Raw genomic sequence first — 50,668 nt, 5'->3', positions numbered from 1 at the left:
CACGTTTTACAAACCAATCATCTCACTTACGCATGAAAATCAAACGCGTGCATCGTGATGAAAAACAAATTGAACAGATTCATCAAGCTGTTGAAGCCTTTTTAGAAGAGATAGAACAAAAGATAAAACAACTCTCTACAAAAGTTGCATGAACCTTATGGGGGTGCTCTTCCCCCCCCCTTAGCACCCCCGCCCTTTCATAATTATTGTCGATAAGAAGGATAACTTTAAATGAATGAAGAAAAGTTGATAGCACCAATAAAAAAAATAAGCTTATTTGAACAAGCTCTATTGTCAATGCGCATACAAAGGCTCGTCAATATACAAGACCTCTCGATTTATCTTGGAATGTCTATGACCTATATTAGAGAGCTTGTAAAAGCTGGAGTTTTCCCTAAACCAATACAAGAAGGACGATACTTAAAATGGGATATCGTTGAAATTGATCACTATATTGAAAGCAAAAAAGCTGAAAGAGATTCTACAGAACTGCCACCACTATCGTAAACAATCAACGTCCAGTCACAAAACATGACCACTGTTCTAAAAGAACACGACGCTGTTCTAAAAAATCAGTTCTCATATAAGCTTTTGTGACTGAATTCCCCACTGAATGAGACAATGTAAATTCTGCAATTTCAAATGGTGTTGACGTTGTCTCTGCTATCCAGTCACGAAGACTAGATCTAAATCCATGAGGGCGGTAAGTAGTTCCTCTATCTTTCATAAATTTAGAAAGCGTCATATCAGATATAGGCTTTCCGGAATTTCCAACAAACAAAAATCCATTTTTTTCGATTGTTTTTGCTTTTTCAATAATAGCAATCGCCTCTGCTGTAAGAGGAACACGAAAATCAAAAACCTTTCCAACGATCCCTTTCATATTTTCTTTTGGTATTGTCCAGATTGATTGATTAATCTGCTCCAACCGTATATGCCGAATTGGCATTGAACGAACGCCAGTTAAAATTAAAAGCTTTAAAGCTAAATTTGATACAATTCTATCATCCAAACTTTGATAAAACACCGGAACTTCTTGCCACGGCATAGCTGGAATATTTTGAACATTTTGAATAAATTTTCCCAATAAAGCTTTTGCTTTTGGTACCAATTGCATATCCACGTCTATACCACGTGCTGCTGCATGTTTTATAGCAATATTCAAACGCGATAAAGCCTTGCTTGCTGTTTCATTTTTGGTTTTCCAAATAGAGGATAAGCACTCCTTTATATCAATTTGCGTCAATTCAGTAATTGCTATATCTCCAAGTTTAGGAAAAACATGTAATGTCAGAGGCGTTAACCACCTTGCAGCTGTTCCTTCATTTTTTAATTCGCTTTTTTTGGCTTCAAAAGCGCTTAAAACAATTTCTCGTAAAGAAATATTATCAACCGACCGCTTTAACTTTTCATTGTTCCTTTTACGAATCGGATCAATCCCTTGCTGCAAAAGATCACGACAGACCGTAGCCTTAAGCCTTGCTTCTTTCAAAGATACAACACTACAAGAGCCTAATCCCATTTCACGACACTTTTTATTCAAATCGAATCGAAAAACCCAACGTCCTTGATTCTGCGCTGTTTTGATAAGCCATAGCCCAGCTCCATCTGCATATTTACCTTTAGGAAAATTTTTTACAGATAAGGCAGATAATCTATCACGTGTTCTTGTTTTTCTAATCACTTTTTAAACCACCTTTTGAACCACCTTTTGAATTGTACTTGTGACAGATTCATCTGATATTAAGGTCGTACATAAAAAAACAATTAATTAAATAAAAACAACGAGTTACAAACAAAATAAAACAAACAATGGCACCACGTGATATTATAGAAAACCTATAACTGGTGCGGTCGAGAAGACTCGAACTTCCACGGGTTGCCCCACAGCGACCTCAACGCTGCGCGTCTACCAATTCCGCCACGACCGCACTTGGTAAAGAAAACATATCAATTCCCTGGCTTTAACAAATCAAAAAGAAAGGTACAAGCCTATTTTCACTTTCTCATAATTTATTTTATCTAAATGACTTATGGTTCAATATAAGCTATTTAAATATAAGCTTCACTATGGTTTTTGAATCATCATCATAAAATTAGCCTGTGCACTTTGATCTTTTTCATAACAACCATAAAAACTTGTTGTAATCGTTTTCGAGCCCTGTTTTTGAATTCCCCTCATAGCCATGCACATATGTTCAGCTTCAATCAAAACTGCAATACCACGAGGTTCCAGATGTTCTGCTAAAGCTTGGGTTATTTGAGCTGTCATAGATTCTTGCGTTTGTAAACGACGAGAAAAAATATCAACAACACGTGCAATTTTTGAAAGACCAACAATCTTTGTATCAGGAAAATACCCAATATGCGCTTTTCCAACAATTGGAATCATATGATGTTCACAATGAGAATAAAAAGGAATATTTTTAACAGTTATCGCTTCATTATATCCTGAAACTTCTTCAAAAACCATTCCTAGAATTTCTTCAACCGATTTATTATAACCAGAAAAAAGCTCATAATATGCCTTAGCTACGCGCTTTGGAGTATCAATCAGCCCCTCTCGATTTGGATCTTCACCTACCCATAAGAGCAATGTGCGAATCGCAGATTTTACCTCTTCAAAACGAGGACGCTTTTTCCCAGATAAAAACGGGTCTGTAGTACCTCCTTTAACAACATTACACATTTAAAAACTCCAAAGCTGATCTTACACAAAGCATTTGCTATATATCTATTTTATTTTGTATAATCTCTATATAAGTGAATGAAAAGCTTAAACAATCACAACTTTTAAAATTTCAGACAATAGCTCTCATGATTGATAACATCTATGATAACCTCTATAATGATAAAATACTTAAATATGCTGCGCATATAAGCAGAATTGGACGTCTTAATAATCCAGATGCAACCTCAAAAAAACATGCACGCCTTTGTGGTTCAACAGTTACTGTAGATCTAAAAGTAGAAAATAACATTGTTATAGATTTTGCCCATGAAGTACATGCATGTGTGTTAGGACAAGCATCCGCTTCACTTTTAGCATCTCATATCATCGGGCAAACAACACAAAGTATTAAAATATTACGCGAAATAATCTATCAGATGTTAACCCAAAACGGTCCTCTTCCTCCGTTTCCCTTTGAAGAATTTTCTTATCTACAGCCCATTAAAGACTACAAAACTCGCCATGCATCAACGATGCTTACCTTTGACGCAACAGTAGAATGTATTGAACAAATTGAAAAAAAATAAATGCTCAAACCACCATCGCAACAAAAAAAGAAACAAACTCGAAACTATACAGGTTCTTGGCAAAAAACACCTGGACGATTGCTTGGTATCTTCTTGATACGTTTTTATCAAATAACATTTTCCAGTTATATAGGAAATCAATGTCGCCATATGCCAACCTGTTCAGAATATACTTATGAAGCGATCGCACGTCACGGACTGTGGGCTGGTGCATGGATGGGACTTTTTCGTCTTATACGTTGTGGTCCATTTGGAACAGATGGTTTTGATCCAGTCCCTACCTCTCTTGAAAATTCTTGTTGTTTTTATAAACCTTGGCGCTACTGGAAAATTTCTGCAAAACACAACAAATAATTCTTTTCTTTTTTCATGTGTATTGATAAAAAAATCAGTCTATAGAATTTAAATTATGACCAATTTTTTATGAAACCATCCGCAATCGTTGGCGGAATTGGATTAAAGAGGTATTTTATGTCTTGTTCTGTTTCCCTTTCTTTTCCTGATGGTTCAAAACGTGATTACCCCACAAAAATGACGGGGCTGGAATTGGCAGAATCCATTTCTAAATCGCTTGCAAAAAAAGCGGTTGCTTATCGTCTTAATGGAAACATTCAAGATCTATCAGATCCATTAGAACAATCTGGTCAAATAGAAATTATTACCCGAGAAGACCCACGTGCTCTTGAGCTTATACGTCATGATTGTGCACATGTCTTAGCTGAAGCTGTACAAGAGCTCTTTCCTGAAACGCAAGTGGCAATCGGCCCCGTTATTGAAAATGGTTTCTATTATGATTTTGCACGTCAACAGCCTTTTACATTAGATGATCTTATTATCATTGAAAAGAAAATGCGTGAAATTATTCAACGCAATAAACCTTTTACAAAAGAGATTTTGTCTCGTGAAAAAGCAAGAGAAATTTTTTCTAAAAAAGGTGAACTTTATAAAGTTGAGCTTATTGATAGCATTCCCCAAAATCAAGATTTGAAAATTTATTATCAGGGGGATTGGTTTGATCTTTGCCGTGGTCCACATATGCAGTCTACAGGACAAATTGGCAATGCTTTCAAACTCATGAAAGTCGCAGGAGCTTATTGGCGTGGTGATTCCAATAATCCGATGCTAACAAGAATTTATGGCACAGCATTTGCTAATGAAAATGACTTAAAAACCTATCTGCACATGCTGGAAGAAGCTGAAAAACGTGATCACCGTCGTTTGGGACGTGAAATGGATTTATTTCATTTTCAAGAAGAAGGACCAGGAATGATTTTCTGGCACCCAAAAGGCTGGAAAATGTTTCAAAACTTGATCAGCTATATGCGTAGACGCCTCGATGATCACCAATATGCCGAAGTTAATGCACCACAAGTACTTGATAGATCACTTTGGGAAATATCTGGTCATTGGGGCTGGTATAAGGAAAATATGTTCAAAACAATTCCAGCAGCAGAGAATTGGAATAATGAAAGTATTTACGCTCTTAAACCAATGAATTGCCCTGGTCATGTGCAGATTTTTAAACATGGTTTAAAATCTTACCGCGACTTGCCTATAAGGCTTGCTGAATTCGGTGTTGTCCATCGTTATGAACCTTCAGGATCTCTACATGGTCTTATGCGTGTACGTAGTTTTACACAAGATGATGCACATATTTTTTGTACCAATGAGCAATTAGCTGATGAATGCCTTAATATTAATGATTTGATCTTATCAACTTATGCTGATTTTGGTTTTAAAGAAATCAGTCTTAAACTTTCAACACGTCCAGAAAAGCGAGTGGGATCTGATGCACTATGGGATCATGCAGAAAATATCATGAAATCCGTCCTCAAAACTATCGAAACAAAATTTGCTGGACAAATCAAAACAAGTATCCTTCCAGGAGAAGGTGCATTTTATGGACCAAAATTTGAATATACATTGAAAGATGCTATCGGTCGTGAATGGCAGTGTGGAACAACGCAAATAGACTTTAATCTCCCTGAACGCTTTGGAGCATTTTATATTGATAAAGATTCAGAAAAACATCAACCTGTTATGATTCACCGTGCTATTTTTGGATCAATGGAGCGCTTTCTTGGTATATTAATCGAAAATTTTGCTGGTCATATGCCACTTTGGCTTGCACATGAACAAGTTATTGTAGCAACAATTACATCCGAAGCAAATGAATATGCAAAAAAAATAACGGCGAAACTTAAAGCGGTTGGAATTTCAGCAACATTAGATCTTCGTAATGAAAAAATTAACTATAAAATACGAGAACATTCTTTAAAAAAAGTGCCTGTTATTTTAGTATGTGGCAAACGCGAATCTGAAACAAACAGCGTGAATGTACGCCGCTTAGGGAGTCAGAATCAAGTCTTATTGTCTATAGAGGAAGCAATTACGCAACTCACAAATGAAGCAACACCACCTGATTTGCGTCGTTTAATAAACACTTAAAGTATGTAAAAAATAAAAGAAACTATAAAGCGAAAAGAATCATTGTTACCGTATTCTATCAAGCATGCGTTTGCATTCAATTAATTCAAACAGTGTTTCTTGCAGCAATTCTTTATCACTCTTATCTTTATAAATATTAGCAGCACCGATAGATGCTTCTCCCTCATTCCTCATAAAACTTAAAAGCCCGAAAGAAGATTTTTTAGGCTTATCGCTGGTAAGTTCAGAAGTTTTTCCTGCCTGTCTCTTTTCTATTACAACATTCATGGCATCAAGATCGCCATTACCAAACGCGGTAACAAAGGTGGCACCATTTTCTTTCAAAAGGCGCTGTACACCCTTTATCGTATACCCCTGATCGTACAGTAATTGCTTAATACCATTGAGTAAATCAACATCAGCTGGGCGATAATAGCGTCTCCCCCCGCCACGCTTCATTGGCTTAATCTGCTTAAAACGCGTTTCCCAAAATCTTAAAACATGTTGCGGAAGCCCTAAAAACTCGGCTACTTCGCTAATTGTGCGAAAAGCATCGGAGCTCTTATCCATTTTGCAACTTCCTATCTAAAATACTATAATTCATCAAGTTTTATTTTCTCAACAAGATTGGTCAAAAATAAGATCATCACTTGACTCTATTTCAATTAAAAAGCCTTTTGTTAAACAAAATCTAGAACTTAATTTCATACAATTTTTCTTAACAAATACCAAAACCTATAGCATGATTTATTCATGTGATATTATCTTTGTCTTGTGCGATGTGAATCTAAAATCCTTTGTTTAAGTACATTTGCAGCCTTAAATGTCACTACACGTCTCGGTGGGATAGGCGCTTCAACACCAGTTTTTGGATTACGCCCAACACGTTCATTTTTATTGCGAACTTGAAAAGTTGCAAAAGAAGAGAGTTTAACCGCCTCACCTCTTACAAGTGAATTACAAATTTCATCCAAAACCAATTCAACCAAAGCAGCTGATTCAGTGTGTGACAAGCCCACTCGTTTACAAACTACGCTCGCTAAATCCGCACGCGTTACTGTCTTACTTGCCATTATAACCACCTATTCAAATATTAAAATTACTAAATGACTTATACGTTTTATTCAAATATGGTCAAGCGGCCATAATCTACAAACGAATAAGAATTGCTCCCCATGTAAACCCACCTCCCATAGCTTCTAACATGATGAGATCTCCTTTTTTAATTTTTCCCTCACCAATAGCTGTTGTTAAAGCCAATGGAACTGATGCTGCAGACGTATTACCGTGTTTATCAACGGTAATCACAACTTTATCTATGGCAATTCCCAATTTTTTAGCAGATGCTTCAATAATCCGTTTATTGGCTTGATGAGGCACGAACCAATCCAATTGTGAAGAATCTATACTAGCAGCAGAAAAACAATCATCAACCACATCTGTGATCATACCAACTGCATATTTAAAAACTTCTCGTCCTTCCATGCGCAAATAGCCCGTTGTTTGCGTTGTTGAAGGACCACCGTCAACATACAACTTATCCATGTACGCACCATCAGAGCGTAATTTTACAGATAATATACCACGACCAAAAGCAATTTCATCCTCACTTTCCTGTGCTTCCAAAACAGCAGCACCTGCACCATCACCAAATAGAACGCATGTTGTACGGTCTTTCCAATCTAAGATCCGAGAAAATGTATCAGCCCCGATAACTAAAGCTCTCTTGGCAGCTCGGCAACGTAAATAGGCATCTCCTGTCGCTAAAGCAAAAATAAAACCAGAACAAACCGCTTGAATATCAAAAGCAAATCCATGGTTCATTCCCAAAGCATGCTGAATTTCAACAGCCGAAGCAGGAAAAGTACGATTTGGTGTTGAGGTTGCCAAAATAATACAATCAATATCATTTATTGTTAGACCAGCATTTATCAAAGCTGCTTGTGCAGCTTCAACTCCTAAAGAAACAGTTGTTTCATTTTTATTAGCAATGTAACGCTGGTGTATTCCTGTACGTTGAACAATCCATGAATCTGATGTTTCAACAAACTTCGCAATCTCATCATTTGATAAGCTTTTTTTTGGCAAGGCACTCCCTACACCACACATAACGGATCGAATCATTCGCTCCTAACCTTTTCCTGAGACTTTTTACTTATATTACAAAATTTTATCATATAATTCCCCCATTCAGCGCTGCTTCATCTTCTTGATCAAAAAGCACTTCTTTATTCTCATGAAACCGCCGTAAATCAGCCGTTATTTTTTTCAAAAGCCCATTGCTAACCATCTCATAACCAACACGAATAGCAGAAGCAAAACCGTCAGCATTAGCGCTACCATGACTTTTTATGACAACACCATTTAAACCTAGCAGCACTCCACCATTCACCCTGTCGGGATCCATTTTATGTTTCAGTGTACGAAAAGCACCCCGCGATAAAAAATAACCAAGAGATGTTAAAAAAGAACTTCGTAGTGCGGAATTTAAGATTTCCGCTATCTGCCGTGCTGTTCCTTCTGCCGTCTTTAAAGCAATATTACCAGCAAACCCTTCTGTTACAACAACATCTACTGTTCCTTTTCCAATGTCATTACCTTCAACAAATCCCTTATATTCTAAGCCTTCTAATTGCACTTCACGCAATATCATTCCAGCTTTTTTTATTGCATAGAGACCTTTAACCTCTTCAACACCGACATTTAAAAGCCCCACACTTGGTCTTTCCGTGTGATATAAAGCGCGAAACATACCTGCCCCCATAACAGCTAAATCGACCAACTGGTTTGCTGATGCACCAATCGTCGCCCCAATATCCAAAACAATGCTCTCACTGCGTAGTGTTGGCCAAATTCCTGCAATTCCAGGACGCTCTGCTTCAGCCATCATCTTTAGACAAAAGTAAGACATTGCCATAAGCGCACCAGTGTTTCCAGCAGAAATGCATGCATCAGCTTCACCATTTTTTACCGCCTCAATTGCATACCACATTGATGATTTACCACGTCCGTTGCGCAGTGCCTGACTTGGCTTCTCATCCATACGCGTATAACTTTCTGTCGGAAAAAAACACGAAACAGAAGCCAAACTAGGATATTTTTTTAAAACCGGCTTAACAACCTCATCTACCCCATAGAATAGAAAACGAATATTTGGCAAATGCTTTTGTACAATTGCGGCTCCTGCAATAGTTACTTCTGGACCATAATCACCGCCCATCACATCCACAGAAATTCTAATCACGCTTGCATATCCCACATCTTTTTATTTAAGCTTTTAAATGCTATATTGCGATTTTTTACTTCTGAGCATCCCTAGAAGCATATCACCATAAAAATAGCTTCGCAGAAAATACCGTTTTTATAATAGTATACAATAGATAATTTTTTTATGCTTTTACAATCACTTCCAATTTTTTAAAACTGAAAATGGTGATAACTTTTGCTTATCCTCTTCTAAATTTTCAATCGTATGCATCTTTATCCCTTTTTTACGAGGATAATGGTCAATGGATAACTCAAAAAATTCTTCCATAACTGCACCAATATCGATTTTATCACCATAAAAGACTTCTGGTGTATCGAGCCCTTCCACATCTAAAAACAATTCACCTGTATCTTCTGATATTTTTGGCTTTGTAAGATTTGCATCTTCTGGAACAAAAACAACTTCAATCTTTTCATGAAGAATATTTTCTAACGGCTCTAATGTAACAACACATAACTGTACGATACGCGCCTGCAATAAACCTTTTATACGAATTCCACGCTTTTTCCATGGTAAAATGTGAAACTTTCCCTTACAAAATCTTACTTCAACTAAATCGTGATTCTTAGCTAAATGTGTACATTCTTTTTGATTCGCACAAATATGAACTCTTATACCTTTGGTCGGCAATGAACGTACTGATATTGGATAAGCTAAAGCAAATGTCATTGGAAAAACATTTTGAGCATTCATCGACAACTCCTAAATATGCAAAGAGCATTAAAATTTAAAATATTCTACTTTCATTTAGGTAAAATACATTTATTTATTTTTTTCTTTTCTAACGAAACGCTGTATGACATAATTCACTTTATAATAGGGAAGCTCAATATAGGCTATGACAAATTAAGTTAGAATGAGAAAAAATTTGAGCTTACCTTTTTGTCGTACATATAAATTATTAAGGGAGATATCATTGTTTCAAATGCCTTACATAGTAGACTTAATCAAACGTAAATTGCTGATTGGTCTGTCAATAACGAGCATGATTGCAATCACTGGTTGTAGTTTTATTGATTCTTCAGGCTCAAAACAGACATATCAAGAAGGTTATATTCTTGATAAAAATGCTCTTAGTTCTATTTCTGTTGGATCAAGTCAAGAACAAGTTATTTTAAGTTTAGGGCGTCCCTCGTTGAAGACAAAACATGATAATGAGATCTTCTATTATATCTCGCAAACACGGTATCGTGCGATGCAATTTATGAAAACAAAAATTATTGATCGCAAAGTTTTAGCTATTTACTTCAATAAAGACAATCAAGTTACTAAGATAGCGCACTATGGTTTACAAAATGGTCAAGTCTTCGACTTCATCACACAAACAACACCAACTGCTACAAAAGAGCAGTCTTTCTTAATGCAGATTATAAAAGGTCCTGCAAATTCATAAACCTATAACTTGTAATATCCATATACAATCCTGATCATGTCAGGGTTGTAACACTGTCTTTACGAGCGCGCTTTTTTTGCCATATTATCAAGAACTGCATTAACAAGTTTTGGCTCATCGCCTTCGAAAAACGCCTTTGCTATATCAACATACTCATTCATAACAACCGCAACAGGTACATCGGGGCGATTAATCAACTCCCATAAACCAGCACGCAAAATTGCGCGTAATATAGAATCAAGACGTGAAAGTGACCACTCTGCAGAAAGTTGTTGGTGAAGCATAGGGTCAAGCTGTTTTTGACTTTTTACAACACCAGTGATAATGGACAAAAACCACTGAAAATCAGCCTCAAGATACTGATCTCCATCAATATCTTTTCCTAAATGGTAAGCTTCATATTCAGCTGCCGTTTCTATCACACCAGTGCCAACCATATCCATTTGATAAAGCGCCTGAACTGCAGCAAACCTCGCTGCTCCACGTTTATTGGCTGAACGCGGAGAATATTTTTCTTTTATATCAGCCATACCTAATAATTATCTCCGAATTTATTTTTGAGAGCTACCATACATAAAGCAGCTTCAGCAGCAAAACCACCTTTATTTTTTTCATCTTGTTTTGCACGTGCCCACGCTTGTTTTTCATCCTCAACAGTCAAAATACCATTTCCAATAGCCAAATTCTGATGAACAGTTAAATCCATCAATGCACGACAAGAATCATTCGCGACAATTTCAAAATGATATGTTTCACCTCGGATAACACAGCCAAGTGCAACATAACCGTCGTAGGATACCTTACGACTTTTTTCGGCAAAGGCTATTGCACCAGGTATTTCTAATGCTCCTGGAACGGTGACAATATCATAGCTTACTCCAGATTTTTGTAAAACACTCGTTGCACCCGTAAGAAGCGCATCAGAAATTTCATCATAAAAACGTGCTTCAACAATCAATACATGCAATTTTTTACATATCTCTTTCGTCATGATGAAATCCCATAAGAAAATTAAATAAAAAACTTAGGGCATTAAAACACTAAACTCTCAAGACTAAACCTTTAGCTTATCGATCTTTCATTTTAAAGCCAGAAATTTTGCAGCATACCGAGCAAGCTGATCAATTTCCAAATTAACCTGATCGCCAATTTTAGCTTGTCCCCATGTTGTTACTTCAAGTGTATGGCGAATAATAAGAACATCAAAAATACAATTTTCAACACTATTAACAGTCAAAGATGTTCCATTGAGTGCAACAGAACCCTTATTGACAATAAAAGGCACAAATTGTGTTGGAATTTGTAGGAAAAAACGAACTGCATCCCCTTCATTTTTCTGATCAATAATCTCAGCCAAACCATCAACATGACCAGAAACCAAATGCCCACCCATTTCATCACCCAATCGAAGTGAACGCTCTAAATTAATAAAAGTTCCTTTTGTCCACTGTGCAAGATTAGTCAACCGCAATGCTTCTTCCCATGCTTCGACAGCAAACCAACTTCTGTTTTCCTGATGTATCCCTCGTTCAACGATTGTCAGACAAATCCCTGAACACGCAATTGATGCACCAATTTCTAAACTCTCTATAGCATAGAACGTAGAAATATTTAAACGCACGCCTTGTTCTAAAGACATAACTTCTTCAACACAACCTATATCCGTTATAATACCTGTGAACATAGCGTTTTACGCCTCCATTTATAAAAACGGTCATTTCCAAACATTCTTGATTCAACTTCATGAAACTGTGAAAGATAATTTCCAAAGCAAGGAGCTTCGATACGATTTTCTCCTAAAATAACGGGAGTATAAAAACATATTAAATGATCTACACAACCGGCACTTAAAAATTTTTCCCCAGTCTTTACGCCTCCCTCAAGTAAAATACTATTAATCCCATGTCGATAAAGCAGCTGTAAAATAGCAAGGGGCTGCATATAACCGTCACTCATTTCTATTGAATATACAGATACGCCATACTGTTCCAGAACACTTTTTTTATTTTTTTTTGAACAATTCACATCACAAATGACCCATGTAGGAATTTTTGTTGCTGTTTGAACAACTTTTGTATCAAGAGGAATGCATAAATCTGTATCTAAAATAACACGTATAGGAGAACGCATCTCCATTCCTGGCAAACGACAATTTAATTGTGGATTATCTGCTAGTACAGTACCAATACCAACAACAATAGCATCATTTTGAGCACGTAAAATATGAGAGTGTGTGTGTGAAATCATTCCACTAATTTTTATACCACCCTGCCCTTTTTTCCCCACACCATTGTCTGCAGAAATTGCCATTTTCAAAGTAACAGCACAACGTTGCAACTTTCTTATACACCAATGCGTGCATAAAGCCTCAAAAGCTTTTTCAGCCAAAACTCCTTCAACCACTTCAATACCAGCCGCATGCAAAAGAGCAATACCACGGCCATTAACCCGCTTATCTAAATCAGTAAGAGCAATAACAACCCGTGAAATACCTGAATTAATGAGCGCATTTACACAGGGAAAAGTTTTACCATAATGCGAACAAGGTTCTAAAGTAACATAAGCGGTAGCACCGTGAGCCAAGGGACCGGCCATGTGCAAAGCTTGTACCTCAGAGTGTGGTCTTCCATGAATGGCTGTTACACCATAACCGACAATGGATGCCTCCCTTCCCTCATCGTATTGCACAATTAATGTACCAACCGAAGGGTTTTCACCAGTAAGACCAACATGACGTTCTGCCAAACGGATAGCTGCAGCCATAAACCGTTCATCCTGCACTTTTTTATTCATCAAAACAAGATTCTGTATCCGTTATACTCTTTGACAACTCATCTATAACATTATGAAAATCGCTTGCATTACGAAAATCTCGATAGACAGAAGCAAAACGAATGTAAGCAATATCATCAATGCTTTTCAATGCTTCCATCACAAGATGCCCTATTTTTTCCGAAGCAATCTCTGGCTCTCCTAAACTCTCGAGCTGTCGTACAATGCCAGAAATCGCCCGTTCAATATGATCTGGATCAATATTACGTTTACGCACAGCCACTTCAACGGATCGTATCAATTTATCTCGATCAAATGGCTCACATCGACCACTTTTTTTAGAAACCAAGAGCTCACGCAACTGGACACGTTCAAAAGTTGTAAAACGGCCACCACAAACGGAACACACACGTCGACGACGAATGACCGCTCCTTCTTCAGCAGGACGAGAATCCTTAACCTGTGTATCTTCACATTGGCAGTAGGGACAGCGCATCTTTCCCCACCCTTAACAAATGCTAAGATAAGAATAAAGCGGAAATCTACTCGTTATATCTTCCACCTTTTTCTTGACTATCATTTCAACAACACGATTATTTTCATCGCTTTTAGCCTCTTTAAGACCATCAAGAACTTCTGAAATCAAATTACCAATTAGAACAAACTCTTTTTCTGTAAAACCACGCGTCGTTGCAGCAGGTGTCCCCAAACGAATTCCAGATGTTATCGACGGTGGTTCAGGATCAAAAGGAATACCATTTTTATTACATGTAATATGAGCACGTCCCAAAGCCAATTCGGCACGTTTTCCCGTCAAATTCTTGGAACGCAAATCAACCAATAACAAATGATTATCAGTACCACCAGAAACAAGATCAAAACCGTTATCTTGCAGTGTTTTCGCCAAAATTTTTGCATGAGTAATGACATTAGCGCTGTAGCTTTTGAAAGAAGGCTGTAAAGCTTCTTCAAATGCGACAGCTTTAGCCGCAATCACATGCATTAAAGGGCCTCCTTGAAGACCAGGAAAAATCGCCGAGTTGATTTTTTTCGCTAAAACTTCATCATTTGTTAATATCAAACCACCACGAGGACCACGCAAAGATTTATGTGTTGTAGTTGTTACAATATGTGCATGCGGAACAGGTGAAGAATGTACCCCCCCTGCAACAAGACCAGCAATATGAGACATATCGACAAGGAAATAAGCATCAATCTCATCTGCAATTTCACGAAACCGTTTCCAATCCCATAGACGAGGATAAGACGAACCACCAGCTATAATAAGTTTGGGCCTATGTCCTTTTGCAAGCCGTTCAACTTCCTCCATATCAAGAATTTGATCTTCTTGACGCACGCCATAATGAACAGCATTAAACCATTTCCCAGACATATTAACGGATGAACCGTGCGTAAGATGACCACCAGCATTTAAGTCCAGTCCCATAAATGTATCACCAGGCTGGAGTAAAGCTAAAAATACAGCCTGATTCATTTGACTACCAGAATGAGACTGTACATTGGCAAAAGCAGCACCAAAAAGCTTTTTTGCACGTTCAATTGCTAAATCTTCAACGACATCAACAAATTGACACCCCCCATAGTAGCGCTTTTTTGGGTAACCTTCTGCATATTTATTGGTTAAAACCGATCCCTGTGCTTCAAGAACAGCTCTTGAAACAATATTTTCTGAAGCAATCAGCTCAATTTCATGTTTTTGACGATCAAACTCTCCGCGAATTGCCTCAAAAATTGCAGCATCAACGGTTTGTAAATTATCATTAAAAAAGCGTTTTGGGGTATCATTTTCTTGCTGAATCATAAAACACGTTCCTAACATAAAAAAATAAAGTCGTGGAACGATAACACAGCAAAGCATGCAAACCAAATATTTTAAACCACTTTCACTTAAAAATAACGCAAACATTTATCTCATTGCTTTGCCATATAAATAAAAGAGCTTTTCTCTCATAAAAATAGTGCAAAATAAGTACTAATTTTTTTCTTACCTACGTTTATTTACGAATAAAATAACTTATAATTTTTAGGAAATTCAATAATTTAAATTGGTAATTATTTTAAATAATTTATAATATGACAAGCTAAATGTGATAGAAAAAAAATAACTTAAGGAAAAGAGGATGGCAACGAAAGTTTTTATTGATGGTGAGCATGGAACAACCGGATTACAGATACAAAAACGACTAGCGAATCGATCAGATTTTGAATTACTTTCGCTTTCCCATACCGATCGACATAATATTGATGCCCGTAGAGAGTGTCTTAACCAAGCTGACATTGCTATTTTATGTCTTCCTGATGATGCTGCGCGCGAAATTGTTACTTGGCTTAAAAATAATAAAAAAATTAGAATTATTGATAGCTCGACAGTTTACCGTATTGCACCAGATTGGGTCTATGGTTTTCCTGAAATAACTATGGGACAAAAAGAACGCATCCAAACAGCACGCTACGTGACCAATCCCGGATGTTATCCTACCGGTGCAATTAGCTTGATTCGACCACTTCGTGAAGCCGGACTAATAGACGCTTCTTATCCGATATCAATTCATGCAATATCTGGTTATACTGGAGGTGGCAAACAATTGATTGCCCAAATGGAAAGCCAATCTCGAAAAAATGATATTCGGGAAAATTATTTTATCTACGCTCTTAATCTTGAGCACAAACATGTACCGGAAATTAAAATCTATGGGCAAATCAACCAAACACCTATTTTTGTACCAAGTGTTGGTCGTTTTCCTCAAGGAATGATTGTAAGTATTCCACTCCATCGCCATTTATTCACAAAATCAGCCAACCGCTCTGATCTACGTGAAATCCTTGGAAATCATTACAATGAACAAAATGTCATATCGGTTGCATCACAAGAAGAAACGGAGACCCTTACTAAGCTCAATCCAGAACACTTAGCACATAAAGACGGAATGAAACTGTTCGTGTTTGGAAATGAGCGCGAAGGGATCTTTAATCTCTGTGCTCTATTAGATAATTTGGGGAAAGGTGCATCCGCAGCAGCTGTTCAAAATCTCGACTTAATGCTTTTAGGAAGCTAAACTTTCTCTTGGATATAAGCTTTTATTCAACAGCATGATAGGCTCCTTTTGTTGCACGCCAATGTGCAACCGAAAAACATAATAATATCAACGCAACACTTTGGTGAATAAGCCCTAAACTTATAGGAACTTCATGCAATAATGTAAAAACACCTAAGAATGCTTGAACAATTATCATCATACACATAAAAAATGCGCGACGAGAATGGGTTGAATGTGGAACATTTTTTTGTACATATAAAGCGTGAATAATCGCTACAATAAACAAGAAATAAGCGAATAAACGGTGTGTGAATTGAACGGTTAAGGAATTTTCAAATAAATTAAGCCAAACGGGACTATGCTGCAACAGTCCATCAGGTATAATTTGACCGTCCATCAGTGGCCATGTATTATAAACTTTGCCTGCATGAAGTCCCGCAACCAAAGCACCAAAATAAACTTCAATCAAGATTAGAACAACAAACCAGCCTGCAAAATATTGAACCTTTTGATTCGCAGGCTCTTCTGAATATTCTGCAAGTCCTCGAGATAAGTAAGTAACAAAAATAATAACAAAACACGCTGTGATAAGATGAAAAGCCAAACGATATTGGCTTACGCTTGTCAAATTACTTTGACCAATACCTGAAGCCACCATCCACCAACCAATAGCACCTTGCAATGCAATAAGAATTGGCACAATAGAAAGCTGAAACAACATATTTTTTTCAATACGTTTCGTTGCCCAAAACCAAATTAAACCAAATAAAGCCACAAGACCAACTAGGCGCCCAAGGATACGATGTGCCCATTCCCACCAAAAAATGACCTTAAATGCACTTAACGTCATATCGCGATTAAGCAGCTTATATTGCGCTATCTGTTGATACTTTGAAAACTCCTCCTGCCATTGATCTACACCAATCGGTGGAATAACACCATGGATCGGCTTCCATTCGGTTATCGATAACCCTGATCCTGTCAAGCGAGTAGCCCCTCCTACCAAAACAATTGCTAAGCAAAGCACTAAAATAGAATAAAGCCACACTCGAATTTGTTTTCGATTTCTTTTCTGCAATGGTGTTAAAACGCTATCATTCAATCTTTTTACTGCCATTTCCTCGTCTCCCCCGTCTTTCTTCAACCGCAATTCGTTCTAAAATTGAACATTCAAATTTTAGCTATTTTTCTATGTATGACAACTTTAACATAAAACAAGTATACTCTATAGTCATACAATTCGCATTCTTAATTTTGTAAAATTTATGATGTAACAGCACAGTAAACAGTCTTTGGAAACCTACGCACCATTTGCATTATCCAATTATGTTCGTTAAAAACAATATTACAAATGTAATAATCTGTTAGCTCAGAAAAATTTTTAACCTCATACCTAAATTTATTTCATATTTCTAAAATGATAAAATTACATTCCTTTTTCTTGTAATATATGAGCAATGATCTTTGCAAAACGTTGTACAAAATAGCACTTGTTAATCTCTAGAGAAGAATATTAATTCCGTGTCATAATCATAAAAAACAAAAGAGAAGAAAAATGTCCCTTCGCTCCTGTCCCCTTTTACAAGGGAGCAGCTACTGCTTTCTTACAGCGCCGTTATTTCCAATGTCTATAAAGCACATTTTGATATATTAAAAGCAAATCTTTTAGATAAATAAGGTGTATATTAAAGGTAGAAGTGATGTTTATAAACAAGTCTTTATTTAGAAGCGTATTAATTATCGCACTTTTTACAACGTATCTTATATCCACTTCAAACGGATATGCTAATTCTAAAAATTCTCCTTCATTTTTGAGTAAGCTATTTTGTTCAAAAGAGATTGCGGAGCTAGGCAATGTACTAAGAAATAAAGAAGACACGAAGGAGCTGTATCGTGAGTCACTTGATAGAATCCTATGGTGGAAACACATTTTTCTCAAACTGAGACAACTGAATTTCAGTTACTAATAAAAAAGTATTTGATGAATAATAAAAATTTATTTTTGAAAGAACGAGTCAAAGAGATAGAAAAATGGCATAATTTAATTAAAGAAAGGTATGAGATAGCGTACAGCATACTTGGTGACATGGAAAGGAAAATATATGGAATGGAACTTGTTCATAACGAAACACAATTAAAACAACACACTAAAACATCACAAATTTTAAGAGAAATTACCGAAATTCAAATACGTATCACTGCAAATAAGGAAAAACTTAAAGAACTAGACCATGAAATTCATACCTTATACATAAATTTACTTTTTTCTAATAGCCAATAGTTACACATTATAGTTAAGTGCTTTTTTGAAAATACTTATGAAACGCATTAAGAGCAACGCGCAATGAATTCACAAGATGCAGCAGCATTTGATCTTCTATAACTAGATACTGTAGCGCTGCATAAAGATTATATACTGTCTATAGAGAATTAGGACTTCTTTTAGGCCTCCTTCTTGCACGGTACGATCGTGATTGGTTGTTTTTTGACCCCACTGCTCAAGTTTATACGGCATTATATCTATCTTTCATTTCTTTAAGATAAGCTATTCATACTAAAATAAAACTACTCATTAAACACAACTCTTTTCAAAAGCTATATTTTGAAAATTACCCCTATTGGGCTTTAGGCAATTTTGTTAAAAACGTTTACAAATCTATTTAAATGATTGACCTTTTGTAATAACTTTGTAAAAAGTCATACTTAGTTTGGAGGGGTGGCCGAGCGGTTTAAGGCACCGGTCTTGAAAACCGGCGTGCAGGAGACTGTACCGTGGGTTCGAATCCCACCCCCTCCGCCATTCAAACTTTTACTTCATGTAATATATTGATTTTATTAATATTTTTTCATGGTGCGGGATAGTAAAATAAAGATGCGAGAATAGGATTTTACATTTTCTTCTAGAATATATTATAGATTTCAGGATTGATTGTTTGTTTATGAGAAAGATCTAAAGCATTTCTTATTCTGATAATTGATTCTATAATCTCTTCTCTGCCCCAAAAGATAAGAATTTATCACCTAGTTTTCTGAGCATGTTTCCAAGCACATAAGCGTTCACCTTACTTGTTATGCTTTAAGATTTGTCTTGCTAAGTTTGGGCTCATCATAAGCATATCTTTCTGCTCCAAATAAATAGGTAACCAACCTATAACAAGAAATAATACTATTTGCCCCGTACCCAAAAAGAGAGAGCAACACGCCCTATTCGCCCTTCCTGCTCAGCTGCCAACATTTCCTTTTGGAAATAAGCTCCCTGAACTGCGGTAAGATAACCACCTTCCCAAATATGCTTATAAAACTCAGGGCGGTTATGAAAATCATCAAGCCGCGCTTCATTCAAAAGCTTTGGAAACTTTGGATTGTCTGACCAATTGATCTCTACACGCTTAATGGCTTTATTGTCTGAAAAGCGAAACCGCCTTTCAACTGGTGCATTGTCTCGCAACGGGTTCCATGTCACCCACAACTCTGCACGCCAACCCTCTCCTTCTTCACGCAAAGTCGGTATCAGCGTCTGCCAAGCTGTCTCTGTGACTGGCTCTGCCTCATCAACCCAACAGAGCAAAATACGCCCCATCGATTTAATACTGGCTATATTGCGGTCAAAACCTGAAAACTGAAAGGCTATACGACCGTCATTCGACTTAATCGAAGCCTCCCCTATCTTGTAATAATCCCTTAAAAAATCATGCGCTTCTATTGCTCGCTTAATCTCTTCTAAAGAACTTTCCGCGAGTGAGTTTTGAAACTGCCTTGCACACAAGATTACCCCTGAGATACCCTCCATGCCAAATTGATAGCCTTTTAAAGCAGCCATCAAAGCAAATGATCTTGTCTTTCCTGATCCTCGTCCACCCCAAGCCGCACGCACCGCTGCCTTGCCTGTAAAAATAGGAATGAGCTTTGGAACAATCTTAATCTGTCTTGTCGTCATTCATTGTTAAAGGAGCGATTTCCACATGCCCGATCAGCTTTATCGCTCCTCCATTCTCCCCTGTTACCTGTAAAGGCAACACCTTACCAAGCAACGCTAAATAAGCCGCTGGGCAACTAACAGCTTGCTTTTCTAAATAAGAAACCAAACCATCATTGCCTATTTTATTGCCTGCATTCTCAGCGGCTTTAATCACCGCTTCTTTCAAAATATGCGTCATTTTATTTGGAACGCCTTTGACACGTCCCACTCCTGCTTTAGGAGGTATACGCTTAGGAGGTGACTGTGGAGTTTGAATAGCATTTTGTGACGTCATAAAATACGCCCTCTAGATAATAAAAAAACCCCGCAAATGCAGGGCTTACAAAATAAATACAACCAATTTTAGATACAATACGACTAGTGTAGCGACACCATTAGACACTAAACAAAACACTCTGTCAACAAAAAATCATGATACTGTGTTTTTTTATTTTCTTCACCTAAATCTAGTATTTTCAACAACAGATAAGACGTTGTTGTATCATCTTAACGAATCAATTACACGACTGATAATTAATAAAAAGGGGGGAAAATAGAACCAGTATCAATATGTTTTAGCGCAATAATGGGGATAATTGCGGTAATGTTTACATCAAACTATTTATTCCTTCAAATTTTGACAGCAGCGTCAATTATTTCTATTGTCGGCTCAATCTTAAGATATAAGTGGTTAACCTTAGAACGTAAGGTGTTGTTAGATGCGGAATAAATAACAATTATTCTTATGATAACAATGATTTCATTAAATCACTGATATGTATAGCTATAATATCTACAGGAATCCTTCTCTACAAGTTTTCAGATGTGGGAATAGCCGTACTTGTAATTACAATACCAATCATGTTGTTTTTATTTCTCTTACATGTAGAATTGGAAAATACAACTTTCATAATAATAGGACTCGCTATCCTTCATTTTTTTGAATTCTCAACAAACACTTTATTAATAATATCCTTCGTAGCGTATTTCTGGGAAAGTTTAGTATTAAATTATTCTATAAAGCAATTTAAACAATTTGAAATACAAAAAGAGTGAGAGATAGGAGTATACAAAGAACAAATTACAAAACAGAATAAAAGCCTTTTAAAAAAGGCTCAAAAAATATCACGAAAATGGATTAAGCAATGGAATACAGAAATTAGATTGTGAGAAATGGGCATACTACAAGAGCATTCCCTAATGATATGCAAAGACGGCGAATATGATCACCCTATCATAAAGGATGTCTGTGCTTCAGGATATAAAGAAATATTTTTTCTCTATGAGCAGATACTACTAGAAGCAAAACTCACTTCTGAACATTATAAAAAAAATCAATGCATTAATGATGCACCCATTTACTAAAAAAATTTATTTAAAAACAGTGCGATTAATGAAAAAAATGGAATAACTATTGAAAATAGCTGTAGATCCGCTTACAGAAAAAACATGCTATAAACCCACATATTATTATTGCATTAGTGGTTATATGTGGTTGATAATATGATTCACAGCTCTGTATGAGAAACAACAAGAAGATAAATTTAATGGAGTATATAAAAAAACTAGCATCTATGGAAATTTATTGCTCTGATATATCTAGAAATACAGAATATGAAGAAATAAAAAAGATATTAGAATTCCCATATCATATGGTTATTGATTACGAACCGCTTCTAATTTGTAAAAAGATACTTCTATCATTATTATACGACATTTCCGATACTTATAAAATAGCAAGAGAAACTTTTATTCATTATAAGCGTCTTCTTGAAACTGTTACAGAAGGATACATTGCGTTAAATGAAAATTTCTTTACTCAAGATATGGAATGGAAACTAAATCAGTACAAAGAAAAAGATAAAGAACTTATAAACAAAAAAGATAGTTATAATCTACAGAATTCTGAAGATATTCCAACATTTGAGAAAGCACATAAAATAGGAGCAATAGAAAACATTAAATCATCAAGTAAGAAATGCCATAATAAGTTGATCTATTGGGATTCGCTTATAGGTACAGGAAAGTTACAAGTAATCTTCGGTTATAAAAAGATGAAAGCACTAGAAAATGCTATCAATGAAGAATACAAACAATTGAATATAGAAATGCAAGAGACGGTTTTCGAAAATAAAGGCTTTAATTATAACAAATCCTACGCACACTTGATACAGTATCTATTATAATAGAAAAATGGTTATATACTTGATACAAATATCTTATAAATTTTAGTTTTTCATACCTAATAGTCCAAGCCAAGCTCTCTCCTCACTTCTTCAGAACTATAAAAAGGTGCCTCTCCTCTTCGAACGCATTTGGATTGATGTGCTTTTGTATACGAGTTTGCACCGTGGTGATGCTATTCGCATTGGTTGGAAAGATACTAAGGATAATATTATTCATTTAAAGACAGAAAAAAGTAAATTCCAAACAGATGTCTTTCTCCCTATCTTACCTGAAATGGCGGAAACTCTTAAAATTGAACCTATCGAAGATGAAACATTCATTTGCGGAAAAGGCAGTAAGAAATTAACCACAGAAAGTTTTGGCAATCTACCTCGTGAAGCATGTAATACAGCAAATATAAAAAAGACAGCCCATGGATTAAGAAAATTAACAGCAACACGTGCTGCAAACTTAGGTCTACAGTTTCTCAACTTAAAGCTATTTTGGGTTGAGAAGATGACAACATGGCATCTCTTTATACAAAAACAGCAGATAGAAAACGACTTGCCATATGCAATAGAATCAATAATCACATAATCTCTTACTTTTATAATAAGTTATTGATTTTACTATTTATTGTTTTACTGAGAGTACCGTATTATCCTTGTAAGATGAATAACACATTGATCTTCATGCTCTTTTCAAGAGTACGGTGAACTATGATTAAAGCGTAAGAATAGGATTTTTAACATGCACACCACAAAGTGCAACTTACTTGCCTACCTTCTTTAATAAATTTTTGCATTCTTCCAATATAAGTGACTGTCTCCAATATTAGTAAACTTGTTAATGATTATGTAACTAAGTAAAATTACAAAAATTTATTACAAACCTTTGTAGCAAGAATTGATTTTTTAATAACCTTCTGGTTACACTATTTTTTTATAAAATTGAAAATATTTTTATCAACGTATTTTGTTCAACAAAATCTTTCTTCTGAAGTTTAATGTTCTCGTTTAAAGAGATGAGGGCTTTCAATAATAAGCTTTTTTCGTGCTTTTTGTAACTGCTTAATGACTTCATCAATTTTTGACGAAGAATAAAAATCTTTATTATCTAATAAATCCTGCTTCTCTCTATTCTCATAGAAACATTGCATCTGAGATTGAAGCATTCTAATCTCTTGAAAAAAAAGGCGTCCTGTTTCCTTAAAACCGTTATTAAGTGAAAAAAGTTGATCAGAAATCGAAAGCAAAATTTGCTTTAAAAAACGCTCATTTTCTTGGCGTTTACGATATTCTAAAATAAGAGCATAACTTATCTCATCCAACTGTTTTTTTGTGGAATCAATTTGACGCAATAAATTCATTTTTTCCCCCATATTACCTTCTCTCATCTTCAAAAGCATAGTATAAATATTCAATGATTGCAAAGCAGAATGAGATAAGTAATTAACTAACCTATTAGATGTACTAGCATAGCATCTTTGTACAAGCATCATGAACTCACCTAATTACCAGTTTTTACATTCATTCCGCTATTTATTTTAGTCTATAAAACTATTCTAAAGAAAGTGCTAAGAACATCGTTTGATGTATAATCTAATAAAGAACTTCCTCTTCTTTTACAGTTAATGCGGGGTTAGTGGTGTCAATGGAGTTAAAAAACGTACAGGTGTATAAAGAATCAAATGAGTTGTTTTCTCCAACACACTGCTACTATCAGCAAGAAGTGCTTGACTAGGCGATAATTCTGTACCCTGCATAATTGTTGAAGCCAAAGAACCTTCACGAGAAAGAGCCATCAATGTTGGTGATGACGCAAAAACATTATGTGCTCCACCATCAACATTAGAAAAGTCGAGGACAGCTATTCCATTTTTACGTAACATTTTGATATCCTCACCATCTCCTACACGGTGATGCCCCCCCGTAAGACGCCCCGAAACAGCAAGCGCTTTATCGGTACGAGATACTAAAATGGCAGTTGGTTGAGGCAATCTTTTAATGTCATTAAGTTGACGTTCAAACACATCAACATCAATGTCCGGCGCTGCCATTAAAAAACTTGTAACACGATGAATAGGTTTATATTTTTGTTGTAATGCTAAAGTTCTAAATGCTTCCATTATGACAAAATTGCCCATAGAATGTGCAATAACAGAAATCTGATCAGAGTCAGTTTCACTTATGAGCGTTAAAAGCTCTATCAATCCATCGCGTGCAAAATTAGCGCTATCACGGTCATAAATATAGAGAGGTATTGATCCAGCAGAAGGCCACGAATAGTGCACAGCAACAACATTTAAAGAATAATCATGTGTAAATTGAGCTGTACGAAATGTACCATCTGCAAAATTGTTGTTGTAACCATGAATAAAAAGAAAAATTTCTCTTTTTCCTTTTGGCTTTTTTGCTAAAGCAGCATTTAATTGCTGCTTAAACTGTTCCTTGTTATCGTACTTTTGCAATGCTACTGCTGCAAAATACTTATCGTGAGTAGGCTTATAGGCATTTATTTCGACAAGACCCTTCACATGTTTTTGAGGAATTCCTACATCAACGCGATTATAATATACTTTATTTGATCTCTCTGCCCCATAAGGTTGAGAATAGCTGTTTTGTATCATACGACTTGTTGCAACATACACTGGAACAACAGCTTTCGGAAGAATTGGTTCACCTTCAACTTCTCTTTGTACAGCAATCATAGATGGTGTTGCATGGACCCCATGCCAAAGAACGGCGCGCGACCGACTGCATGCTGTTAACAAAGAAATGCAAATAAAAAATGTTAAATATTTTAAAACTGGACTTCTCACCACAACACCACCTAGCCTTATCGAAAAGATTCAATATCGACTACAAAGAAAAAGAATAAAATTTCCCCCCCCAATTGAAATGAAACCATTGCTAGAAACGCGCTAAAAAGTAGCATAAAAAATCTTGCTATAAGCTACAATATGCAACACCGCCCTCTTAATATATAATCTTATCCCTACTATCACGAATATAAGTGGTGCGGTCGAAAAGTGCCATTTCATAATAATTTAACAATATTTTTCAATAAGTTAATAAAAATATCAAATAACAAAACCACCTTTTAAACCACCTGATACATAGAATCTATAACGCTATCAGATAGCATCATCATCTATATATTGCAATTGCGAATCAAGAGTTCTTTTCGAGGTGTTTTTTCTAGCTACCTTTCCACCCACATAAGCGTTCACCTTGCTTGTTATGCTTTAAGATCTCTCTTGCTAAGTTTGAACTGATGACGTTCACATCTTGTTTTTCTACATAAATGGGGAGCCAATCAACACAAGAAGAAATATATTTATTTGTTGCGCAACCAGTCAGAGAGCTCAGTACGCACATCAGTATCATTTTTCTGATTAACTTCATTTTCCGTCTCAAGCCTTGTTTTTGCTGATTTTAGAGTTTTTTCTGTTTGCTTTTGCTGTTCAAACTTCTTTCCAAGAGTAAAAGCTTTTGCTAAAGCTATAAAAAAAGCGGCTAAAGCCGCTCCTGTTAACATGAGTTTTCTTCTTATCTGCAAGATCATAGATGATGCTCCTGAAAGCGTTTAGCAACAAAGAAAATACCAGCACATGCCGCCAAAACCATAATGCTTGCCAAAGCCCATTGAACCGGACCATTCCCTGCCAGCAAACCGCCAATACCTGAAAATGAACCTATAATAGGAGCTAGTGCTTCTGCTTTGAAAATTCCTGTTGATTCTTGTGCTTCCACTGTTTGATAATGAGAAGAAACATAAGCCCCTTTTGCCCATAAGCCTGCTTCAGCTGCACGTCTGTGGACAAGACCATTCTAACGTTTACCTCCTGCTTTGGTCCATTTTTGTAATTCAGCAGGGACGGCTGCATATTCACCTTTATTGAGCTTTTTTAACAGTGTAGAGTTGCAAAAGGCTACCCTTCTACATTATAACAAAAGGACACCAATGCTGCGAATTGCTCATTGGTTAATGGAACAAGCACGTTTTTTTCAACGGTATTTTCAAATTGTTGCAAGTCCTGACAAAGAAACTCTTCTGCTTGCTTTTCAGTGATGGTCATGCCTTTGTGAATAAAAGGTTTTCCAGCACTGCTGGTATGTCCATAACCGATTGTCCATACACCAATGGCATCTTTATAGGCATTTAAACGCAGACCTTCCCATTAGTTTAATGAGTGCAAGCCCTTCTTTAGATATTTTTCGCATACATTCCTCCATAAAAAAATCCACACAAGGTGGGGCTGAGTGAAAATCTAAAAATAAATTTCTTTCGCTCTTGACAAATATTCGTTTATAAACGAATATGCATTATGTTTGAAATACGTCACTACCTTACCTCTGATGGCAAAGACTTGATAGCTGATTGGCTGCGAAAGCTCCGTGATGTGCAGGCTAAAACTGCAATTATTCACCGCCTTAATCGTTTAGAGCAAGGAAACTTTGGCGATTTCAAGCCGCTTCGTGATGGTGTCTATGAACTGCGTATGAATATTGGTCCTGGTTACCGAATTTATTATGCTCAGTCTGGAAAGACCGTATTATTGTTATTATGCGGTGGTACCAAAAAAATACAAGACACTGATATCACTCGTGCATGTGCTTGTTGGTACGATTGGCAAAACCGTGAAGATTAAGGAGTGCAAAGATGAAAGACCGTAGCCACGATGATGCAATGGCAGAAATATTCCATGATGACCCTGAGTTGGCAGCAGCGACCCTTGATGCAATCCTAGCAGATGGTGATCAGGGTGAACTGCTTGTAACTCTACGCCAAATGGCCAAAGCTTATGGTGGTGTTCAAGCTGTAGCTAAAGCAGCCAACTTGAACCCAACACAACTTTACCGTACACTTTCAGAGAAAGGTAATCCAGAGTTCCGCAGCTTGAATGCTTTACTGCGTACCATGGGGTTTCGTTTAGCTATACAGCCTCTTGAACGACCAGTTCCACACGTGTAACTTTAGCCCCAAATTTGGGGAGACCTTTTTCAGGGTATAATTCTTCAAGCATTCTCTTGATATCTCGCATAACATGGTCATACCTTTTACCACACAATTCGGCAATCTCACGACTAGACATAGTCGGAACCGCTGCGTCGTTAGCAACGTTTTCCGTAATTTTAATAAAGGTATTCATTGCGAACTCCTTATGGTTAGATGTTTTCATTGACACCTTAGAAAGGTATCGGGCGCTAGCAACACATTGATTTATAATGATAATTTACTGTTTTTCATATTGAATTAAAGCCCCGAATATTGTAAGATTTTCTCATTCTAAACTCTCTCAGATTGAATCAATTAATATCACTTGCTTGCACGTCAAAAGCGGGGCTGGTGTGTGGGTAAAAACTATAGAAGAAAGGAGTAAAAATGGCTCTTATGAACCGTCTTAGTGCAAGATCTGTCGCAACATTGGGAGCTGGCAAATATAATGATGGTGCTGGCTTGTTACTTCATAAGCGTAAAGATGGAGGTGCTCAATGGCTTTATCGTTATACCATTCAGGATCAGCGCCTAAAAAACCAATCAATATTACCTTATTAAGTATTCGCTTTAACCCTATTTTATGGAAGTAACCTATCAATTAACATGATATAGATTTCACTAATATATTTATAACACACAATGGTTTATTTCATAAACATAAATAACGATAACCCACTGAATCTACAGTATGAATCATGTTTTTTTATTTTTAAATTGCTTGTATTTTTATAGGTTTTTTGATATAAAGATTATGGTTCTATTCAAATGACAAAAACGTAAGCAAAACAGAAATCGTGTCAAATTAATTGGCACGGTTTTATTGCATTTAAATCTCTTATTTTTTAAAACTTTTCAATAATTTATTGACAATATCTTATTTTTAGTGTACATAAAATATATGAAAATAGTATGGGATGAACCTAAAAGAGCGTTAAATATTGATAAACATGGGCTTGATTTCGCTGATGTTATTTATTTTGCGTGGAAACATACTTTTATTGATGCAACATATTCAAACCGTATGAAAGCCATAGGACGTTTGCCGACGGCACAATGGTTGTTATCTTTGCAAAGCTTGGTACCAAAACGGTATCAATTATCAGTTTTCGCTATGCAAATAAAAAAGAAAGAGAGGTTTTCGATGACTATCAAAAAAACCTTTAAAGAAAAGTGTTATTACACAAAAGAAGACTGGGAAGCTGTAAATTCACCATCACTCACTGATGAAGAACTTGCACGCTTGAAACCAGCTAAAGAAGTTTTACCACCTTCTTTTTTTAAATATGTAGATAACAAGCGTCGTAAACGTGGACGCCCCCCAGTTGAATCACCTAAAGAAGCTATCACCCTGCGTATTGATTCAAAAGTTATTGCTTTTTTTAAAGCACAAGGTAAAGATTGGCGTACACGTATGAGTGAAATTTTAAAAAAAGCCAGTAAGTGCTAATTACTTTAATGGCATTGCATAAAAAAAGCCCCATTATGTAAACACATAACAAGGGCTTTCGGGCTTCTTAAATCCCGCCATATAGTAGCATTATTTGTTTTATAATACAACATGATAAAAATAAATTTGCTTTTATACACACTATATGTGATCTATAATCTTTATTAAAACATTTTTGTTGCATTGAACCATTTTAGATGTTATATTATTGTTATGAATAGCCAAGAATTAAAAAGATATCTTACAAAACGAGGTTGTAGTTTTATATCAGGAAAAGGTGGTCATTTAATTGTAAAACTTGGTTCTAAGAAAACAGTTCTGCCCATGCATGGTGCTAGAGAAGAGTTAGGAACGGGATTAGTTAATAAAATTTTTAAAGATCTTGATTTGAAATAAACTCTAATTAATTGCAATAAAATGGAGATGCAAATGAAATATGCACTCAAATTTATTAAAGATGATAATGATACTCTTCTTGTTACGGCCAAAGACTTTCAAGAGTTTATAACCTACGGTGAAAATGAAAAAGAAGCGTTAGAAAATGCTAAAGACGCACTTTTAACAGTCATTATGGGGCGTTTCCAAGATCGTGAATCTATCCCTTGTAGAGCTGATGAAGTTGCCTATCCTTTTGTTGAAATATCCTTATTGGTAACTTTAAAAATCGCAATACACAATGCCATGGTTGAAAAAAACTTACGCAAAGCAGATCTTACCCGCCTTTTAAAACTGCACCCTATACAAATTGATCGGTTGTTAAACTTAAATCATGAAACGAAGTTAGAGACTTTAGAATCTACTCTCCATATCCTCGGAAAAGCAGTTACAGTTAACATTAAAGATGCTGCTTAAAATTTATACATTATAAAATTTGATGCGGTTTTTATGTATTAAGGCTTGCGATTTTATACGTTTTGTGTGATAAAAATGCGTCTTTTCATAATTAAAAAGTTTTCACATACAAAAGCCGCGTTTATTAAGATACGGTTTTTTTTATTTTAAAGAAGGCGCCCCCCGCCCTGTTATTTACACAGCGTTATTTTCAATAATCTTTACAACGCAATGCAACCAAATCCAAAATGTACACAATACGGCTAACAGAAAAACAACTAAAACTTTCGCGATAATATGCGTATAAACAATCTTTTATGACACTTAAGACCATTTTTATTTCAACCAGTAAGATACTTCACACGTTTCATTATGAGAATAATAGTAACTATCCTTTTAACTTTAAGTCATATTTTAAGATAAGAAAAACGAAGAAAAGATATGCAAAGAAATCTCAAAAAGATTTTAATTCATCGTTTTTTTGATTTTCTCTAATCGTCTTTTTGCTTCAGAGGTAAGAACTGCTCTAATGGTGATAGAACCGTCATCATGTCCTTCCTGTCTTATTTCACCAGAGTTTTCATAAAACCAATCAATAAGCGACATTTCATGAGGTCTTAAAAGACATTCAACATTTTGCATTTCTCCAAAAATTTGCTTTTCAATCGCTGTTAACAATTGATCGAGTCCATCGCTCATGAGTGCTGAAACCATTACAGCTGGCTTCAAGCGTGTTTTTACGCTTGTTTGCAAAACATTCAATGCGTGCTCATCCAATAGATCAATCTTATTCCAAACTTCTATGATATGCTCTGTATCATCAATACCAAGATTTGAAAGCACATCCAAAACATCTTGAGCATGTGTCCGATGATCAGGGTCTGACATATCTCTTATATGAAGAATAAGATCAGCTTCAACCACTTCTTCAAGGGTTGCTCTAAAAGCTGCAATTAAATGCGTTGGTAAATTGGAGATAAAACCCACAGTATCAGATAAAAAAATAGTTTTTCCATGAGGAAGAACAACTTTGCGCAAAGTCGGATCAAGTGTTGCAAAAAGCATATCCTTTTCTAAGACATTTGCACCACTTAAGCGATTAAAAAGGGTCGATTTCCCTGCATTTGTATATCCAATCAAAGCAACAACAGGATGAGACGTTTTTTTTCTTTTTTCTCTATGCAGAGTACGTGTTTTAATAACTTTTTCCAACTCGCGACGGATACGCGTAATCTTTTCTTGCAAAAGACGCCTATCTGCCTCAATCTGAGTTTCACCAGGCCCGCCTAAAAAACCACAACCACCACGTTGCCGTTCTAAGTGTGTCCAGCTACGTACAAGTCTGCTTTTTTGATAAGATAAGTGCGCCAACTCAACTTGTAAAACTCCTTCTTTTGTTCGTGCACGATCTCCAAAAATTTCTAGAATCAAAGTTGTCCTATCGATAACCTTACAATTCCATAATTTTTCTAAATTACGCTGCTGTATTGGTGTTAAAAAATAATCTACAATCACCAAATCAATATGATATTCTCTTATATAGTGAGTAAATGCGTCTACTTTACCTTTCCCAAACAAAGTCGCAGGACGCAAGGTGACAGTATTAACCGTTTCACAATGAACAACTTCCAGTCTTATAGCACGCGCTAGACCTAAAGCCTCTTTTACCCGAGAAGATACTGAACCTCCACTTACAGCATTTTTACTTCTGTTTTCTTGGTAAATTGGTACCAAAACAATAGCACGCACCTGTTTTTCAATCTGTGAAGAAAACCCTAAAGATCTCTCATTTTCATTTATCATAGCAACCAAGCACTTTAACAAAATGAAACAAAAGACCTAAAATATAAAATGACTTGCTTACTCAGAGTTTTCACCTTCAAACATCTGCACAGGTTGTCCAGGCATAATCGTAGAAATAGCATGCTTATAAACCAATTGCGCATGTCCATCACGACGCAAAAGGACACAAAAGCTATCAAATGAGGTTACAATACCCGTTAGCTTAACGCCATTTACAAGAAAAATTGTAAGGGAAATTTTCTGCTTGCGTAGCGTATTTAAAAATACATCTTGCAGGTGTTGTGATCGTTCTGCCATTATTTTTACACCTTCATTTCGAATTGCATAAAATATTCGTGCTTGCATATCGACTGAAAAATATTCAATTGTCAACGTAGGAGCTTCAAAATTTAGAAAAAGACAAACTAAATATCGAGAAAAAACATTCCTTTAAAAAAGTAAGCAGCACAATCTAGGAAAACTTATCGCAAAATGACAATCTCCCTTTCTATTCATTTTGTTATGAACTATTGTGGAAAAACAAGCTCTAATTTTGCATCCTAAGATATCGCACATGCCATATATTTCAAACCATACGCACTTAAAGAATAGAATAATTAATTTTTCTCAATTTAGAATCAATAAAAATCTATTTGACGATAACATAAGTTTCATAATTTCTTATCAAAAAATACGAGAATCTGCACATACACAAATGCATTTACACATCGCAGATTTCTTTAAAATACTGTGCATAACCACCATTAAATTGCTCTTATTTGTATATAATTATTATATGATTCTATCTATACGTGAGAATTGTAAACAGTATTTTATTTTTGTTATAATTAAATACTATATTGTTTTTATTGCAATTTATACCATTTTTGCATAGATTTAAAAAACTGCGTTAACTTTATGTTGATAAGTTTTCAAAATTTTTCCCTGAACATATTCCTTTCTAAATAATTAACAGTTAGTATGTGGAGTATCTGGAGGAGGACGTATCCCTTTTCCGTCTGTAAGAGTACGAGGCGAGTATGGCACGCAGAACCAAGTTACAAACATTTGAAGTTGGAGTTGAAGAAGCCCTCTCAAAAGCTATGAACTTTGACTTTGATAACGCGGCAGCAGCAATTGAAACGATGTCTTCCAGCAATTCTGAAAATGTCATTAGTGTAGATGAATTGATTAAGAAAATTGCAATGGCAGAAGAAGAAGTTCTTGCTGAAAATGGTCCTTCGACTGTTATCTCAAATATTCATGATAGCGCTGTCATTGATGAATCTGTTGTTGAACAGCTTTTCTCCCAGAAGTCTAAAACCAAACTCTCAGGTGGAACTGTTAACAATACATTGTTGTCTACACAACTTCTTCCTGCTAATGATGATACAACAACTCCTTTAAATTTTGAACTATTAAAGCAACGCTCTACTTCTCGAATCTATTGGTGTACCACAGCGCTTAGTGCTTTATGGGCGACAGGAGGTGCTTTAATTGCGCATAAGCTAGCGCCTGCCGGACTTAATTCTTTATCGAATATCACTACTTTTGTTATGTCCCCAACAGGGCTAGCTATAACAGCTGGAACAGCAATCCCTATTCTCATATCTTGGGGTGTTGCTCAATTAATAAAACGTTCAAACGAATTGCATGATATTGCTCTTCTTATAACAAATGCCGCACAACGCCTTAGTGAACCACAGCATATATCTGAGAAGCAAGCGATCGCTATAGGGCAGACTATTCGTGAAGAAGTAGCTGCAATGAACGAGGGAATTGAACGCACCCTTGGACGTGCTGTTGAACTTGAAGCGATCATTCAGGGAGAAGTCCATAATCTAGAACAAGCCTATGCTGAAAATGAATCGCGCATTCATACCTTAATCAAAGAATTAAGCAATGAACGTATAGCCATCTTGAATCATGCTGACCGAGTACAGTCAACAATTAAAGGAACACAAGAACAACTGAGTGATGAATTTGGCTTGGTTACCTCAAAAATTGCAACCAATGTTGAAAAGCTTGCGCAAACTCTTTCCCAAACTTTACAAAAGCAAGGAGAAGATCTTGTTGAAAAGCTTTGCCACGCTGGTGGTGGTGTAACGAATCAACTCGTTGAAAAATTTAGTGAAACCACAACGCAAATTCAGAAGAAAAACACAGAATTTTTTCACGAATTAGAGAAAAATTTTGATGGTTTTTCAGAACGTTTTGATAATAATGAAAAACGAATAGAGAAAGTCTTTAATGAAACAGCTGCTAAAGCTGAAATACATATCGCCAACATTGCAACACATATACAAGAAACAACAGATCAAGCTCTGCATAGTGTTGATGAAAAATTCAAAGTATTAGATAAAAATATTATTGATCGTAATAATCAATCTCTACAAATTTTAGATGAGAAAATCATACAACTTGACGAACAAGCCTACAAGCTTTCTTCTAAATTTGATAGTGTAACTTCAGAAGCAATTGAATCTTTAGAAAACCGCCTAGCAAATGTTGATATTTCTCTTAAAAAACATGGCGATTCCATAATCGAAGCCTTCATGATTCGTAGTCAATCCCTCGAAAATAATGCTAAAATGCTCGGCGATTTCTTAGAGGATCACATGTTACGCATAAATACAGACCTCCAAGAAAGAACAGCTGACATCACCGATGCATTCACAAGCGGCCATGAAGTTATCCTTTCTGCAATCGACAAGAGCAAAGAAAAGTTAAGAGAAGAAGTTCAGCATATCGATAGTGCTATTGTTCACATCATACAAGAGCGTTCGCAAGACTTCAAATTACAACTTTCTGATCAAAGAGCTCTCATGGCAGACATGCTCGATAACGAAAAGAATAAAATTGCAGATACATTGAAAAACAAAATTGATATCTTGGCGCAAAATACTTCAAATATTGAAAAGGTTTTGATTGATAATGTCCAAGTTGTTGATCATCATGCTGAAAATTATGTTACAAATATAGTACAATGCACGGAAAAACTACAAGAAGTTATTGCACAAAGCTGCAATACAACAAAAGATGCCTTAGAAGCACAAGCTAGAAATATTGATATACGTGCCGATGCTTTACGTGATTCTTTAGCTATTAACAGTTTTTCTCTTAACGAAGTTCTTGCAAATCAAGCACATACGCTCGAACAACGGATGGAAACAATCCATAATCTCATTACCCAAAATGATATACATGTTGATACCGTTCTAAAACAGCAAATAGACCTCGTTGAAGGTGCAATTGCAACCAATAGTAAAAATATTACAGAAACCGTTCAAAACCATATTAAAGACCTCGAGGGACACGCTGAGTTTCTAAAAAACACACTCTCTCAATCCAAGGGAACTTTCTTTGAAGCCCTTGAAAGTCGTATAGAATCGTTCGATGAAAATTTAGAAAATCGTGCACGCAGAATTTTTGAACGTGCAACCACGCTAGAAGAATCGTTTTCAGAAAAACTTGGCCAAGTTTGCGAAACAATAGAGACACAAACTTCTATCCTTGAAAAGCGTTCAGATTCATTACAAACATCTATCATTCTGAATAATGAACAGAACCAAGCAATTCAGCAAGCACTGGAAACAAGTGTTGACAATATACGAATTACATTAGAAGATTCCGTTAAAGCAGTTACAGACAACTTGCAGGATGAGATCGTAAAAGCCTCTGATATTCTTTCTTCTACGGGTGAACAGATACTTTCATCTGTTACAAATGTCACTGAAAAAGCAGAAAATATTCTTTCAGAATCTGGAAATCGTATTGTATCGAATGTAAAACAAACAGTTTATGATACCAATGAGAGAGTTCTTTCTGAACTATCTGAACAAACAGATCATACTGTTAAAGCCTTCACAGCTGCCACTTATAATGCACAAGCATTGTTGAATGAAACAATTCATGCTTCAGCGACAGCAATTGAACAAGTACTCAGCGAACGCTGTAATGTCCTTAATCACTCCATGCAGAGTCTTAAAAATAATTTAGGATATCAGCTGTCTGATGTAGGTAACCGTTTGGAAGAAGCAAATAATCAAACAGCGACTCAAATTTCAGAACATGTCGGGAAAATAACAGAATTAACGAGTTATTTAAATAAAGCTGCACAAAGTACAACTGAATCAATCGGTTATTTAACACAGCATATCAGTGAGCAACTTTCCCTCTCAACACAAGATGCTGAGCAAAGAATCTATGCACACAATGCGTCTTTAATGGATAGCTTAACACAAACTCACTCTGAAACTATCCAAACCGTAACAGCTATGAAAGAAGATCTTATTGATAATGTTTCGTCCATCGTTGCACAATTGAATCAATCGATTTACAGTTTTCACGAAAATAGTAATGTTTTATTATCGGCAGTTCAAAATATTGATGGTCAATTCAGTGAGACTGCGAATAATTTTTTCCTAAACACAAATAAGGTAGCAGAACATTTATCAGCTTCAAATCAAGCACTCAATAAAAATGTTGAGGTTTTACAAGGACTCTCGGAAAACACATTCGGACAGATTAGCCATATAACAAGCAGTTTTGGTGAACATGCTAAAATACTTTCTGAGACTATTCGTGTTCTCGAACAGTCCGAAAATTCACTCAATACGACACTTGAGGAAAAACACAACACTCTCTCTACGTTGAGCAATGCTCTTGTTTCAAAGTCTAGTGAAATTACTCACCTCATTGAACATTATGAAAATGTCCTTAATTTAGCACTTGAACGTACAGATAAAAATGCGCGTAACTCCACACACTCGCTTCAACAATCACTTAATCAGCTCATTAGTGAAGCTTCAACGCGTTTTTCAGAAGCAGCAAAAAATATACGTCGTTCTGCAGATGAAGTTCGTTCAGAACTTTCAAAAATTAATAATGATATTAATGAAAATGTTCAAAAGCTTCCAGAAAAAACAAAAGAAACAACACAAACAATTCGTACTGCTTTAAATGAGCAAATTACAGCATTAAAAGACTTAGTGAATATTATACAAAAAAATAATAAAAAAAATGCAAAGGAACAATTGATACCTGTAACATCTCGTCCTTTTGACTTTAAGAGAGATGATGATATTTTCCCTGAAGTTACCACCAAGAAGATGGTTCCCCCTAAGCCTGTTTTGCAACAAGACCTAAGCAATAAACAGCCAAATAAATGGGTATCAAATCTTCTAGAAAGAGCTTCACGTGAAGAGGTTTGGCATGATGAAATGCCTAATGATTCTGTTTTCACATCGGTACAAACAAAAACACGTCCTGCAAATGAATCTCTCCATTCTTTAGCTACAGATATAGTAAGAGCTTTTAACCACAATGCTGTTGTCGAGTTATGGGATCATTATCACCATGGACAAAAAAATATTGTAACAGAACGTCTTTACACTTTGAATGGGAAAACAATATTTGAAATGATTAAGAAAAAATATATGCGTGATATTGATTTTAAACGTTCAGTTAATCAGTATATTACAGATTTTGAAAAATTATTACGTGACGTATCTCGCAATTCTAATTCTTCCAACTCAGTTCGAAAATATCTGGTATCGGATACTGGAAAAGTTTATACTATGCTTGCTCATGCGAGTGGTCGTATCCAATAAAGCAGTAATAAAAGTGGAAAGTGTTTTTTTGCTTTTTCTTCTTTTCTGATCGTGCCCATCGCTTCTTAAAATATAACGTATTAAGAACAGATATAGTGTTAATTATCAGTAAATTATTGAATTATTAGTATTGAATTTCTGTGATATTCTAACCAATAACCTTATTTTAAATACCCATGCTCAATGACTAAATAGTATCATAAATGGAATAAGCATAACTTCTCTCACTCCCCATATGCTTCTTCATGGATTCACTTCTTTTATACAAACTTGATAAAAACAAACTGCACATCTATGATAAACGTATTGTATAAAATCAAATCTATTTCTAACTATAAAAATTTACTTTTACCTGCATTCAAAGATAAAAAACTTTTAAAAATAATATGGGAAATTTAAAACTTGCAAATACTCATCCATAAATTCTATATACTTATAGGTGTGTAAATAACGTATATACTTACGATAATTATATTCAAGGAATAAACAAACTCTATTCTTTTCTTTCTCACCAGCATTGCAAAAAAAAGTAACGTCTTGGTAATACATCCGCTAGTAATATTTGCTTCTTTTTAAACTGATTAACTTCTGCAAATCTTTGTTAAGGAAAAAAGATGAGTTGTACTAACAGATAAAAATAAATTATCAAGCTGATTTAACGATCTAAAAAATTACTTATGCATTTTTAGATTCAGAGAAATTAGGATCTATCAGTGGACAACACTCTATCGTAGATGGAATACTCATATAAACATACACTAACTTGGATACCACAAAAATGTCTACAGAGCAAAATAGTGATTGCAGTTCACAAAAAGTTGAACTTGACAGTGCCGCACTTTTTTATCATCAATATCCAAAACCTGGAAAATTAGAAATACAAGCAACAACACCTCTTGATAATCAGCGTGATCTAGCTCTTGCTTATTCTCCAGGTGTCGCGGCACCTTGTCTTGCAATTCACAAAGATCCCAATCTTGCTGCTCAATATACTTCCCGTTCTAATCTAGTCGCTGTTATATCAAATGGAACTGCAGTTCTTGGATTGGGGAATATTGGTCCACTTGCCTCAAAACCGGTTATGGAAGGAAAAGCTGTTTTATTTAAAAAATTTGCGAATATTGATGTTTTTGATATTGAGATTGATGCTCCTAACATTGAACAGATGGTAGAAACTGTATCTTCCCTAGAACCCACATTCGGTGGAATTAATCTTGAAGATATAAAAGCTCCTGAATGTTTTGAAATCGAAGAAAAACTTCGTGCGAAAATGAATATTCCCGTTTTCCATGATGACCAACATGGAACCGCTATTATTGTTTGTGCAGCAGTATTAAATGCGTTAAATCTTTCGGGAAAAAAAATTGAAAATGCAAAAATAGTTACCTCGGGCGCTGGCGCCGCAGCACTAGCTTGTATTAATCTTTTGGTCCGCCTTGGAGCAAAAATTGAAAATATTTGGCTTAGCGATTTAGAAGGCGTTGTTTATAAAGGCCGTAAGGCACTTATGGATCGTTGGAAAGTCAATTATGCACAAAAAACCAATGCACGAACGTTATCTGAGATTATTGATAATGCGGACATTTTTCTAGGTGTTTCAGCAGGAGGGGTTCTAAAACCTGAATATCTCAAAAAAATGGCTCCAAATCCATTAATTTTAGCGCTTGCTAATCCAATACCAGAAATTATGCCGGAAGAAGCACATTCTGTGCGACCAGACGCAATGATCTGCACAGGGCGTTCTGATTATCCAAACCAAGTCAATAATGTCCTTTGTTTTCCCTATATTTTCCGTGGTGCATTAGATGTCAGTGCGACCGCAATTAATGAAGAAATGAAAATGGCTGCAGTTCATGCAATTGCCGCTCTTGCTCGTGAAGAAACTTCAGATATTGCTGCACGCGCATACTCAAAAGAACCACCCAGTTTTGGTCCAGACTACCTCATTCCCTCTCCCTTTGATCCGCGCTTAATACTTCGAATTGCTCCTGCTGTCGCTAAAGCAGCAATGGAAACAGGTGTCGCGATTCGTCCCATTGAAAATATGGAATCCTACTATGATATCCTTAACCGATTTGTATTTCGTTCTGGATTAGCCATGAAACCTGTTTTTGCGGCAGCAAAAACAGCAAAACGTAAACGTATAATTTATGCCAACGGTGAAGACGAACGCGTACTTCGAGCCGCACAAATTGTGCTTGAAGAACAAACTGCTATTCCTCTCCTCATAGGCCGCCCACATGTTGTAGAGGCAAGATTAAAGCGCTTTGGTCTCAGAATTCGTCCTGGCATCGATTTTGAACTTACCAATCCAGAAAAAGATCCGCGTTTCCATGATTATGTTAATTTATTTCTTCGTTATACAGGACGACGTGGTGTTTCACCTGAAGTTGCAAAAACAATTGTTAGAACCTCAACAACGGCAATTGCAGCACTCGCCGTAATGCGTAACGAAGCTGACGCAATGATTTGTGGTTTAGAAGGACGTTTTGAACGTCATCTTGAACTAATTGAACAAGTCATTGGACTTGATTCAAATGTTCGTCATTTTTCTGCTGTAAGTTTACTTATTTCTTCACATCGTACTCTTTTTTTTACAGATACCTACGTCAATGAAGATCCTTCTGCAGAAGAAATAGCAGAAATGACAGTGTTGGCAGCACAAGAAATCGAAGCCTTCGGAATAACACCAAAAGCAGCATTACTATCACACTCAAATTTTGGTTCAAAAAATACAGAGAGTGCACGTAAAATGCGTCGTGCAACTGAAATTCTTGCTAAATTATACCCAAATCTAGAAGCTGATGGTGAAATGCACGGTGATGCTGCACTTTCTCCAGCCTTTCGTAACCGTGTTTTTCCCGATTCACGCCTCAAAGGTGAAGCAAATCTGCTCGTCTTTCCAACACTTGATGCAGCTAATATAACGCTCAATCTCGTAAAAAATCTCACCAATGCACTTCATGTCGGCCCTATTTTAATTGGAGCTTCACGTCCAGCACATATTTTAACACCTTCAGTTACTTCACGAGGTGTTGTCAATATGACAGCTCTTGCAGTTCTTGCTGCAAATCGAAAAAAACTCTAAAACAAAGTAAGTGAAATCATCATAAATTTTTAAAGTTTTTCAAAATTCTGAATACAAAATCTCATACACTAAGAACTTTTTTATCCCAATATAAAGACAGTTATTCTAGATTAAGTCTTTTTTTTAAAGGGAAAAAAGGCTAGAAGAATAGTATTAAGTGTATTTTGAATATATCAACTCTATAAATAAGGAATCTTATATTGCCCTCTACGTTTGATAAAGTTGCTGATATTATCGCGGAAATCAGTGAAATTGATCGCAACGTGCTCACACCTGACAGCCATACAATTGATGATTTGGGAATCGATAGTCTTGATTTTCTTGATATTGTTTTTGCTATTGATAAAGCTTTTGGAATTAAAGTTCCATTAGAGCAATGGACACAAGAAGTTAACGAAGGAACCGTTGCAACAGAAGAATACTTTGTTCTTAAAAACCTTTGTGCAAAAATTGATGAACTCGTTGCCTTAAAACAGGCAGGATAATTCTTTTACTATGCATAATCAAGCTGTATTCATCACTGGTATAGGACTTATAAGCTCTTTGGGTGAAGGAGTTGATCATCATTGGAAACTCCTGAATAATCCTACAGTTACACCAAACCTTGATTATACAACTTTTCCACCCTACACTATTCATCAATTGCCTGAAATTGATTGGAGCTTGCAAATTCCTAAGAAAAGTGATCAACGACAAATGGGTACTTGGCAGCGTCTAGGAACCTATGCAGCTGGTCTTGCTCTTGATGATGCAGGCATAAAAGATAATGAACAATTAACCTCAACAATGGATATGATCGTTGCAGCAGGTGGAGGAGAACGTGATCTTGTTGTCGATACACAAATTCTCTCTCAAGCACAAATAACAGCTGATCAAGCTTCCATGTTAAATTCAGTTCTTTCGACTGAACTTCGTCCAACTTTATTTTTGGCGCAACTTTCAAATCTTTTGGCTGGAAATATTTCAATTGTTCACAAAGTAACAGGATCTTCTCGGACATTTATGGGAGAAGAAGGCAGTGGACTTTCTGCACTTCAAATTGCTGCAGCACGTATTCGATCAGGACAGAGTACACATGCGTTAGTAGGAAGTTCCTACAATGCACAAGCATATGATATGCTATTAGCCCATGAACTTGGAGGGCTCTTAACACAGAGTGGATGGACACCTGTGTGGGACCGTAAAAACTATCCTGGTGGCGGTATTATAACCGGTTCTGGTGGTATCTTTCTTGTCCTTGAAAGTGAAGAACATGCAAGAAAACGTAATGCACGTGTTTATGCTGAAATTAATCAAATCATCACAGATCAAATAGACAGAACAAAAATCTCTCTTGAAGATTCAATTGTATCAATGTTGAAAACCGTAGAGGCAAAATCTGCCTTAGCTATTTCAGCTGCTTCCGGATTTCATGAAGTGACAAAAGCAGAACAAAAAGCTCTTGAAGCTGCTAATATATCTTATCGCGGTATTACAACATTATTTGGTTATATGCGAGAAGCGCAATTTCTTTTAGCACTTGCACTTGCTGCTATTACTGTTGAAAAAAGACATAGTTTCCCAGGGTTGAGTGCTCATGAAAAAGCTTTTTCTAAAGAAGTGTGTGAAGCATTTGTTACGACTATTGGTCTAAAAAGAGCTGAAGGTGTGGTCCGTCTAACTGCTGCTTGAGGGGAATTTTTATAGTGAAATATAATGATCATTTTGGGCGTCCGCTTGTCGCAATCACTGGAGCAGGCATTGTAACCTCACTGGGACAAGGAAAAGATGAAAATTGGCAAAAATTAACAAATGGTGTGAGCGGTATCCATAAGATCACGCGCTTTCCTATTGAAGGATTAAAGACATATATAGCTGGAACTGTTGACTTTCTTAAAGAAAGTACACTTGGCGCTTCAGCTCTCTCTGAAAAGCTTGCGGCTCTTGCTGCAGAGGAAGCTTTGGAACAAGCAGCTCTTGATAAAATAAATTTTGATGGCCCCTTATTTTTAGCAGCTCCTCCTGTTGAACTTGAGTGGACAGCACGTTTTACTCTTAATCAAGAGAAAGGATTCATTGATGATCCTTCCTATACACATCTTCTTGAAGTCTGCCGTGATAATCTCCATGAGACACTCTTTGAAAGTACACAATTTGGTACAATTGCAGAAAAACTTCAAAAAAAATTTGGGACAAAGGGGCTTCCTATTACACTTTCAACCGCTTGCGCATCTGGTGCAACAGCAATTCAATTAGGTGTTGAAGCCATTCGACGGGAAGAAACAAATCGCGCACTCACGATTGCTACAGATGGTTCAGTTTCAGTAGAATCTCTTATTCGCTTTTCATTATTATCTGCTCTTTCAGCCCATAATGATCCTGCAGAAAAAGCAGTAAAGCCCTTTAGCTATGACCGAGATGGTTTTGTTATGGCAGAAGGATCAGGCGCTCTTGTTCTTGAATCTCTCAAAAGTGCATTAGACCGTAATGCAACAATTTTAGGAATTTTGGCTGGTTGTGGAGAAACAGCAGACGATTTTCATCGTACCCGTTCAAAACCCGATGCATCTCCAGCAATTGAATCCGTTCATAAAGCCTTAAATGATGCAAAAATCACGATCAATGAAATTGACTATATTAATGCACATGGAACCTCAACACCTGAAAATGAAAAGATGGAATATCTTGCATTATCAACAGTCTTCGGTCATATTTTAGAACGTATTCCGGTTTCCTCTAATAAATCCATGATTGGCCATACATTAACTGCTGCTGGTGCCATAGAAGCTGTTTTTTCACTTTTAACAATTCAATCGGGAATACTTCCTCCCACAATCAATTATGATAATCCTGATCCTGCTATCCCTTTAGACGTTGTTCCTAACCATAGCCGTAAAGCCGATGTGAATACGGTTTTGTCAAACTCTTTTGGATTTGGCGGGCAGAATACGAGTCTTATTATCACAGCATATAAAGAGGATAAGTATTCTCAATACTGATCAAATTTTATCATATGTAAATTAATAACATACCATTTAATGGGGATGATAATGCGTGCACTGCAATTATTAAATGAACGTCAACTTGAAATCACCAATATTGCCCCCCCACCACCACCGAATGACGATGAAGTAACCGTGCGGATAAAAGCCGTTGCCCTTAATCACATCGATGTATGGGGTTGGCGTGGTATGGCCTTTGCTAAAAGAAAAATGCCTCTCATTATTGGCGCAGAATCTTCCGGTGAAGTAACTCAAATGGGAAGTAATGTCAAAAATTTACAACTTGGACAAATCGTCTCAATCTATGGCGCACAAACATGCGGAATATGCCAAGCTTGTCGTGAAGGACGTGATAATCTTTGCAGCGATGTAAAAGGTGTCTATGGTTTTCATCTTGACGGCTTTGCCTGCGAACTTGTCAATTTGCCAGCACGACTATTAGTCCCCTCTCCTCCAGAATGTGATGAAGTGCAAGCAGCTGTTGCTCCTATTACCTTTGGTACTGTAGAGCATATGCTTTTCGATAATGCAAAACTACAAGCAGGAGAAACAATTCTGATACATGCAGGTGGTTCTGGTATCGGTTCAGCAGCCATTCAACTGGCAAAACAGCAAGGATGTACCGTTATCACAACTGTAGGTTCGGATAAAAAAATTGCAAAAGCAAAATCTCTTGGTGCTGATCATGTCATTAATTACCGTACAGATCGTTTTGAAGGGATCGTGCGTAAATTGACAAAAAAACAAGGGGTTGATGTTGTTTTTGAACATGTAGGAGCCAATACATGGAACGGTTCTTTGTTGTGTATGAAACGAGGTGCACGCTTGGTAACATGTGGCTCTACCTCTGGAGTTACAGCACCTCTTAATCTTATGCAGTTATTCCAGCAACAACTTAAAATATTTGGTTCATTTGGCTGTCGGATAGAAAATATGCAAAATGCCATGCAGAAAATGGCACAAGGCCTTGTGCATCCTGTCATTGATACAGTCGTTGGATTTGATGAAATTGATACAGTCTTAAAACGAATGGAAAACCGTGATGTTTTTGGTAAAGTTATTCTTAAAATCGACTAAGTTATGATGAAATTTTACATTAAAAAAATTATGTACCATATTAAAATGATAGCAAAAAAATCATTTTATTTTTTGTGGGGATATCCGCTCATCGGCTCTTTATATGTTTTAAAATATTTTCCTACCAACATTGGATTTGCTTTTTTTTCTCGGTTAGCAAAAATACTCGGCCCTCTTGTCCATCGTCACCAAATTGCTCTTGCAAACCTGAGAGCTGCATATCCAGAAAAAACAGAAGAAGAACTCCATACAATTGCAGTAGAAATGTGGGAGAATATAGGACTGTTTCTAGCTGAATATATTTTTCTTGACAAAATTTTTGATTTTGATCCTCATGCGGAGAAACCAGGACTTATTGAGGTAAAAGGCGCAGAAATATTTGAGAGATTAAAAAATGAAAAAAAACCGCATATTTTTTTCACAGCGCATACCGGAAATTTCGAACTTCTGCCTATATGCGCACAAAGTTTTGGTTTGAATGTTACAGTACTATTTAGACCTCCCAATAATCCCTATATTGCAAAGAAAGTTCTTAAAGCTCGACAAACTTCCATGGGACATCTCGTCCCCTCTAAAGCCGGTGCTGCTTGGGCACTAGCTGCCAAATTAGCAGAAGGTCAAAATATTGGCATGCTTGTTGACCAAAAATTTCACCGCGGTATTTCGGGAACATTCTTTAATAGACCACTTAAAACTAACCCCTTAATTATAAAACTTGCACGACAATATGATTGTGATATTTATCCAGTACGTTGTATCCGTCTAGCTGGAGGACGACACCGTTTAGAATTATATGAACCTGTAAAACTTCCACTTAATGAAAAAAATGAAATTGATATAATTGCTTCTACACAAAAATTAAATGATATTGTTGAAAGTTGGGTACGTGAATATCCTGGACAATGGACATGGTTACACAGACGTTGGGATAACGGATAGACTGACATCCGTTTATTAAGAAGAGGCATGAATGATCGCGTCAAAAGACATCAATGATCTTATCGCAATTGTTGCAGCATTACGAAATCGTGATAGCGGATGTGCTTGGAATATAAAACAAACTGTTGAATCTCTCATACCCTATATGCTCGAAGAAGTTTATGAGGTTATCGATGCCATTAAACGAGAAAACCAAGAAGATCTTTGCGAAGAACTCGGTGATCTTCTTTTTCAGATTGTCTACCATACAATAATTGCACAAGAAGAAGGTAGCTTTACTTTTGAAGATGTTGTTTATGCAATTACCGCAAAAATGATTCGTCGGCATCCTCATGTTTTTGGAAGTGCAGAGCAAAAAAAACTTGGTTTTTCAGCTAAAGAATGGGAGAAAATTAAAAAAATCGAACGGACTGAAAAAAAACAATGGTGCAAAGAAGAAAGCTTCTTAAACGATTCGACTATAAGTATTTTTGCAAAAGTAAAAAAAATCCAGCCAGCTGAGCAAGAAGCTCTCGCTTTACAAAAAACAGCTGCAGAAGTAGGTTTTGATTGGCATGAAAGTCATAAATTTTTTGCAAAAATCAAAGAAAAGCTTGATGAACTCAAAGAAGCAATAAAAAACAATAAAACATCAGATATAGAAGCAGAGTTCGGTGATCTCTATTTTACTCTCCTTAATCTTGCACGCCACTTGAATATTGATTCACAAAAAGCATTAAAAGAAACAAATACAAAATTTCGTAATCGTTTTGCCTATATTGAAGAAAGTCTATCTACCCAATCTAAAACACTGGCTGATGCATCCTTGCATGAGATGGAAAATCTTTGGAATAAGGCTAAAAATAAGAAATGAGAGAAATATTAGATTCCATTACCCTAAAAAATCAATAACATCTTGATCACTCAATAGAATTTCACAAAGCTCAATGAGCTTTATATGTTTCATCTACCGAATTCTGTAAGGTAGGCCGCAATTCTACTGATTCACCACATCCGCATGTTGAAATTTGATTAGGATTTTTAAATACAAAACCAGAACGAAGAGCTGTTACTTCATAATCCACCTGTGTTCCTAATAAAAACAATACTGCATCGTGTTCTATAAAAACACGAGCACCATTTACTTCGACAACATCTGCACGTAATCCCTGCCCTTCTTCCTTTACAAGAGTAATGCTATACTCCATCCCCGCACATCCGCCTTTCTTGATGCCAATAAGAATACCGTGTGCATCTTTCGTATCCATAATCGCTTTAACACGATCTGCTGCAGTTTTCGTCAAACTTATTACTGAAAAACGGCTCATTATTTACCCTTTTCTCACTCAACAAAAATTTTAAATGTATTTCATTTACAATATTTTGATTATCTAGTGTATCAGAAATAAAATAATAAGAATATAAATTGAAGTTCTTTTCTCATGTTGGTAAAAGCATGATATTTTACTAGATTGGCTTATGATTTTGTAATCTGAAATCACTATTTTACTTTCCTCATAGCCTTTGCAAAATGTTTTTTACAAAAATCAAAATGAAAATATTTTTTTCAATGTCATTATCCGCTACTATACTTACGAAGATAATTGCCTTCCAATGAACAAACAAAAGCTCTCAAAAATATCATTTTCTCTTGCATCTATGAAATGTCAGAAAAGATGAATAAGCTTAGATGCACAAAGATTTTATCTCATATCTTCCCAACCCACAAAAATAATTAAATGAAAATGTGCCTATCGCAGCTATGAAATCAATGAAATCCAAAAATAAAAAATTTAATTATTAATCTTGATGAATAGAAAAATATTTAAAGTACAAAGCTTCATTTTCACTCTTGCAAGCTTTCTTTAAAAGTGTAAGAGCATTCTAAATTTTACGCTGTTGATATTCTTACTGACATTAAAAAGACAGCTACTTATTTTTCTCTTGCCTTTAAAGAGACAGTCGTTTAGTCAGTTTCATACTGACCGGAGCGTAGCGCAGCTTGGTAGCGCACTTGACTGGGGGTCAAGGGGTCGTGGGTTCAAATCCCGCCGCTCCGACCACTTTTTAAAGAAGAAACATTAGTAAATACCAAGTGTATGTGTAGTATGTATGAGATTTTGCATCAGTTTATTTTTTTACAGAGTTTTCAAGAAACTTTCAAAGGGATTTCAAAAAGGCAAAGACCTTTTCAAGGTCTTTTCTCATTCTTGTCATCGAAACGTGCTTTTGTCTAATTTTGGGTAATTTTTATAATTTTATCTATGAAAATATAACTTTTAAAACAACACATTTCATGAGCAAAAATATTCATAAAAACAAAAAACGCCCCCACTCCTAACTCATGCCACCTGCTTTTACTTAGTGTAAATCTAGTATTAAGCTCCAATGTACCTATCTTTTTGAGTTAAACTACAATGCCATTACGTAAGTATGAAATTAAAAAGTCTACCCTATTTCCTCAAGTTATACGATAGTTCAAACAGCGTAACTATCATAAATTGGAAAGAAAAGGTGCAACTTTTACTCAGAAATCTTTCCCTTTTGAGAAAAAGTATAAAAACGCGAGACCAAAGCCTCGCGTCACTTCGTTATCTCAAGACATTAATAATCATTCAGTTTCCTTAGCTTCTAAACTCGCCTCAGATACATGATAATTGTTATCATTTTTTATCGCAGATGATGAAGTTTGCACAGCTATCTTCCGTGGTTTTAGTTCAGCTGGCATTTCTCGCTGAAGCTGAATATGAAGAAGTCCATCACAAAGTTCTGCTCCTATAACTTTAACATGATCAGCCAAATGAAAACGCCGTTCAAAAGCACGCGAAGCAATACCTCGATAAAGGAACTCTCGTTGTTCATCATCCTTTTCAGGTGTTCTCTCACCTTTAACGATTAGTTGATTGCAATGCGTTTCGATATCGATTTCATCTTGAGAAAAACCAGCAACAGCCATAGAAATTCTATAAGAATCTTCAGTTAAGCGCTCAATGTTATAGGGTGGATAAGATGAAACCTCATCAGGATGTGTCCTAGAATCAAACCAGTTAAAAAGATGATCAAAACCCACTGTTGAACGATAAAATGGTGAAAAATCTACTTGACGCATAAAATTGCCCTCCTTTAGAGCGACTATAGTTAATTGACTCACAAAGTTCCCACATGGCAAACTTAACCTGTGAACCAGCGACCCCTGAGTGGCGGCCACACTGTATTATGTGGTAATCATTCTTTTCTATTTCAACTCTTTTGTGCTCGAATTTATAAAAACATATACAAAGCAATGTAACTGTTTTTTAATGCTTCTTCATCATTACATAAATGTCAGCCATCTGGTATAAGCTAAGTTCAAGAATACACTATAAAGGATGTCAATTGGAAACACCTCTTTATCCTATAGATTGGGGTTCCTCTCCTCCCAATATCCATAACAACTACCTTAAAACAGCCATTGATCGTGAAATTCGTTTTGCAATAACACATCCTGAAATAGAAAAATCTAAAGGAACAGTCGTTATTCTCGAAAGCTATGCAAATGCTTTAGAAGAATATTTTTTACCGATGACTGAAATTTCTAAACGCGGTTTTTATACAGCAATATTTGACTGGTTTGGCCGAGAAAAATCACAATGCAAGGCAAAAAAACAGAGCCGACATCGTTACTTTGATAGTAACAATGATATTAATGACTTAGACGAATTTCTTAAAAAAATTGTATATCCTAACTGTCCACCACCTTACTATATATTAGCCTATGGCATGGGCGGCTTAATAGCACTTAGCGGACTAGATCTCATAAACCATCAATTTAATAGAATGCTCTGCGTTTCTCCCCTCTTTGCTCCATTAGGCAATAAAACGAATAGTTTTCAACATAAGTTAACACAACTTCTTTCTGATATAGGTCTTGGTTTTCTACCAGCAAAAGGTGGAAGAAAATTCAAACAAATAAAGCAGAAAAATACGCAATCTTGGTGTGCTGACAAAACACCTTTCCCCTCTCTTCCTCTCCCAACATCTCGATGGATGGCATCCGTTCTCAATACAATTGATAGCGTGAAGAAAAACATACTTTATGGACAATTAAAAATTCCAACATTGTTTATTCTCGCCAATCAAAACAATATTGCCAACAACATTGAAGCACGACAACTATGTCAACATACCCGTTTAACAAACAGCATTACCATTACAGGCGCTGAACTTAGTACAATTATGTATGAAGAAATTTATAAAAAACAATTTTGGGCTGCATTTGATGCATTTATTCCCAGTGACATATCTATAAAATAATATCTTTTAACCAAATTGGAATTCTAAAGAGAGTAACAAAATACATCTTAAAATTATTAAACGCTCCTCTATAACCCTATTAATGATATCTAAAATTATTGCAGAAAAACTTTTTCAAAAGTAACGAAGGTGTATATGCAAAGTCAGAGATATATATACTTAAGGAAAAAAGCATTCTTAAAATGTGAAATGCTAACCTTTTATAAGACTAATCTAATTATAAGACTAATCTAAAAACCAAATACCTAACTGCAATATATACTGCTCTTCGAAATTACAGGATTCAAGAAAATTCCATGACAAAAGAGGAATGGAAAACAAAAATTTGAAAGCCAAAATTCTTCCATTTTAGCCTAATACAGTCCTTCTCAACACAGTGTTACAGTCCCATAAAACACTCGATGGAGTTCTATTCAGAATGAAAAAAATTTAAAAAGAAAAACCATTTAAAATGAATTGTGCTTAAAATATTTGTGTACTGACCTTTTTACATCGCATACATTTCGAATTTAACTAACTTACAACTAATATTCTGTATGATTCTTTTATATTTTTGAAAATTTGGAAGAATTAACCATTTTGCCATTCATTTCAATTATGAGCATTTTATTATCTTTATTTATAAATACTCTATATTGTATAATCGATGCGGTAAAAAACTTTGACGAATGGAGCCATTGGAACACAATCATGAAACGAATCCTGCTCGCAGAAGATGATAACGATATGCGTCGCTTCCTAGTAAAAGCTTTAGAACGCGCAGGTTATGAGGTTGCCGATTTTGATAATGGTGCTAGCGCATATGAACGTTTACAAGAAGAGCCATTTTCTCTTCTACTTACCGATATCGTGATGCCAGAAATGGATGGTATAGAACTGGCACGGCGCGCTACTGAAATTGACCCTGATTTACGAGTAATGTTTATTACAGGTTTTGCAGCCGTCGCACTAAATTCAAATAGTGATGCCCCTCCTGATGCAAAAGTACTTTCTAAACCATTTCACTTGCGTGAACTCGTTAATGAGGTTGAAAAAATACTTATAGCTGCTTAAAAAAATATTTTTCTAAATTATTTATGCCTGCTTAAAGAGAAAGTGAAATTAGGCATTGACGTTTATAGTTCTATATGGTGTATGCAACTCATTGAGTGGGCGTGTAGCTCAGCGGGAGAGCACTACGTTGACATCGTAGGGGTCACAGGTTCAATCCCTGTCACGCCCACCATACGCTTTTTATTTGCATATAATCTGTTGATTTTATTTATCTTTTTTCAGGGTACGGGATAGTAAAATAAAGGTGCGGGAATAGGATTTTGCAACATGCCTCTTAATTA

The 50,668-nt window shown here is 36.0% G+C and carries 46 protein-coding genes, 4 tRNA genes and 7 pseudogenes; 30 read left to right on the top strand and 27 right to left on the bottom strand.

Annotation, left to right across the window (positions count from 1 at the left end; genetic code table 11):
- Together ABID39_RS06205 and ABID39_RS06200 are read left to right on the top strand one after the other, a co-directional pair.
- A pseudogene (locus tag ABID39_RS06205) lies at positions 1 to 152 on the top strand (lambda exonuclease family protein); the annotation flags it as partial.
- Between the two features lie 79 nt (positions 153 to 231).
- On the top strand, positions 232 to 507 hold the full coding sequence (locus tag ABID39_RS06200) for a helix-turn-helix transcriptional regulator (RefSeq protein WP_354187064.1): 276 nt from the start codon (positions 232 to 234) through the stop codon (positions 505 to 507).
- A 4-nt stretch (positions 508 to 511) separates the two neighbouring features.
- Here the strand turns inward: ABID39_RS06200 and ABID39_RS06195 are convergent, their stop codons facing one another.
- The 3 genes from ABID39_RS06195 to folE form a co-directional block, all read right to left on the bottom strand.
- Complete coding sequence (locus ABID39_RS06195; protein WP_354187062.1) at positions 512 to 1,684, bottom strand: tyrosine-type recombinase/integrase; 1,173 nt, start codon at positions 1,682 to 1,684, stop codon at positions 512 to 514.
- Between the two features lie 162 nt (positions 1,685 to 1,846).
- Positions 1,847 to 1,931 (bottom strand) — tRNA-Leu (locus ABID39_RS06190).
- Between the two features lie 137 nt (positions 1,932 to 2,068).
- Positions 2,069 to 2,689 carry a GTP cyclohydrolase I FolE gene (folE, locus tag ABID39_RS06185; protein WP_354187060.1) on the bottom strand — a complete coding sequence of 207 codons (621 nt, stop codon included), beginning with the start codon at positions 2,687 to 2,689 and terminating at the stop codon, positions 2,069 to 2,071.
- Positions 2,690 to 2,829: 140 nt separating this feature from the next.
- Between folE and ABID39_RS06180 the strand changes: the two genes are divergently transcribed.
- From ABID39_RS06180 to thrS, 3 genes are all read left to right on the top strand, one after another.
- Positions 2,830 to 3,258 carry an iron-sulfur cluster assembly scaffold protein gene (locus tag ABID39_RS06180; protein ID WP_354187074.1) on the top strand — a complete coding sequence of 143 codons (429 nt, stop codon included), beginning with the start codon at positions 2,830 to 2,832 and terminating at the stop codon, positions 3,256 to 3,258.
- On the top strand, positions 3,259 to 3,612 hold the full coding sequence (yidD, locus tag ABID39_RS06175; protein WP_354187058.1) for a membrane protein insertion efficiency factor YidD: 354 nt from the start codon (positions 3,259 to 3,261) through the stop codon (positions 3,610 to 3,612).
- Positions 3,613 to 3,729: 117 nt separating this feature from the next.
- Positions 3,730 to 5,706: a threonine--tRNA ligase gene (gene thrS, locus ABID39_RS06170; protein ID WP_354187056.1), complete on the top strand. Its 1,977-nt coding sequence runs from the start codon at positions 3,730 to 3,732 to the stop codon at positions 5,704 to 5,706.
- 45 nt (positions 5,707 to 5,751) lie between these two features.
- Here the strand turns inward: thrS and ABID39_RS06165 are convergent, their stop codons facing one another.
- The 5 genes from ABID39_RS06165 to ABID39_RS06145 form a co-directional block, all read right to left on the bottom strand.
- Positions 5,752 to 6,255, bottom strand: a complete 504-nt coding sequence (locus tag ABID39_RS06165; RefSeq protein ID WP_354187054.1) for a MerR family transcriptional regulator — start codon at positions 6,253 to 6,255, stop codon at positions 5,752 to 5,754.
- A 191-nt stretch (positions 6,256 to 6,446) separates the two neighbouring features.
- Positions 6,447 to 6,758 (bottom strand): integration host factor subunit alpha, encoded by a 312-nt coding sequence (locus ABID39_RS06160; protein ID WP_354187052.1) that lies wholly within the window; start codon positions 6,756 to 6,758, stop codon positions 6,447 to 6,449.
- 76 nt (positions 6,759 to 6,834) lie between these two features.
- Positions 6,835 to 7,809 carry a beta-ketoacyl-ACP synthase III gene (locus tag ABID39_RS06155; protein ID WP_354187050.1) on the bottom strand — a complete coding sequence of 325 codons (975 nt, stop codon included), beginning with the start codon at positions 7,807 to 7,809 and terminating at the stop codon, positions 6,835 to 6,837.
- Positions 7,810 to 7,858: 49 nt separating this feature from the next.
- Entirely contained in the window at positions 7,859 to 8,929 is a 1,071-nt protein-coding gene (gene plsX / locus ABID39_RS06150) for a phosphate acyltransferase PlsX (protein ID WP_354187048.1), read from the bottom strand.
- 159 nt (positions 8,930 to 9,088) lie between these two features.
- Positions 9,089 to 9,646: a YceD family protein gene (locus ABID39_RS06145; RefSeq protein WP_354187046.1), complete on the bottom strand. Its 558-nt coding sequence runs from the start codon at positions 9,644 to 9,646 to the stop codon at positions 9,089 to 9,091.
- Between the two features lie 232 nt (positions 9,647 to 9,878).
- On the opposite strand from ABID39_RS06145, the gene ABID39_RS06140 reads away from it, so the two are divergent.
- Positions 9,879 to 10,346: an outer membrane protein assembly factor BamE gene (locus ABID39_RS06140; RefSeq protein ID WP_354187072.1), complete on the top strand. Its 468-nt coding sequence runs from the start codon at positions 9,879 to 9,881 to the stop codon at positions 10,344 to 10,346.
- A 59-nt stretch (positions 10,347 to 10,405) separates the two neighbouring features.
- Here the strand turns inward: ABID39_RS06140 and nusB are convergent, their stop codons facing one another.
- The 6 genes from nusB to glyA form a co-directional block, all read right to left on the bottom strand.
- The gene (nusB, locus tag ABID39_RS06135) at positions 10,406 to 10,876 is read right to left on the bottom strand and encodes a transcription antitermination factor NusB (protein ID WP_354187044.1); all 471 of its coding nucleotides are present in this window, start codon (positions 10,874 to 10,876) and stop codon (positions 10,406 to 10,408) included.
- Between the two features lie 2 nt (positions 10,877 to 10,878).
- The gene (locus tag ABID39_RS06130) at positions 10,879 to 11,337 is read right to left on the bottom strand and encodes a 6,7-dimethyl-8-ribityllumazine synthase (protein ID WP_354187042.1); all 459 of its coding nucleotides are present in this window, start codon (positions 11,335 to 11,337) and stop codon (positions 10,879 to 10,881) included.
- A gap of 87 nt (positions 11,338 to 11,424) precedes the next feature.
- Positions 11,425 to 12,030 carry a riboflavin synthase gene (locus ABID39_RS06125; RefSeq protein ID WP_354187040.1) on the bottom strand — a complete coding sequence of 202 codons (606 nt, stop codon included), beginning with the start codon at positions 12,028 to 12,030 and terminating at the stop codon, positions 11,425 to 11,427.
- Positions 12,012 to 13,139 (bottom strand): bifunctional diaminohydroxyphosphoribosylaminopyrimidine deaminase/5-amino-6-(5-phosphoribosylamino)uracil reductase RibD, encoded by a 1,128-nt coding sequence (gene ribD, locus ABID39_RS06120; protein ID WP_354187038.1) that lies wholly within the window; start codon positions 13,137 to 13,139, stop codon positions 12,012 to 12,014. The genes ABID39_RS06125 and ribD overlap by 19 nt, the downstream gene beginning before the upstream one ends.
- The gene (gene nrdR, locus ABID39_RS06115) at positions 13,132 to 13,614 is read right to left on the bottom strand and encodes a transcriptional regulator NrdR (RefSeq protein WP_354187036.1); all 483 of its coding nucleotides are present in this window, start codon (positions 13,612 to 13,614) and stop codon (positions 13,132 to 13,134) included. The genes ribD and nrdR overlap by 8 nt, the downstream gene beginning before the upstream one ends.
- Positions 13,615 to 13,626: 12 nt before the next feature.
- Positions 13,627 to 14,940 carry a serine hydroxymethyltransferase gene (gene glyA / locus ABID39_RS06110; RefSeq protein ID WP_354187034.1) on the bottom strand — a complete coding sequence of 438 codons (1,314 nt, stop codon included), beginning with the start codon at positions 14,938 to 14,940 and terminating at the stop codon, positions 13,627 to 13,629.
- A 319-nt stretch (positions 14,941 to 15,259) separates the two neighbouring features.
- Here glyA and argC point away from each other — a divergent pair, with 319 nt between their 5' ends.
- Positions 15,260 to 16,195: an N-acetyl-gamma-glutamyl-phosphate reductase gene (gene argC / locus ABID39_RS06105; RefSeq protein WP_354187032.1), complete on the top strand. Its 936-nt coding sequence runs from the start codon at positions 15,260 to 15,262 to the stop codon at positions 16,193 to 16,195.
- A 22-nt stretch (positions 16,196 to 16,217) separates the two neighbouring features.
- On the opposite strand, the gene ABID39_RS06100 is transcribed toward argC, so the two are convergent.
- Positions 16,218 to 17,294, bottom strand: coding sequence for a COX15/CtaA family protein (locus ABID39_RS06100; protein WP_354187030.1), 1,077 nt, complete (start codon positions 17,292 to 17,294; stop codon positions 16,218 to 16,220).
- 798 nt (positions 17,295 to 18,092) lie between these two features.
- On the opposite strand from ABID39_RS06100, the gene ABID39_RS06095 reads away from it, so the two are divergent.
- Positions 18,093 to 18,458, top strand: coding sequence for a hypothetical protein (locus ABID39_RS06095; protein WP_354187028.1), 366 nt, complete (start codon positions 18,093 to 18,095; stop codon positions 18,456 to 18,458).
- 429 nt (positions 18,459 to 18,887) lie between these two features.
- A tRNA-Ser gene (locus ABID39_RS06090) sits at positions 18,888 to 18,977 on the top strand.
- A 393-nt stretch (positions 18,978 to 19,370) separates the two neighbouring features.
- On the opposite strand, the pseudogene ABID39_RS06085 reads toward ABID39_RS06090, so the two are convergent.
- Both ABID39_RS06085 and ABID39_RS06080 read right to left on the bottom strand, forming a co-directional pair.
- Positions 19,371 to 20,114 (bottom strand): annotated as a pseudogene (locus ABID39_RS06085) (phage terminase large subunit); the annotation flags it as partial.
- A complete protein-coding gene (locus ABID39_RS06080) occupies positions 20,095 to 20,430 on the bottom strand; it encodes a hypothetical protein (RefSeq protein WP_354187026.1) in 336 nt (111 codons plus the stop codon). The gene ABID39_RS06080 and the pseudogene ABID39_RS06085, both read right to left, overlap by 20 nt.
- A 1,252-nt stretch (positions 20,431 to 21,682) precedes the next feature.
- Here ABID39_RS06080 and ABID39_RS06075 point away from each other — a divergent pair.
- Both ABID39_RS06075 and ABID39_RS06070 read left to right on the top strand, forming a co-directional pair.
- Positions 21,683 to 22,321, top strand: coding sequence for a hypothetical protein (locus ABID39_RS06075; RefSeq protein WP_354187024.1), 639 nt, complete (start codon positions 21,683 to 21,685; stop codon positions 22,319 to 22,321).
- A 121-nt stretch (positions 22,322 to 22,442) separates the two neighbouring features.
- Positions 22,443 to 22,873: pseudogene (locus ABID39_RS06070) on the top strand (tyrosine-type recombinase/integrase); the annotation flags it as partial.
- Positions 22,874 to 23,304: 431 nt separating this feature from the next.
- Here the strand turns inward: ABID39_RS06070 and ABID39_RS06065 are convergent.
- From ABID39_RS06065 to bgtA, 5 genes and pseudogenes are all read right to left on the bottom strand, one after another.
- Complete coding sequence (locus ABID39_RS06065) at positions 23,305 to 23,799, bottom strand: hypothetical protein (RefSeq protein WP_354187070.1); 495 nt, start codon at positions 23,797 to 23,799, stop codon at positions 23,305 to 23,307.
- 132 nt (positions 23,800 to 23,931) lie between these two features.
- Complete coding sequence (locus ABID39_RS06060) at positions 23,932 to 25,122, bottom strand: alpha/beta hydrolase (protein ID WP_354187068.1); 1,191 nt, start codon at positions 25,120 to 25,122, stop codon at positions 23,932 to 23,934.
- A gap of 379 nt (positions 25,123 to 25,501) precedes the next feature.
- On the bottom strand, positions 25,502 to 25,708 hold the full coding sequence (locus ABID39_RS06055) for a hypothetical protein (protein WP_354187022.1): 207 nt from the start codon (positions 25,706 to 25,708) through the stop codon (positions 25,502 to 25,504).
- A complete protein-coding gene (locus tag ABID39_RS06050) occupies positions 25,641 to 25,868 on the bottom strand; it encodes a hypothetical protein (protein ID WP_354187020.1) in 228 nt (75 codons plus the stop codon). The genes ABID39_RS06055 and ABID39_RS06050 overlap by 68 nt, the downstream gene beginning before the upstream one ends.
- Positions 25,865 to 26,527: pseudogene (bgtA, locus tag ABID39_RS06045) on the bottom strand (gene transfer agent endolysin BgtA). The gene ABID39_RS06050 and the pseudogene bgtA overlap by 4 nt, the downstream one beginning before the upstream one ends.
- Before the next feature lie 104 nt (positions 26,528 to 26,631).
- Here bgtA and ABID39_RS06040 point away from each other — a divergent pair.
- Together ABID39_RS06040 and ABID39_RS06035 are read left to right on the top strand one after the other, a co-directional pair.
- Complete coding sequence (locus ABID39_RS06040; protein ID WP_354187018.1) at positions 26,632 to 26,955, top strand: type II toxin-antitoxin system RelE/ParE family toxin; 324 nt, start codon at positions 26,632 to 26,634, stop codon at positions 26,953 to 26,955.
- An 11-nt stretch (positions 26,956 to 26,966) separates the two neighbouring features.
- Complete coding sequence (locus ABID39_RS06035) at positions 26,967 to 27,278, top strand: helix-turn-helix domain-containing transcriptional regulator (RefSeq protein ID WP_354187016.1); 312 nt, start codon at positions 26,967 to 26,969, stop codon at positions 27,276 to 27,278.
- A gap of 7 nt (positions 27,279 to 27,285) precedes the next feature.
- Here the strand turns inward: ABID39_RS06035 and ABID39_RS06030 are convergent.
- Positions 27,286 to 27,456 (bottom strand): annotated as a pseudogene (locus ABID39_RS06030) (phage regulatory protein/antirepressor Ant); the annotation flags it as partial.
- 233 nt (positions 27,457 to 27,689) lie between these two features.
- Here ABID39_RS06030 and ABID39_RS06025 point away from each other — a divergent pair.
- From ABID39_RS06025 to ABID39_RS06005, 5 genes and pseudogenes are all read left to right on the top strand, one after another.
- A pseudogene (locus ABID39_RS06025) lies at positions 27,690 to 27,833 on the top strand (integrase); the annotation flags it as partial.
- Positions 27,834 to 28,203: 370 nt separating this feature from the next.
- Positions 28,204 to 28,469 (top strand): annotated as a pseudogene (locus tag ABID39_RS06020) (BrnT family toxin).
- Positions 28,447 to 28,752, top strand: a complete 306-nt coding sequence (locus tag ABID39_RS06015; RefSeq protein WP_354187014.1) for a BrnA antitoxin family protein — start codon at positions 28,447 to 28,449, stop codon at positions 28,750 to 28,752. Before ABID39_RS06020 ends, ABID39_RS06015 begins: the two are co-directional and overlap by 23 nt.
- Before the next feature lie 213 nt (positions 28,753 to 28,965).
- Positions 28,966 to 29,148, top strand: coding sequence for a type II toxin-antitoxin system HicA family toxin (locus ABID39_RS06010; RefSeq protein WP_354187012.1), 183 nt, complete (start codon positions 28,966 to 28,968; stop codon positions 29,146 to 29,148).
- A 33-nt stretch (positions 29,149 to 29,181) separates the two neighbouring features.
- Positions 29,182 to 29,604 carry a type II toxin-antitoxin system HicB family antitoxin gene (locus tag ABID39_RS06005; protein WP_354187010.1) on the top strand — a complete coding sequence of 141 codons (423 nt, stop codon included), beginning with the start codon at positions 29,182 to 29,184 and terminating at the stop codon, positions 29,602 to 29,604.
- Between the two features lie 444 nt (positions 29,605 to 30,048).
- Here the strand turns inward: ABID39_RS06005 and hflX are convergent, their stop codons facing one another.
- Together hflX and hfq are read right to left on the bottom strand one after the other, a co-directional pair.
- Complete coding sequence (gene hflX / locus ABID39_RS06000; protein ID WP_354187008.1) at positions 30,049 to 31,386, bottom strand: GTPase HflX; 1,338 nt, start codon at positions 31,384 to 31,386, stop codon at positions 30,049 to 30,051.
- A 57-nt stretch (positions 31,387 to 31,443) separates the two neighbouring features.
- Positions 31,444 to 31,683, bottom strand: a complete 240-nt coding sequence (hfq, locus tag ABID39_RS05995) for an RNA chaperone Hfq (protein ID WP_354187006.1) — start codon at positions 31,681 to 31,683, stop codon at positions 31,444 to 31,446.
- A 722-nt stretch (positions 31,684 to 32,405) separates the two neighbouring features.
- On the opposite strand from hfq, the gene ABID39_RS05990 reads away from it, so the two are divergent.
- The 8 genes from ABID39_RS05990 to mazG all read left to right on the top strand — a co-directional run bounded on the left by ABID39_RS05990 (position 32,406) and on the right by mazG (position 45,915).
- Positions 32,406 to 36,977, top strand: a complete 4,572-nt coding sequence (locus tag ABID39_RS05990) for a hypothetical protein (RefSeq protein WP_354187004.1) — start codon at positions 32,406 to 32,408, stop codon at positions 36,975 to 36,977.
- 778 nt (positions 36,978 to 37,755) lie between these two features.
- Entirely contained in the window at positions 37,756 to 40,065 is a 2,310-nt protein-coding gene (locus tag ABID39_RS05985; RefSeq protein ID WP_354187002.1) for an NADP-dependent malic enzyme, read from the top strand.
- Positions 40,066 to 40,265: 200 nt separating this feature from the next.
- A complete protein-coding gene (locus tag ABID39_RS05980; RefSeq protein ID WP_354187000.1) occupies positions 40,266 to 40,550 on the top strand; it encodes an acyl carrier protein in 285 nt (94 codons plus the stop codon).
- A gap of 10 nt (positions 40,551 to 40,560) precedes the next feature.
- Positions 40,561 to 41,736, top strand: coding sequence for a beta-ketoacyl-ACP synthase (locus ABID39_RS05975; protein ID WP_354186998.1), 1,176 nt, complete (start codon positions 40,561 to 40,563; stop codon positions 41,734 to 41,736).
- 14 nt (positions 41,737 to 41,750) lie between these two features.
- Entirely contained in the window at positions 41,751 to 43,043 is a 1,293-nt protein-coding gene (locus tag ABID39_RS05970) for a beta-ketoacyl-ACP synthase (protein WP_354186996.1), read from the top strand.
- A 51-nt stretch (positions 43,044 to 43,094) separates the two neighbouring features.
- Positions 43,095 to 44,123 (top strand): zinc-binding dehydrogenase, encoded by a 1,029-nt coding sequence (locus ABID39_RS05965; RefSeq protein ID WP_354186994.1) that lies wholly within the window; start codon positions 43,095 to 43,097, stop codon positions 44,121 to 44,123.
- A 6-nt stretch (positions 44,124 to 44,129) separates the two neighbouring features.
- Positions 44,130 to 45,062: a lipid A biosynthesis lauroyl acyltransferase gene (locus tag ABID39_RS05960; RefSeq protein ID WP_354187066.1), complete on the top strand. Its 933-nt coding sequence runs from the start codon at positions 44,130 to 44,132 to the stop codon at positions 45,060 to 45,062.
- A 31-nt stretch (positions 45,063 to 45,093) separates the two neighbouring features.
- Positions 45,094 to 45,915 carry a nucleoside triphosphate pyrophosphohydrolase gene (gene mazG / locus ABID39_RS05955; RefSeq protein WP_354186992.1) on the top strand — a complete coding sequence of 274 codons (822 nt, stop codon included), beginning with the start codon at positions 45,094 to 45,096 and terminating at the stop codon, positions 45,913 to 45,915.
- A gap of 70 nt (positions 45,916 to 45,985) precedes the next feature.
- Here the strand turns inward: mazG and ABID39_RS05950 are convergent, their stop codons facing one another.
- On the bottom strand, positions 45,986 to 46,369 hold the full coding sequence (locus ABID39_RS05950) for an iron-sulfur cluster assembly accessory protein (RefSeq protein ID WP_354186990.1): 384 nt from the start codon (positions 46,367 to 46,369) through the stop codon (positions 45,986 to 45,988).
- Positions 46,370 to 47,027: 658 nt separating this feature from the next.
- Between ABID39_RS05950 and ABID39_RS05945 the strand changes: the two genes are divergently transcribed.
- Positions 47,028 to 47,104, top strand: a tRNA-Pro gene (locus ABID39_RS05945).
- 548 nt (positions 47,105 to 47,652) lie between these two features.
- Here the strand turns inward: ABID39_RS05945 and ABID39_RS05940 are convergent.
- Complete coding sequence (locus ABID39_RS05940) at positions 47,653 to 48,150, bottom strand: Hsp20 family protein (RefSeq protein ID WP_354186988.1); 498 nt, start codon at positions 48,148 to 48,150, stop codon at positions 47,653 to 47,655.
- A gap of 266 nt (positions 48,151 to 48,416) precedes the next feature.
- On the opposite strand from ABID39_RS05940, the gene ABID39_RS05935 reads away from it, so the two are divergent.
- The 3 genes from ABID39_RS05935 (at position 48,417) to ABID39_RS05925 (ending at position 50,559) form a co-directional block, all read left to right on the top strand.
- The gene (locus ABID39_RS05935; protein WP_354186986.1) at positions 48,417 to 49,334 is read left to right on the top strand and encodes a serine aminopeptidase domain-containing protein; all 918 of its coding nucleotides are present in this window, start codon (positions 48,417 to 48,419) and stop codon (positions 49,332 to 49,334) included.
- 690 nt (positions 49,335 to 50,024) lie between these two features.
- Positions 50,025 to 50,387, top strand: a complete 363-nt coding sequence (cpdR, locus tag ABID39_RS05930) for a cell cycle two-component system response regulator CpdR (protein ID WP_345114545.1) — start codon at positions 50,025 to 50,027, stop codon at positions 50,385 to 50,387.
- Between the two features lie 97 nt (positions 50,388 to 50,484).
- Positions 50,485 to 50,559 (top strand) — tRNA-Val (locus tag ABID39_RS05925).
- Positions 50,560 to 50,668: the final 109 nt, after the last annotated feature.

This window comes from Bartonella japonica (assembly GCF_040545385.1).
Taxonomy (GTDB): Bacteria; Pseudomonadota; Alphaproteobacteria; order Rhizobiales; family Rhizobiaceae; genus Bartonella; species Bartonella japonica.
Note: the sequence above shows the minus strand (reverse complement) of the source record. Positions and strands in the feature narration are given on the sequence as shown.

Coding starts and splice junctions, on each gene's coding strand:
- ABID39_RS06145 (WP_354187046.1), bottom strand. CDS start 9,646: ATGAATGCTCAAAATGTTTTTCCAATGACATTTGCTTTAGCTTATCCA.
- ABID39_RS05975 (WP_354186998.1), top strand. CDS start 40,561: ATGCATAATCAAGCTGTATTCATCACTGGTATAGGACTTATAAGCTCT.
- ABID39_RS05985 (WP_354187002.1), top strand. CDS start 37,756: ATGTCTACAGAGCAAAATAGTGATTGCAGTTCACAAAAAGTTGAACTT.
- ABID39_RS06200 (WP_354187064.1), top strand. CDS start 232: ATGAATGAAGAAAAGTTGATAGCACCAATAAAAAAAATAAGCTTATTT.
- yidD (WP_354187058.1), top strand. CDS start 3,259: ATGCTCAAACCACCATCGCAACAAAAAAAGAAACAAACTCGAAACTAT.
- ABID39_RS05940 (WP_354186988.1), bottom strand. CDS start 48,150: ATGCGTCAAGTAGATTTTTCACCATTTTATCGTTCAACAGTGGGTTTT.
- ABID39_RS06050 (WP_354187020.1), bottom strand. CDS start 25,868: ATGATCTTGCAGATAAGAAGAAAACTCATGTTAACAGGAGCGGCTTTA.
- ABID39_RS06035 (WP_354187016.1), top strand. CDS start 26,967: ATGAAAGACCGTAGCCACGATGATGCAATGGCAGAAATATTCCATGAT.
- ribD (WP_354187038.1), bottom strand. CDS start 13,139: ATGAATAAAAAAGTGCAGGATGAACGGTTTATGGCTGCAGCTATCCGT.
- ABID39_RS06055 (WP_354187022.1), bottom strand. CDS start 25,708: ATGAAGTTAATCAGAAAAATGATACTGATGTGCGTACTGAGCTCTCTG.
- nusB (WP_354187044.1), bottom strand. CDS start 10,876: ATGGCTGATATAAAAGAAAAATATTCTCCGCGTTCAGCCAATAAACGT.
- glyA (WP_354187034.1), bottom strand. CDS start 14,940: ATGATTCAGCAAGAAAATGATACCCCAAAACGCTTTTTTAATGATAAT.
- ABID39_RS06075 (WP_354187024.1), top strand. CDS start 21,683: ATGGAGTATATAAAAAAACTAGCATCTATGGAAATTTATTGCTCTGAT.
- thrS (WP_354187056.1), top strand. CDS start 3,730: ATGTCTTGTTCTGTTTCCCTTTCTTTTCCTGATGGTTCAAAACGTGAT.
- ABID39_RS06165 (WP_354187054.1), bottom strand. CDS start 6,255: ATGGATAAGAGCTCCGATGCTTTTCGCACAATTAGCGAAGTAGCCGAG.
- ABID39_RS05965 (WP_354186994.1), top strand. CDS start 43,095: ATGCGTGCACTGCAATTATTAAATGAACGTCAACTTGAAATCACCAAT.
- folE (WP_354187060.1), bottom strand. CDS start 2,689: ATGTGTAATGTTGTTAAAGGAGGTACTACAGACCCGTTTTTATCTGGG.
- hfq (WP_354187006.1), bottom strand. CDS start 31,683: ATGGCAGAACGATCACAACACCTGCAAGATGTATTTTTAAATACGCTA.
- ABID39_RS06155 (WP_354187050.1), bottom strand. CDS start 7,809: ATGATTCGATCCGTTATGTGTGGTGTAGGGAGTGCCTTGCCAAAAAAA.
- ABID39_RS06080 (WP_354187026.1), bottom strand. CDS start 20,430: ATGACGTCACAAAATGCTATTCAAACTCCACAGTCACCTCCTAAGCGT.
- ABID39_RS06130 (WP_354187042.1), bottom strand. CDS start 11,337: ATGACGAAAGAGATATGTAAAAAATTGCATGTATTGATTGTTGAAGCA.
- nrdR (WP_354187036.1), bottom strand. CDS start 13,614: ATGCGCTGTCCCTACTGCCAATGTGAAGATACACAGGTTAAGGATTCT.
- ABID39_RS05990 (WP_354187004.1), top strand. CDS start 32,406: ATGGCACGCAGAACCAAGTTACAAACATTTGAAGTTGGAGTTGAAGAA.
- cpdR (WP_345114545.1), top strand. CDS start 50,025: ATGAAACGAATCCTGCTCGCAGAAGATGATAACGATATGCGTCGCTTC.
- ABID39_RS06065 (WP_354187070.1), bottom strand. CDS start 23,799: ATGCTTGTACAAAGATGCTATGCTAGTACATCTAATAGGTTAGTTAAT.
- ABID39_RS06015 (WP_354187014.1), top strand. CDS start 28,447: ATGACTATCAAAAAAACCTTTAAAGAAAAGTGTTATTACACAAAAGAA.
- ABID39_RS06005 (WP_354187010.1), top strand. CDS start 29,182: ATGAAATATGCACTCAAATTTATTAAAGATGATAATGATACTCTTCTT.
- mazG (WP_354186992.1), top strand. CDS start 45,094: ATGATCGCGTCAAAAGACATCAATGATCTTATCGCAATTGTTGCAGCA.
- ABID39_RS05950 (WP_354186990.1), bottom strand. CDS start 46,369: ATGAGCCGTTTTTCAGTAATAAGTTTGACGAAAACTGCAGCAGATCGT.
- ABID39_RS06140 (WP_354187072.1), top strand. CDS start 9,879: ATGCCTTACATAGTAGACTTAATCAAACGTAAATTGCTGATTGGTCTG.
- ABID39_RS06095 (WP_354187028.1), top strand. CDS start 18,093: ATGGTGGAAACACATTTTTCTCAAACTGAGACAACTGAATTTCAGTTA.
- ABID39_RS05960 (WP_354187066.1), top strand. CDS start 44,130: ATGAAATTTTACATTAAAAAAATTATGTACCATATTAAAATGATAGCA.
- ABID39_RS06160 (WP_354187052.1), bottom strand. CDS start 6,758: ATGGCAAGTAAGACAGTAACGCGTGCGGATTTAGCGAGCGTAGTTTGT.
- ABID39_RS06010 (WP_354187012.1), top strand. CDS start 28,966: ATGAATAGCCAAGAATTAAAAAGATATCTTACAAAACGAGGTTGTAGT.
- ABID39_RS06040 (WP_354187018.1), top strand. CDS start 26,632: ATGTTTGAAATACGTCACTACCTTACCTCTGATGGCAAAGACTTGATA.
- ABID39_RS06100 (WP_354187030.1), bottom strand. CDS start 17,294: ATGGCAGTAAAAAGATTGAATGATAGCGTTTTAACACCATTGCAGAAA.
- hflX (WP_354187008.1), bottom strand. CDS start 31,386: ATGATAAATGAAAATGAGAGATCTTTAGGGTTTTCTTCACAGATTGAA.
- argC (WP_354187032.1), top strand. CDS start 15,260: ATGGCAACGAAAGTTTTTATTGATGGTGAGCATGGAACAACCGGATTA.
- ABID39_RS06125 (WP_354187040.1), bottom strand. CDS start 12,030: ATGTTCACAGGTATTATAACGGATATAGGTTGTGTTGAAGAAGTTATG.